The organism is Saprospiraceae bacterium (genome assembly GCA_016715965.1).
GTDB lineage: Bacteria > Bacteroidota > Bacteroidia > Chitinophagales > Saprospiraceae > Vicinibacter.
In genome coordinates, this window is the sequence record JADJXG010000001.1 from 916,199 (window position 1) to 973,869 (window position 57,671).

A 57,671-nucleotide genomic window follows, 5' to 3' on the forward strand; every position below is an offset into this window, starting at 1 on the left:
CGTCTATTACTTTAAGCTTGCTTTGCATACTTGCGTATTTGAAGTAGTTAAGCCACCCTTGTAATACTACCTTGAGTTCGTGGAGTACTTGTTCTAATGAATCTCCACGATTGCGTTGCGTGATCTTCTTCAGTTTCGACTTTAACTTCACCTCGCTTTCTTTACTTAATCCAACTCTGCCTTTATTAAGTATACTATGGCCCAAAAAGTTTGTTTCATAGTATTTTCTAATTGCACTCTTGTTCCGGTTTACTTTTAGTTTCATCCTGCCTTCTATGAACTTTGTAATGCTTTTCATCACTCGTTCCGCACTTGCAGTGCTGCTTACAAATATTTGCAGGTCGTCAGCATATCTCACATAGCTTATTCCTCGCCGATTTAATTCTTGGTCTAATTCGTCGAGCACTATATTTGATAACAACGGACTTAATGGACTCCCTTGTGGTGTTCCTTTTATCCGTTGTTGCATAAGTCCGCCTTGAAGTATTCCTGTCTTTAGAAATTGGTTAATTATCCACATCACTCGCTTGTCGCTTATTCGTGTTCTAAGTAACCACATTAATCGATGATGATTTACTTCATCGAAAAACTTCTCTAAATCAATATCCACAACATGACGCTTTCCTTCTGTTACATACTTTGCTGCTTTACTCAATGCTTGATGTGCATTTCGCTTTGGGCGAAATCCGTAGCTATTCTCGCTGAAACTAGGATCGTAATACTTTTGCAATTGTTGCGCTATGGCTTGTTGTACTATTCGGTCTCGTACTGTCGGAATCCCCAATTGACGATAGCCTCCTTTGGGTTTGCGTATTTGTACGCCTCGCAATGCTTCTGCTTTGTATTTGTTATTTAGTAGTTCTTCCCGTAATGTCTGCATATTCTCTTGCAGCCATTTCCTGATTTCACCTACTTCCATTTCATCTACTCCACCTTTGCCTCCGTTGCGTATTACTCGCTTACTCGCTTCTGATAAATTTAATGGGGATGCTATCTTCTCCATTAAATCTTTCGTCTGATGTCGTTGTTCTTTGCATGCAGATAGCCATTCAGGACTTACCTTTCCGCTGCTTTCATACCATACGGGTATGTTCGCAACGAAAAGGCTATCGCTTTTATCACATTCTTTCTGTCTCGCAGATTTCATCTGGATATTCGATATTTTACTGTCCTGTAATCTTTCCAATTTTGACTTTTACTACTCTAAAAAAAAACTTCATCAACTCTTAGGATTCGGTCCTTCCCTCCTTTTCCATTACAGAAATTTCTTAGGTACTATGACCTCTGCTGACTTCTGCTGACACTCACTTTGCTATTCCATTTCGCTCGTCGTTGCCTCCGCTTGTGTTTACAGATCTCCTATGGTAAACTCATTAATCTTTCATTGTAATCCACAGAATTTACTACCGCTGTTTACGTCCAACTTTTGGGCTTCGCAGTCTAATGCCCACTCACCCACAGCGTAAGCCTTTTATTCCGTTTCTGTTCGTTGGTTCACAATTTTATCCGCTACTTCCTTCAGATTTTACCTCGCGATAAACACCCTTGCTTTGGATTAACGATTCCCGTTGGTTGGCTCGTTCGGGACTTTCACCCTATAGATTAATGGTATGCATAGCGCACATAAAAAAGGGCAGACGTCTGGCGACGCTGCCCCCCGTTTTCAATGGGTTCCTTTGACTACTCCCCTAGACAAAGAACACACGAAGGTATGTGATTTTAAATAGTTATTCCAAATTTTTTTTAATAAATTTTTAATGCGATCCGTAAAAACTAACATTAGCATTAATTGCAATATTTAAATTTATAAATTTTAATCGGTTGGTAAAAATTAGGGAAGATCCTTCCAGAAAACAATCATTCCCTTTGGCTTTCTGGTGGATCGAATCCAAGAAATTGAATCGAACAAATCCAAAAAACAAAACAATGAAAAAGGGGCCATGGCCGAGCGACCACGTCCCCTTCTTAATAACACTATGAGAACACCCTAAAGCACAAATGTAAGCTTGTTCACAGTCCTGCCCCAAATTTTTGGCATTTTTTTTTAAATATTTATTTTAATCATATCTAAATTAATGTAGATTAATCTATTATTTAATAATACAGCCTATTTTTGCCCATTTGTGGAACAACCAAGATGGCCCTCAAAACGCCAGTTTGAAAAGCCTGATTTCGAGTCTGCCGATTATTGCGATCTTTGGCCTTCCAATGAAATTACGATCTTCCATGGTTCATCCAGATCTTCATTTTAAAGTACAGGGATTGGAACATACAATTTTGAAAGATTTGTATGCGAATATGCTCTATGCCCGCATGATTGAAGAGAAGATGTTAAACTTGCTGAGGCAGGGCAGAATTTCAAAATGGTTTTCCGGGATTGGACAGGAAGCCATTGCGGTGGGTGCTACCCTCGCATTGAAGCAGGATGAATTTATTTTTCCACTTCACCGCAATCTCGGAGTGTTTACCTCCCGCAAGATGCCACTGGACCGTCTTTTTGCCCAATGGCAGGGAAAAGAAAGCGGCTATACCAAAGGAAGGGACCGGTCTTTTCACTTTGGCTGCATGGATTATCACATCGTAGGCATGATTTCCCATTTGGGTCCGCAACTCACCCTGGCCAATGGTACAGCCCTTGCGTCCAAACTTTCAGGTACCCATAAAATTTCTTTGGCATTTACGGGAGAAGGCGGTACCAGTGAAGGTGATTTTCACGAAGCGCTCAACCTTGCCTCGGTTTGGAAACTACCTGTGATCTTTTTGATCGAAAACAATGGATACGGTTTGTCAACACCTGTCCATGAGCAATATGCCTGTGCAAAATTATCAGATCGGGGTATTGGCTATGGAATGGAGGCACACACCATTGACGGGAACAATATCCTGGAAGTGTACCGCAAGATTTCGGAAATTGCCAAACGAATCAGAAAGCATCCGGCGCCAGTCCTTGTAGAATGCATGACTTTCCGCATGAGAGGTCATGAGGAAGCATCCGGAGTCAAATACGTTCCTTCAGACTTACTCAAAGAATGGAAGGCCAAGGATCCCATCCTGAATTACGAAACCTGGTTGTTGGAAAAGGGTATTCTCAAAGAGAAGGACCTCTTGCTATTAAAACAAGAATTAAAATCTCAAATCCAGGAAGAGGTCGAAAAAGTATTTGGATGGCCAGATGGTGAAGCAGATCCGAATACAGAAATGAAGGATGTCTTTATGCCTTTTGAAGATGAAGATATTCACCCTATTGAAGAATCAAAAGACCTGCGATTTATTGATGCCATCAGCGATGGTCTTGATGTAGCCATGGCCAGGCAGCCCAAATTGGTATTGATCGGGCAGGACATTGCCGAATATGGCGGGGTATTTAAAATTACGGAAGGCTTTGTTAAAAAATACGGTAAGGAGAGGGTGCGGAATACGCCTATCTGTGAATCTGCTTTGATAGGTGCCGCGCTTGGATTGAGTCTGGAAGGATACAAATCCATGGTGGAAATGCAGTTTGCCGATTTTGTGAGTTGTGGTTTTAACCAAATCGTCAACAACCTCGCAAAACTGCATTATCGCTGGGGACAAAATGCAGATGTTGTCATCAGACTTCCCTGCGGAGGTGGAACGCAAGCTGGGCCTTTCCATTCACAGACCAACGAAGCCTGGTTTGCCCATGTGCCCGGTCTTAAAATCGTTTACCCTTCCAATCCATGCGATGCAAAAGGTTTATTGCTCAATGCGTTTGAAGATCCCAATCCCGTTTTGTTTTTCGAACACAAATTGCTGTATCGCTCCGTTGAATCAAAGGTTCCGGCAGGGTTTTATAAAATTCCCTTTGGCAAGGCAAGTTTCATTCATTCTGGTGATCAATTGTGCATCATCACTTATGGATTGGGAGTGCGATGGGCGACTGAGGCCATCAGCCATTTAAATATCAATGCAGATGTAATAGATCTCAGAACACTTGTTCCTCTGGATTACGAATCCATTCGCCAATCCGTTGTGAAGACCGGAAGAGTTTGTATTCTGCACGAGGACAATTTGTTTGCAGGACTCGGAGCTGAATTGGCTGCATGGATCGCAGAACATTTATTTGAATACCTCGATGCCCCCGTAGTTCGCTGTGCTTCCATGGATACGCCCATTCCATTTTCAAAAAGATTGGAAGATCAGTACCTCGCCAAAAACAGATTGGAAGAATGCTTGTTAAAATTAATAAACTACTAAAATAAATTTGCAGATGAATCTTGAAAAAATAATGGCGGTCAGCGGACATGGTACTTTGTTCAGACTGGTGTCAGCCAGAAACAATGGATTGATTCTGGAGGATCTCAGCAACCGAAAGCAGAATTTTTATTCTTCCAGAATCCATCAGTTCTCTCCCCTTGATTCAATCGGTATTTATACATTAAGCGACAACATTCCGCTCAAAGAAGTGTATGAAAAATTTCTGGCAAGTGATGAAGTGCCTGAACACACTGCAGAACCGACGGTCATCAAGGAATTTTTTGAAAAAACGCTTCCCGAATATGATCGGTATAGGGTCCACATCAAAGACATGAAAAAGTGCCTGAAGTGGTTTTACCAACTAAAAGAAATGGGATTGCTGTACGAAGAAAATAAAAAAGAAAACGAAGAAGAGGAATAGAAATTGAAAATTCCTTTTCCTATTTTTTTTAAATCAGATCATGTATCTCCAAAAGAAAGTTGTCGTTGTTCTTCCTGCTTACAACGCAGAAAAAACCCTGGAAAAAACGCTTGCAGAAATTCCATTTGATATAGTGGATGAACTCATTCTATGCGATGATGCCAGTCGCGATGATACTGTTGCCCTCGCCAAAAAATTGGGCGTCCATCATGTGATCCGGCATACCTCAAACCAAGGATACGGCGCCAACCAAAAAACCTTGTATAAAAAAGCATTGGAACTGGAAGCAGACATTATCATCATGCTTCATCCGGATTATCAATATACCCCAAAGCTCATCCCCAGCATGGTTAATATCATTGCGCGAGATCTTTATCCGGTGGTGCTTGGATCGAGAATTCTGGGGAAAGGCGCGCTGGCCGGAGGAATGCCCGTTTATAAATATCTATTCAACCGCTTTCTCACCCTCACACAAAATATTTTAATCAGATACAAACTATCAGAATACCATACCGGTTACCGGGCTTTTGATGCCAAAGTGTTAAGAGAAATCCGATTTGAAGAAAATTCGGATGATTTTGTTTTTGACAATCAGATGCTTTCTCAGATTATTTACAAAGGTTACCACATCGCAGAAGTGACCTGCCCCACGCATTATTTTGAAGAGGCCTCGTCGATTAATTTCAGAAGGTCGATGATCTATGGATTGGGAGTGTTAAAAGTCTCCCTGTTTCATCTATTCAACAAAATGGGATGGATGCGATCGGAGATATACCGTTAAACAAAAAAAATCCCCGACCATTGTCGGGGATCGAATTCTTGGCGAATTCTCGGATAAACCACATTAATCAAACAAAATAAATATGAGCAAATTCTTTGTTCAAGGAGCGTCTTTTGATTTCCCGATGTCCTTGTTCTGCACCCTTTGTATTGTCTGGTGATCTCTCTTTGGAAGTTCTGATAGGATTTCACCATTCTGTGAAAAACTTCAATGTTTCAGAGGTAGTGCCGGGTTCTTTATTCCAGGCATTTTACTTTGAGATCATCCCAGACAGATACATCGGGTTCTTAAACAGGCAATGACATTTTTTTATTTCTTTTCATACCTCTTGGGTCAAATTATTGTTTGATGATTTTTCCGGAAAAAATGTCTTTTGACTTGGAAATAATTTGATAAAAATAGATGCCGGATGGTAATTGGCCGAGAGATAGGTCCTCTACAGGATCTGAACTGATCATTTTTTGAATCAACAAATTTCCAAACAGGTCTTGAATTTCTAAAACTGAACCCAACAAATTAAAATTCCCACTTTGAAAATACATCCGATCCGTGATCGGATTGGGATAGACCAAAAGCGACTGAAGCTCTTTTTGGGTTTTTACCGAATTTATGATCCTCTGATCCAGGGTATGGGAAGTGGTATTGGAATTCAAATAGGCTCCAAAATTGATGCTGTATTTGGATTGATTTTCCACCAGGGATCGCAATGGGGCATCCGCTTTTGGCTTTATAGAATAGGCAAAATGCAATACTGATCCCAACGAATCTACACCATGCGGTGGTAGATTTGGATTTCTAAACTCGGCCTCCAATAATTGACCCGGAAGAATCTTCCAGGAATAGAGATTGTCATGATCATATACCTGAAGGGTGGAAACATCCAAATGATCGCTGAGTTTTACTTGAACTTTAATTAGAAAAGCGGTATCCAATCGATCATTGACCACCCTGAGCGTATAATAGATTCTGTCTTCTCTAAAAATATACTTTTGTTCTCCCATTCCTTCAGGTTTCGCAGACAAGGCCAGGATCTGGTCATTTAATTCTCCACAATAAACCGAAACTTGAGGAGCCTCATCTCCCTGGCTGTAATTGTCCAAAAATCCTTTGCTGATGGTTCCGGTGCCACAACCTTCGATGGCCTTTGTGTATCGCAGCTGATAGGGATGATTGGGTAATGTATCCAACACAATCCTTATGGTTCGGCCGTTTGCAGGAAATCTGAATTCCTGAGAACCATCTTTGATAAGTTGGAGGCTTCCCCCAATACCCGGCATCACATCATCTTCTACGGTGGTCAGCGCAATGGCTTGGGACATATCGCCACTGCCCACATTCTTGATGAGAAATACCGCCTCATTTCCATCACAGGAAGCCTCAATGTCCAGTTTAGCCCCATCGTAGAAAGGATTCACCAAACAGGGAGCGTTGGGAAAAATTTCAGCGCTGGTACAAATCGATTGACCTAACTTGGAGAGATCACAGGGAGCAGAGGTTCGGATCGCAAACAGGCCTTTGGTTCCGGCCTTGATCAAGCCGAGATCAAAACGGAAAGTCTGGTCGCCAATGCTTGAAAACGGGAGGTCAGCATCCTTCAATTGGAGTTCTGGATCCAACTGAATTTCTATAAATGCATCAATCGCATCCGAAGTTCCGAGGTTTCTGTAGGCAAGGTTAAAAACAACCTCACTGCAGCGCTTCAGTCCGGGAGTAGTCAACTGAACCTCAAGCTCCGGGCAATCGGTCAAATATTTAGCAGCATGGTCCAATGGTACGATTTGGCCTGGGGAGTCGATCGTAATTTGAGCTGGTATATTGCAATATTCTCTGAATCCTGGATCAATGAAATGATAGGTATAAGTTCCTAGGGGTAAATCCAATCCAAAGCTGCCGTCTGACTGTGCAAATGCATGATATTTTTGACCGTCGGTGTGTTCGAGTTCTATTCCTGAGAAAGCGACCGGAACAACACCGGGATCAGGAAGGCAGTCTCCATCCGTGTCAGCCACCAATAATCCGGAAACGGTACCAGTAAGGCCGGAATGACAGGTTTGCAAACCCCTGGAAGGGTGGGGACTGTATAGCACTGAACTCATCCTCAGCGGAAAAACGGGAACTTCAAAATCAAAGCAGTACTCTGAATCCGGCGTGTGGATCACAAACCTGAATTCTACCAATTCATCAAAAGTTGAAAGCGTAACAGGATTAAACGGAGCCGGCATCCAGGAAAAAACGCAATTGTCCGGATTGCCGCCAATGGACGCCTGATTCAACAGAGGATTGGCAACACCTCTGACAAAATGCAAATTCTTGGTGGGAAAATTGATGGCAAACTGAACCGATTGAATTTGATCAAAATGAACTGCCTTCACCTTAAGGATAATGGTGTCCGCTTCGATTCTGGCTTCTGTGCTCAAAAAACAGCTGTCCTGTGCCAACAATGGCAATTTGAAGAGCACAAGCGTCACAAAAAAAACAAAACCTAAAATGCAGTTCCTAATCATTTAGACGAATTATAATGCAAAAATGAATCAATAAAAGACGCCAATAAAAGTCAATTATTTACATTTGTACATTGATTTTTTTAAAATAATAATATATTATTCTGGTTATCAGTATTTTAATTTTATTTTTGTATATTGCATTAAGCATTATTTTAATATGAAATGTCTTGAAATCATTCAAAATTTAGATGGGAGGACATTGGGAAGATTGCATAAATACCTCAATTCTCCATACTTGTGTTCGGATTCAAGCCTTTCTGCCACTTTGGAATCCGCAAGAATTTATTGCCAGATGAATGTAAAATCTTTGGACAAGAATCTGCTCTACCAATTGATTTTTGGCCATTCTGTTTATGATGATACCAAACTGAGGCTCCGGATGAGCCGTTTATTTGGGCATATTAAGAAATTTCTGAGCATCGAAAGAGAAAGTTCATTGGAAGATCGTCTGGTCGTGTTAAAATTGTTCAGAAAAAAATCAATGGATAAGTTCTATGCAGAATATTACCAAGAAACCAAAGAGTTTATTTTCCAGCAGAAATTGAGGAACGAACATCACTTTGAACAAGAATACCAACTTCGACTGGAACATTATGAATTCCTTGCCTCCAAAAAACGACAGGGAGAATTCAATTTGAAAGAAATTTCTGATTCACTGGAAACAAGTTATATCATAAAAAAATTGAGGCATTGCTGCAGAGTCGCCCATGTGCAATCCATTTATAAAATGGATACTCCTTTTCCTTTCATTGAAGAAATCATCCGATACATCGAGTTGGAAAAATTGCATGAAATACCTGTGCTTGGTTTTTATTATTACAATTATCTGGCGATTTTGCATCCGCTGGAAGATCACTATTTTCGGAAATGTCTAAAAATTTACAACGAACACAACGCAGGATTCGAAGAAGAAGAGAGGAGAGAGGTGTTTATCAATATTCTCAACTATTGCATCCGCAAAATCAACGAAGGTGTCGATCAGTACAACGAAACCGTCTTTGAGTTATACCTGAGGGGCCTCGAACACGGGTTTATGCTGGAGCAAAATAAACTGAGTCGTTTTACTTATCGCAATATTGCAGAAATTGGCATCAATCTGAAAGAATTTGATTGGGTCGATCAGTTTCTGGATGAATACAAACACAAACTGGACAAAGCCTGGCAATCCAGTTTTTACCAATTTGAAAAAGGAAGGGTGCTCAGTGAAAAAAGAAACTACAAAGAGGCTCTCAGTTATCTCAGTCAACTGAGCTTCACTGACCCTTTGATTGAATTAAGTGTGCGATTAGAGAGGATCCGGATTTTTTATGAGATGGGAGAAGATGAACTTTCCCAGTATCATGTGGATTCGATGGATCAATTTTTAAGGAGAAAAAATAACTTTGGATACCATTCCGAATACTACAAATGCTTTCTAAAATATACCAGAAAGCTCCTCAAAATCAATCCAAACAACCAGGAACAAGTCAAGAAACTCATCCATTCTTTAAAAGCGGAACCAAAAATCACCGGTAAAAAATGGCTTCTGGAAAAGTTTGCTTCCCTGTGATCTCCGTCGATGGCTCAGGTTAAAATTCTTATGGACCAACATATTATATATTTTATATATATTTATGTATTTGATTATAAGTTTTTTAAATTTACAAATAAAATATATAAAAATTTATTTATTTATAAGTGAATGATTTTTTAATATTGCATATCATTTTACTTCATTTTAAAACAAAAACGTATGACTAATTTAAAAGGACTTCTTTTCACACTAACACTATTTGTCACTTTTCAAATGGCTCAAGCACAAATTAACAAACCCGTTGCCGGGAACAAATTAATGGAGTTGAGTGCCAATGGTCTTTCAAATATTGGTTCTGGATTAAATTCTCAAAACGGCGGTGTAATGCTTCGTATGTTCAAAACAGATATGAAAGCCCACAGATACTCCGCTGATTTAAGAATTGATGCAGATACTTCTGATTTTACGCTAACCAGAGTGGCTCTGGGCTGGGGTGTTGAAAATCACATGGCCGGTTCATCAAGAATGTCCACTTATTGGGGTTATGATGGGGCAATAACAGCTACTGGAAATTTTGATGCCATTGGAATCAGAATTGGTTTGTTTACCGGATTTGACTATTACATCGCCGATGGCTTGTACTTAGGTTCTGAACTGGCTTACCGCTTAGGTATAGAAAGTTTTGATCCTTTTACATTGGCGATAGGCCCCGCAGCTCTTAGCGCCTCCTTAAAAATGGGCTACAGATTCTAAATTAAAGCGATTAAAAAAGTAAAAAAGCCTGCAGTGAACTGTGGGCTTTTTTTATGCTCTCAATTTGAGGTTGATACAAAAAAAACAAAAGCCGATTGAATCCAACCGGCCTTTGACCAATATTTTAAATTCATTCGACTCTAATATAAGCCGAATTCTTTAAGACAATCAGAATCTGTATCCAATCATAAATTTACCCACAAGATCAATATTTAAAATTGGAAAGTCAGCCAAATCAACCGATGCGTCTTCTGAGGAAATTTCATTGATAAATGCACGACCCACTCCAAAGCCCAATTCAATCACAAAATTTTTCCTGTTTACCCATTTGTAGCCCAATCCAAATCCCATTGCAAGCCGTGTGCTGTTAATGTCTGGCTCATTGGATGCAGTAATTTTACCCGTAATAAACTTACCATATAAATCAACATAGAATTTATTGATGCCTTTGCTTGGATTAAAATAATACTTTCCTTCAACAATGGTTCCAAATCTCGAAGAACTCCATTTTTCCCCTTCAAAATCATAGCTGTCAAAATCTACAATTAATCTTGGTTCAATACCAAAATGTTCATTGATTCCAAATTCGACGCCTAGATCCACATTGCTAAAAATCAAACCAATCGGATTGACCTTGACCTCAATCTGTGAATATCCCAACTGACAAGCTGCAGCAATAACAAATACCAAAAGAAATTTTTTCATAATTAATCAATTAAGTTAAAGAATGCCACAAAGCTATAAACAAATCTTAAAAGTGAAACAAAAATTAAATCACAATAATGCACTGAACATTACTAAATTGCCTCATTCATTTCTTAGCGACCGCCCTTCTTTATATAATCAACAACGACCAGACGGATGTCTCTTCTAAGGTCGTTGGATTGATCGGAATCCGGCTCTTCCACTGAAATAATTTCTTTGTGATAAGGTGTTAAAAACTCAAGTCCCTGCTCCAGACCTTTGATCAGGTATTCTGTGACACAGACCGTGTAGATCTTCTCAGGATCCAGGTATTTTTCTTCCAATAGCCAGTCTCCTTTCTGATTTCTTTCGACCCGGTCCCATTGCAAAAAACCACCTCTACCTACATTGGACCATCCAGCATTCAAGATTTGAATCAGTAATTTTCCTTTCAATTTGACTTTGACCACAGATCCTCCATAAGGGAGAGATCTCAATACGTCGTATTGAGAAAGTTTGCTTTTCAATTCATCATCCACCCTCACACTGCCTGAATTCATCATCGAAAAATCAATGTCTTCGGAGGTCCTGCTCATTGCTCTGCAAATCATCTGACAAAACGGAGCCGGTTTGTTTCGTATGGTTTGTTCTCTTGCATCCAATGGAGTCAACATTGTCATCAGTACTTCGTCCGGATCAAATCCCATTTCTCTCATAACCTTTTTTTCCTTTGCCTTCCACTGATTGACCAACAGGTTCAATTCTGGATCCAATGGAATGCTCTGGTCCAAAAACACCAATTCGGATTGAAGATCCAATTTCCTGGTTTTTGCATTGAAAGAAAAGCGGTGCACATAAGCCGATCGCGCATTGGCATCTGCCTTGGTAATCACTACCCTTCCGACCTGATGTCTCATGTGATCGTGGTCATGTCCCCCCATGATAAGATGTATTTCCGGAAATTTTTCTGCAAGTATCTTGTCTTCAAATAAATTCAAATGACTTAACAAAAGGAGGGCATCCACACTATCTTTTATTCGATTGATTTCAAGCTGGGTGGAAAGTATATAGTCTGAATAATAGACCCATGGCGCTTTGTTTGAGTTGATACACGGAGAGATGATACCCACTTTGAATTCCTGTTTGTCCTGTCCGATGTACTTTAAAATCTTATAGGTAGGGAGGTTTGTTTTTATTCCCGCAAGCTCTTTGAAAAATGGCGCAAGACCGTTGGAAGTTTGTCTCTGCACATTGCTGGAAATCCAATCAAATGAAGATTCGTTGATCCGCTTTTGCAAGGAGGCTTCGTCGTAGTCAAATTCGTGGTTGCCAAAACATGCCAAATCAAGACCAAGGGCATTGAGTGCTTCGATCATTTGTTTTCCTCTCACCCGTTCTCCATCGATTTTTAAAGTACCAATCAGCGAAGGACTGATAAAGTCACCGGCAAGTACTGTCAAAGTATTTGGATTTTCTGCCAGGAGCTTTTTTCTCAAGCTGGCTATTCTTGCAGCACCACCGTATTTTCCTTCATCCATTGGTGCAATTTCATAGAAATCATTGATCTGCAAAATAGTTAACTTAAGCTCATTTGTCCTCGTTTGATGCTTTCCATCTGAGAGGCGAGAGATTGAGCCGCACTTAAATAGAAAGAGGGAAACAAAAACAAGCAAATATATTTTTCTCATGTTCATTTCATTTTAACGAAGTACAAAACTACCATTTTCAATGGCTCAATTCCGTTTTCAGGTATTGTCCGGTATATGATTTTTCATTCCTGGCGATACTTTCCGGAGTGCCGTAAGCCACAATTTCGCCTCCCTTTTTGCCACCTTCCGGGCCAATGTCCAGAATGACATCCGCAACTTTTATAATGTCAATATTATGCTCGATCACCATCACCGTATTTCCGCGATCCACCAACTTTTGAAGCACCAATAGCAAATGGGTAATGTCTTCAAAATGCAATCCTGTGGTAGGCTCATCCAGAATATACAAGGTTTTGCCTGTATCTCTTTTGGACAACTCTTCAGACAATTTAACCCTTTGTGCTTCACCTCCGGACAAGGTAGTGGCTTGCTGACCGAGGGTAATGTATCCCAAGCCGACATCCAGAAGAGTTTTCATCTTTCTATAAATGGCCGGAATGTGTTCAAAAAATTCGGTGGCTTCCTCCACGGTCATATTCAAAACATCACCAATGGACTTTCCCTTATAGAGTACCTCAAGGGTTTCTCTGTTGTACCTCATTCCCCTGCAGGACTCGCACAGGATTTGGACATCGGGTAGAAAATTCATTTCTATGATCCTCATTCCTCCTCCTTCACAGGTTTCGCAGCGCCCACCTGGTACATTAAAAGAAAATCTTCCTGGCTTATAGCCTCTGATTTTAGAATCGGGATGATGGGCAAATAAATTTCTTATCTCTGTAAAAACACCTGTGTAAGTTGCGGGGTTGGATCTTGGGGTGCGGCCAATGGGGGTTTGGTCCACTTCCACCACCTTATCAATGTACTCCAATCCTTCCAGACGATCGTGCTCCAGCGGTTTTTGAAGACTGTTGTAGAAATGTTCCCGCAAAATCGGATAGATGGTTTCGTTGATCAAACTGGATTTACCACTTCCTGAGACACCCGTGACACAAATAAAAGTGCCGAGTGGAAATTTTATGGAGAGGTTTTTCAAATTGTTTCCTCTAGCACCGAATATACTCAGGAATTGACCATTTCCTTTTCGCCGCTTTTTGGGAATTTCGATTTTCAATCTTCCAGCTAAATAGGAAGCTGTGTTGGAGGCCTTGTTCTTTATAAATTCTGAGGGTATTCCGCTGGCCACCACTTCTCCTCCATGCTTGCCGGCTCCGGGTCCCAGATCAATGATGTAGTCGGATTCCATCATAATGTCTTTGTCGTGCTCCACCACAAGGACTGTATTGCCAATCACGGTCAATTCGCGAAGAGATTTGATCAGACGCTGGTTGTCTCTTTGATGGAGTCCAATGGAGGGTTCATCCAAAATGTAGGTGATCCCTGTCAACTGAGATCCAATCTGAGTCGCAAGTCTGGTCCGCTGCGATTCTCCACCTGAAAGTGTCATGGTGGGTCTGTCGAGGGTCAAATAATCCAATCCTACATACAACAAGAAGTTTAGCCTGATTCTAATTTCTTTGATGATGTCCTTTGCGATTAGATTTTGTCGGTCGGATAATCTGGATTCCAGGCCTTCCATCCATTCATGTAGTTCTGAGATATCCAATTGTGAAAGCTGGGCGATATTTTTCTCATCAATTTTGAAAAAAAGCGATTCCTTTTTTAAGCGGGTACCCATGCAGACCGGACAAGCTTGTATGGTCATAAAATCTTCTGCAAACCTTCTGATTTTCTCTGATGTGCTGTCCCGATACCATCTTTTGAGCATATTGCAAAGACCTTCATTGGCCAGATGAAGTTCACTGTCATACCAAACTGTATTCGGAGGTGTCGGATAGCTGGAATCCCCGCCAAACAAAATGGTTTCAAGCGCTTTTTTTGGTATTTTGTTCACAGGGGTTGAAAAATTGAATTTATACCGCTCACAAATCTGTCGGAGTTGCTTAAAAGTCAAGGTATCCCTGACTTCTCCAAGTGGTACGATTCCAAGTTCTTCGATGGATTTTTTATCGTCGGGAATAATTTGCTTGAGATCTGCTTCGTGCACTGTTCCTATTCCTTTGCATTCAGGACAAGAACCGTAGGGTGAGTTAAACGAAAAAGTATTGGGAGAAGGCTCATCATAAGACAATCCACTTATTGGATCCATCAATTTTTTACTAAATGGGTACAAAATACCATTTTGCTCGTCTTCAATAAATACGACCTCATGACCAAGCCGCAATGCGGTCTGAATGCTAAACACCAATCTTTCTTCCCTTTCAGGAAGTACTTTAATCCGATCAATCAGAAGTTCAATATCGTGAATCTTAAAGCGATCTACCTGCATATTGGGAACCAGATCTAATATCTGCCCGTCCACCCTGACTTTGTTGAATCCTTGTTTTCGCACCTGATCGAATAACTCTCTGTAGTGTCCTTTCCGTGAACGGATCAATGGTGCATAGATCGCAATTTGCTGGCCGCTGAATTTTTCAAAAATGGTGGCAATGATCTGTTCTTCCGAATATCGGATCATTTTTTCTCCGGTGGAATGAGAATAAGCATCACCCGCTCTGGCATATAATAATCTAAATAAATCATAAATCTCGGTCGTGGTCCCCACCGTAGATCTTGGATTCCAACCTGTGGTCTTCTGCTCAATGGAAATGACAGGACTAAGACCGTCTATTTTTTCAACGTCCGGTCTTTCGATGGAGCCAATAAATTGTCTTGCGTAGTTGGAAAAGGTCTCCATATACCTGCGCTGTCCTTCTGAATAAATGGTATCAAAAGCAAGGGATGATTTTCCACTACCAGACAATCCTGTGATCACCACAAGTTTGTTTCTTGGAATTGCGACTGATATTTCCTTAAGATTGTGTTCCTTGGCTTTATATACTTCAATATATTCTGCCTCTGCGCCAAATACTTTTTCCATCTGCGGGGCAAAATTACAAGGATTATCCGGTCTCCAAAAGACAAGTTTCATTATAATTTTATGAATCAATCACTTGAATGGATCTATTTTTGCGATTGAATGATCCATTTAAACAGAATTGAAGAAGTAAATCCTGCATTGGAAATTATAATTGTCAATGGCTTTACGGTTTTTGGAGCTTTTGGAATCGCCATTCAAGGGCAAGAAATTTTGGGAAGTTGGCTTGGAACCAATCCAAATCTGTGGGAACATTGGAAGAACTCCGGCCAATTACCTTTAAAATTTGCTTCAAATCATTCTGTTTTTCAAAAAGCGGTTCATTGGATAGAAGGTCATGATGATGTTGAAATCCATTGCAATGTCATAGGCACTGATTTTCAATACAGTGTTTGGGAAGCATTGTGCCAAATTCCTTTTGGTCAAACCCGCCATTACCTTCAATTGTCTCAAAAACTTAATATTCCCCATGGAGCCAGAGCGGTAGGCACTGCTTGTGGCGCAAATCAACACGCTTTGTTAATTCCTTGTCATAGGGTCGTGCATAAATCTGGAGAAAGCGGTCACTATCGCTGGGGAGATTCTCTTAAATCAGAAATTCTGAATCGTGAAAAAATAATTGCACATCCCCATCAATTGTTGTTTTGATGAAAAAAGTGAAAATTAAAGATTTAGAATTTTCTCTTTTATATACACACGATGCCATACAAGAACGCGTATTGCATTTGGCCAAACAAATCGATCAATGGTACCTGGAGAAAAATTGGGTTCCAGAATGTCTCGTCATCATGGATGGCGCCTTTCTGTTTGCCGCTGATCTATGCAGAAATTTAAATTCTGACTTTACAATACAATTCATAAAAATTAAATCATACGCTGGAGTCTTACCAAATGAAATTAAAATGGATACAGCCTTCGACTTTCACTCATTAAAAAACAAAGCTGTCCTCATCCTGGAAGATATTTTAGACACAGGAAATACCATGTTTGAACTTATCAAAATCTTAAAAGAACTACCTGTCCTGGATTTGAAAATATGCAGTTTTCTGGTAAAGCCTGAAGTTTTGCGCAAGGATGTAAAACCTGACTGGATTGGGTATGAAATAAATCCTTTGTTTGTAGTCGGATATGGTATGGATTATGACGGAAACGGAAGGGGTTTGTCAGATATATATCAGTTGGTGCAAGCTTCACCAGATGGCCATGTCAAATAATTTTCTATTTTCTTTGGTGATGGGATGCTGCGTTCCCAAAATGTGAAACAATGCAATACCCATTTTCCTTGCAATTCCGTCTCCAAATAAAACATCCTGATGAATGGAAGAAATAATTTCTTCTATTGCATCCTGAATTTTAGTTTCAAATAAATAGTTTCTTGCCAAATACAATTTTTGAGCAATCGGATGACCTGCTTTCCAATCAGCCTCCACAAATGTTTTAATCACATTGAGGTCCGCGTGCAGTTCTTGAATCTCCTTATCCTCAGTGACTTGTTGGATTCTTTCGATGGCTTGATCGGGATTAAAAAAAACTTCATGTTTGACCAATGCCAAAATTGCCTTCTGATGCCCGGGATGAGCGTCAACAAACAAATACAGGCGTTTTAAAAAATCCCGATCCGGAATGTCCCTTTGGTCCTCTAACAGCTCATTGAAATCATCCGGTGCTGCATCGGCTTCTTCCACAATTAATTTAGAAAGATGGGTATCCAACCATTTTCGGATGGTGGATTTACTCTGCGCGCCTGAAAATTCATCTATGATTTTACCTTCAAAAACCAATTTACAATTTGGGATGCTTTGGATTTTAAAATAAGCAGCTATTTCCTGAAATTCCTCTGTGTCAATTTTGACCAGTTTCCACTTTCCCTGATCATCCGCTTCCAATCCTTCCAATATGGGTCCAAGCACCTTGCATGGTCCACACCAATCGGCCCAAAAATCGATCAATACCGGCTTGACAAAACTCTGATCGACTACGTCTCTCTTAAAATCAAATGTCTGGGGTTCCATTCATTTTTGTTTGTAATGACAGGAACCAAAACAGCATAGTTATGAATTCGTTCATTGAATTTAAATTGAAACAAACTAAGGTGAATATGAAACTGAAGAAATCTAAGCCACCGTTTCAGGAAAAACTCACGACGGTTCATAAATATTCTGGGAATTTCCAATCAGATTTCATTCTGAAGGATGTGCAGATGCGTTGAGGTTGATATCTTTTATATTCTCGGGATCTGAATCTCTGGTTTGAGAATGAAAGCTTTTCATGTTGGTTCGATTTAAAATTAAAACCATGTGCTAATGATTAAGTTTGAGCAGATTGAATAAATTATTCTTCAAATTGACCAAACCTCAAAATTTAACATTTTAATAAGTCCACAAAGACCAAATTGCTTTTATAAACACAAATTATAATTACCTTCGCAGGATATTAATCAGTCAACCAATAAAAACAATTTTTATGATTAAAAATCTACTCTCAATGGTAATTTTACTGATGATCCCAAGTTTGGGTTTCAATCAGACCGTTTATTATGTCAATGCCACTGCCACCGGTGCAAACAATGGTACCAGCTGGGCCAACGCATTCACTTCGCTGGATCAGGCACTTGCCATCGCTTTTGTCGGAGAAGAAATCTGGCTTGCCAAAGGGGTTTACACACCTGCCAGTAAGACCTCATCCTTTCAACTGGTCAGTGGAGTCACCATCTATGGTGGATTTGACGGGACGGAAACAAATAGAGAGGACAGGGATCCTTCTAAAAATCCAAGCATTCTTTCCGGTGATCTGAATGGAGATGACAATCCCACAGACGTCACTGCCAATCGGTCAGACAACGCCATTCATGTCATTCTGGTGCCTAACGGGGTAATCGAAGCTGGTTTGGATGGACTCGTGATTTCCGGAGGTCAGACCGAAGGGCTTTCCGGCATCAACGATGCAAGGAGAGGCGGAGGTATTCTGGCTTATGGCTCAGTCAATATTCACAATTGCATTTTTCGGTCCAACTACGGATATTTTGGTGGAGCCTTTTATCCAAGAGATGTCCAGGCCAGATTTAACGTGACTGATTGTATTTTTTCAAACAATTTGGGTGATCTCGGTGGAGCCATTTATACTTTAGGTGCTTCGAGTGGCCTTATTCAAAATTGTAAATTTGAATCCAATGTCACCAGAAATTCTGGTTCAGCCCTTTACATTCAGCAGTCACCGGTGATTGTGAGTGGTTGCAGTTTTACAGACAATGAATTGCGCGCAACCGGCAACAATGTAGGCGGCGCTATTTTTCTCAATGCTGCTCCGGCCAGCATTGAAAATTGCGAATTTATAGGCAACTCTGTAACTGCCAACGGAACCAGTGGAGCAAGAGGAGGTGCGATGTGGATTGTTTCGAGCAATGCCCAGATCAATGGATGTACATTTGTTGGGAATTCTGCCAGCAACTCCGGCGGGGCTATTCATGTGACCGGATTCAACGCCACCACAAAATTCACCCTTTGTATTTTTGAAAACAATTCTTCTACTTTTGGCGGAGCCATCACCAATTACAATTCTGGGACTAATCCGGCTAGCTTCTTAAAAGTGGAATTCGACCAATGCAGTTTTAAAGACAATACGGCAGGAACCTCCGGAGGCGGTATTTCCAATGGCTTTAAAACCCAGGCAAGGGTGACCAACACCCTGTTTGAAGGCAACACAGCCCGATTTGGAGGTGCGGTTTTTGCGCAAAATGATTCCACGGATTTGTATTATGCGGATTGCGAATTCAGAAACAACCAAGCGACTAGTTCCGGTGGGGCTTTTAATTCCAGTGTTGGCAATCGATCAACGGTCCTTCGCTGTCTTTTTGAAGCAAATTCGGGTAGTATCGGAGGTGCCATGCACGTGAGCGAGGACACGGTAGATAGAACCAATCTCATCTTAAGTCAAAGCAATTTTAATTTCAATTCTGCTACCATGCAGGGAGCTGCAATCAATTTTCAAAATGCAGATGCAACTCTCACCAACAATGTCTTCTCCAATAATTTTATCCTGGAAGGCACAGGTGCGGGGGGAGCGCTTTCTATTAATTGTGTAAATGGCGATCAGACCTTGGTCAAACTTATCAACAATACCCTGGTCAACAACGAAGCCCCAACAGGGACAGGCATTGGTGCTTATACAGACGAAAACACCGTTGTCAAAATTCAGTTGTTAAACAACATCTTTGTACATCCTACGGGGCCTTCTCTGGCGGTGGAGGCAGGCTTACCGGAGTTTGAGAGTCTGGGTGGTAATTTGGATTCAGAACAAAACAGTTACTTAAACCAGAGTTCAGATCAAAATGGCAAGGATCCATTGTTTGTGGACATAAATCTTGACAATTACCGATTGAAAGCAGGAAGTCCGTGCATCAATGCCGGAGTTAACTTACCGGAAGCTCCAAAAATCGATATCGAAGGAAGAAACCGCGATCAAATGCCTGACATTGGATGCCATGAGTTTGGAGGATCGATCAACACCCACAATCCATTGACACAAGGCTCATGGTGGATCTATCCATCGGCCGACCCCAATAAAATGGTCCTTGGACTGGATTACGAGTGGCATGGTGAATTTCAGATCCAGATCACAGATGCAGAGGGAAAACAGCTCCAAACTTCTGAGTTCTACAAAACCCAAGATCAACAGGAATTTGAAATCCAAATGACCCATACCGTCAAAGGAGTAAATTTCATCCGCTTACAAAAAGGCCAAGTCCAAAGCACGAAATCTATTGTAAAGTAAATTTGATATAAATCACTTAAGGAGCCCGGATAATCGCAATATCCGGGCTTTTTTATGGCTTCTGATAACACGCGATGATATTTCTGTTTGATCAATTAAACCCAGAATACCTTCAAATACGTCCTTCCACTGGCAATTAATCAACTATGGAATTGGTCAAACATCGTTTTGTTTGCTCCCTTCCTCAACAAGTTAGAACATTCATTCACATGGCGAAATGGCTGAAACCTGATGGTCATGGTAAAATCTTGAAGAAATGTATCGCTATTAGACTATTTTAAGCCTCAGGTCAAACCAAATGACAATTCTGGGATTATTTTTAAATTGTTTGTAGGTCAATCGGACAGATAATATGATCTTTGCGCGCTGATTCAAACCCAGATTGCATGGCCATTCAACAAGAAGACAGTTTTAAGAAAATCACCTCTCACTGCAAGGAGTATGGATTCATTTTTCAGAGTTCTGAGATCTACGATGGTCTGAGTGCGGTTTATGATTATGGGCCTTATGGCGCTGAATTAAAGAACAATATAAAATCCTATTGGTGGAAAAGCATGGTACAAATGCAAGACCACATTACCGGGATAGATTCAGCCATCTTTATGCATCCCAAAACCTGGAAGGCTTCAGGGCATGTCGATGCATTCAATGACCCTTTGGTGGACAACAAAGATTCAAAAAAAAGATACAGGGCAGATCAATTGATAGAAGACGCCATCGAAAAAATTATTCTGAAGGCAGAAAAAGAAGTTGAAAAAGCGCGCGCAAGGTTTGGTGAAAATTTTGATGAAGCCTTGTACCGCAGCACCAACCCGAGGGTGAGTGAATACATAGCAAGGGCGCAGTCCCTAAATGAAAAGCTCAACCATGCAATGACTTCCAACAACATGGAAGAACTTAAAAATCTCATTGACGAACTTGAGATTGCAGACCCTGATTCAGGATCACGCAATTGGACGGAAGTGAGACAATTTAATTTAATGTTCAATACCCAATTGGGTAACATCGCAGGTGAAGAAGGCAAATTGTATCTGCGTCCTGAAACTGCCCAGGGCATATTTGTCAATTTTTTAAATGTGCAAAAGACCACCCGTCAAAAAATTCCTTTTGGAATTGCTCAAATTGGCAAAGCCTTTAGAAATGAAATTGTGGCGCGACAATTTATTTTCCGAATGAGGGAGTTCGAACAAATGGAAATGCAATTTTTTGTCAAGCCGGGTGAAGAAATGCAATGGTATGAGTACTGGAAAGACTATCGCATGAGCTGGCACAAAGCGCTTGGTACTCCTCATCAGAAATTGAAATTTCACAACCATGAAAACCTGGCACATTATGCCAATGCAGCGGTGGATATTCAATTTGAATTTCCATTTGGTTTTCGGGAATTGGAAGGAATTCACTCCCGTACGGATTTTGATCTGAGAAGCCATCAGGAATTATCGGGAAAAAAATTGCAATATTTTGATCCGGAACTAAATGAAAACTATACGCCTTATGTGGTAGAAACCAGCATTGGACTGGATCGAATGTTTTTAGCAATGATGAGTTTGGCTTACACGGAAGAGAATGTTCCTGATGCTGATGGACAGGAGTCTCAAAGGGTGGTCTTGAAATTACATCCTGTACTTGCACCGGTCAAATGTGCCATTCTGCCTCTTGTAAAAAACAAACCTGAACTGGTGGAGCTCGCCAAAAAAATCCACCAGCAGCTCAAACCATTGTTTATGTGTCAGTATGACGAAAAGGATGCCATTGGAAGAAGATACCGCAGACAGGATGCCATAGGTACTCCTTTTTGTGTCACCATTGATTTCGAAAGTCTAGAAGATGGCAAGGTCACTTTAAGAGATCGGGATACCCTGGAGCAAACCAGAATATCCATTGATCAAATAGGACAAACGGTGCAAGAAAAAACGGGATGGCAGCTGGTTTTTTAAAGATAAAATATTAATACCAGGCATCTTTTAAATGTTTTATTTCATGGCCGTAGGGTTCATGAAGAATCACAGACAAGAGGTCAAACCTGATTTCCCATTCATGGCCAATTAGTTCCATATAACGATTGGCTAAATCATTGAGCATCCAAAGTTTGCGTTCATTGACAAAATCCTCAGGGTTTCCAAAATAGGGATAGGTTCTTGTCTTCACTTCCACAAACACCAAAATCTCACCATCCTTGGCAATGATATCTGCCTCGGCGCGGCTCCATCGCCAATTTCTCTCCAGAATTTTGTAACCAAGAGATAGCAGATAATCCGCCGCCAATTCCTCACCCTTGTTTCCTCTTTCTTTTAAAATTGCCAATTCTTGCTAATTTTGCATCCTTCAATAAATAACAACACAGTAATGCTAAAAATGATCGAGCAATTTCCAGACACTTTGGTCAGCGGAATTCGCATTGCTCAGGATTTTAATGCCCTATTTAATAAGGATAACATAGAGAACATTTATGTATCCGGAATGGGTGGTTCCGGCATCGGTGCGGAATTTGTCTATTCGTTTGTGAAAGATGAATTAAAAATACCTTTTGCCGTCGGTAAATCGTATGATTTGCCGGCATGGGTAAATCAAAACACCCTGCTTATTCTTTCTTCTTATTCCGGCAATACTGAAGAAACCATCGAAGTACTCAAAAAAGGAATCCACCAATCCGCCAAAGTGGTTGTGATTTCTTCCGGAGGCACAATGATGCGCCTAGCCATTGAAAACAATCTTTCATTTGTAAAATTGCCCTCAGATTGGAGTTCTCCCAGAGCATGTCTTGGCTTTTCGATTGCAGCTCAGTTGGGAGTTCTATTCAAAATTGGTTTGATTTCAGAGAAAAAATGGGCAGAACTTTTGGAATGTGCAGATTTTATCAAGACTGAGTCCAGCCAGATTCAAGAAAAATCAAAAAAATTGGCTGAATCTCTGTTCGGCAAAATGATTGTCATCTATAGTTCTGAAAGAATAGAACCGGTGGCCCTGAGGTTTAGACAACAAATCAATGAAAATGCCAAAAGACTTTGTTGGCATCATGTGGTTCCTGAAATGAACCACAACGAATTGGTAGGATGGAGAAAATCAGATGATGAGCTGGCCGTTTTATTTTTATTAAATTCCGATGATTCGGATAGAATTTCTCAGAGGATGGACTTGACAAAAGATGTTGTTTCCCACTTTGCAGGTTCAGTGATCAGTTTGTTTTCCAAGGGAAAAAATACAATAGAGCGCAGTCTCTATTTGGTCCATTTGCTGGATTATGCCAGTGTTCATTTGGCATTTTTAAATGGGGTAGATCCGGTTGAGGTAAAGGTAATTGATTTTCTCAAATCAGAATTAGCAGCTGCCAAGGACTAATTGGTTCTATTTTTCTTGGGTTTTCTTTTGTCTGATTTCTTAGGTTTTCCCTTCGAATACATTTTTTGTTTTTTATCCCACAGGCCTGAATTTGGCTTTTTCTTAGGATTGCCCTTTTTGTCCAACTCGGTATGGTACTCTTCGGTAGGACAACCATATCCTCTGTTGCAGGAACTGAGGACTGCAACGGCCAAAATTAAAAAAAGAAAATACCGGAAAGAGAATCTCTGAAAAAGGTACATTATTCGGGCAAATTATTGATTTTCAAACGCAAAGCTATATATTTTTATGATGTCTGCAGAACATGAATTTTGAAAGTATCAATAAAAACAGGGGTTTGGAGCGATTTTTTTTATTAAAAAAACGAACATATTAAAAAAATGTATATCTTTGCATCATTATTAAAATACAAAAATCATCAAAAATGAACAAAGGAGATTTGATCAACAATGTAGCAAAATCTGCTGATTGTACGAAAGTACAGGCTGCTACTGCGGTAGACACTGTATTTGAGTCTATCGAAAAAGCTTTGAAAAAAGGAGATAGAGTTACCCTTGTAGGATTTGGAACTTTCTCTGTATCAGTCAGAAAAGCAAGAGAAGGAAGAAATCCGGCCACCGGTAAAACCATCAAAATTCCTAAGAAAAAAGTGGTTCGCTTTAAATCCGGTAAAGGATTGTCTGAAAAGTTGAATTAATTTTTTTAAGAAATCAAAAAAAGCCTCTCCGAAATCCAATTTGGAGGGGCTTTTTGCGTTAATTGTCCCTGATAAATGGGGCTCTCCCGCTAAAAGTTAAAAATCCAAACCCACATTTTATGACTAATTTTGGCCGTTCTAATAAAATCACCATGATGAAATCTAGCATTTTTTACATCTTATCTATTTGGTTTTCAATAAATAGCATTGTTTTTTCACAGTCCAACGACCCCGTTTTATTCACCATTCAAAATCAACCCGTCAAAGTTTCTGAATTTGAATACATCTATACTAAAAACAATGGTAAAGAGGCTGATTTTTCAAAAGCATCCTTGGAAGAATACCTGAATCTTTATATAAAATTTAAACTAAAGGTCCAGGCAGCCCGAGACATGAAGTTGGACACGATCCCCACTTTGATTAAAGAATTAGAAGGATATCGGCAACAACTCACTACCAATTATCTCAACGATAAAGAGGTCACGGATAAATTGGCAAAAGAAGTCTACGAAAGACAAAAGAAAGATCTAAAAATCAGTCATATTTTATTTAGTTTGAACAACAGCGCGACGCCTTCTGATACACTTAAGGCTTATGAAGCTGCCATGCAGGCATACCGCGAAATCATGAAATCAAAAGAATGGGATGCGGCTGTTAAAAAATATTCCAATGATCTAAATACAGCCCAGCAAGGTGGTTCTCTCGGCTGGGTTACCGCTATGTTACCGGATGGATTTTTCCATTTTGAAAACACCATCTATCAATTGAAAAAAGGAGAGATTTCCTACCCTGTAAGGTCCAGATTGGGTTTTCACCTGATCAGATTGGATGATATCAGACCAGCCCGCAGAAAAATGGAGGCTGCCCATATTCTTTTTAGAAAGAGCATCAAAGGAAAACCAGACATCCTTGCCAAAGGGAAAGTGGACAGTGCTTATCAAGTCCTCAGTAAAGGTGGAAATTTTGAGGAACTCGCCAGACTTCTCAGTGAAGACAAAACCACAAGCATGACGGGTGGCACGATCGGTTATTTTGGAATCAATCAATATGAATCCAGTTTTGAAGATGCTGCTTTTGCTTTAGAAAGAGACGGACAGGTTTCTGCCCCGGTGGAAACGAGCATTGGCTGGCATCTGATCAAGCGACTGAAAAGAGAAGAAGAATTGCCCTACGAAAGAGCCAAGAAGAAAATACAATCAGACATCAGCCGCGATAGCAGATTCAAAGAGGCGCAGGGAAGTTTGATTGGAAAAATAAAGGCAGAAGCCGGATACTCTGAAAATGCGGCTGCTCTGGATCGATTTGCTGCGGCAATGGATACCAATTTTTTTACCTACAAATGGAAAGCGCCAGAATTTGAAAAACAAGAAGAACTTGGTGCGATTGGGAATATTAAAATGACCAATACTGAATTTGCAGAATTCGTTAAATCAAATACAAGATTGAGGGTACAGGGCTCTGATGATCAGGATGTCAAGCAGGCAATCAGAAAGTTGTTTGATGAAATGGTTGCCCAAAAATGCCTTCAATATGAAGAAGGAAGACTGGAAGATAAATATCCTGAATTCAAATCCCTCATGAGAGAATACCGGGAGGGAATACTCTTGTTTGAAGCGACCAAAAATGTGGTCTGGGATAGAGCAGCTGAAGACAGCTTGGGATTGAGAATGTTTTATGAAAAAAACAAATCGAAGTACCAATGGGATGAAAGAGCAATCGTTTATTATGTGGCTATAGATACTCCAGATAACAAAATCGTGGGTAAAATTCAAAAATACATGCAAAAGAAAACAGTATCTGCGGGTCTGGATAAATTTGATCAAAAAAGAGAATTCATCTCTTTTCAGAAATCCACTGTAGAGAAAAAGAACAAGGAAACTTACGAAGGACTGGAATTTAAGAAAGCTTCCATGACAGGTTTAAATAAAAATGCATCCGGGAAAGGCTATCATTTTAAAAAAATCGAACAAATTCTACCACCCAGTACAAAAACCCTCGATGAAGCAAGAGGATTTATCATTGCGGATTATCAGGATTATCTTGAGGCACTTTGGGTGGACGAATTAAAAGCAAAATATCCGGTCAATGTAAATCAGGAAACTCTAAATGCGCTGGTAAAAATGTAATCCAATGAGATTCTACCTGTCATTTTTTTTTCTTTTTTCCTTTGCCTGTTTATTGCAAAATTGCAATGAAAAAACAGGTAATGAAAAAGAAGGAAGTGATTTTGAAGAGCCTGTACTTGCAGAGTTTGATGAACAAAAATTAAAATTGGGTCAAATTTCAGCTCTGTTTCCAGCCTTTGAAAATGAAGAAGACAGCATTCGATTTCTCTCCCAATATGTTGAAAAATGGTTAAAGGATTTGTCCTATTTAGAGAAAGCTAAGAAAGAATTGACGACTTCTCCGGAAATTGAAAGTCTGGTAGAAGATTATAAAAATTCACTGCTTCTCAATGCTTATGAAGAAAAAATCATTGCAACATCTTTAGACACTCAGGTTACCGAAAAGGAAATATTAGATTATTACAACCAAAACAAAGGAGAATATAAACTGGATGAAACCATCCTGAGATTGCTATATGTTAAAATACCAAAGTCTGCTTATGATAGCAAAGTATTCTCACCCTTGTGGAATAAACCAGATGGTCAAAATTTTAATGAGCTTCAAAAGTATTGTCAGAATAATGCGGAATTTTTTATCCTTCAATCGGATAAATGGTATAAATGGAATGACATAAATGACTTGTTGCCCACAAAGTTTATCAGTCAGAGCAGCATATTTACCGGAATGCAGAGGGAATTTGCAGATTTTAAATACCATTATTTGATCAAAATTAAAGAAGTGGTAAGGCCAAACGAACAACCGCCCATTTCATATTTTAGCATGAAGGCAGAAAAATCGATTCTGCACGACAGAAGTAAACAACTCATAGAGAAAGAAAAGACCCTTCAATACGAAAATATGCTCAATCAAAAAAGGGCCAGGCAACACATCAAATAAAATAAGTAAACCAGTAAAATAAAATAAATGCATGGTATCGTGAAACAATTGATGAAGATGAAAACATGGCTGGTGCTATTTTCAATGATCCAGATGAGCTATGCACAAAATCCAATTACTGTGGATAAGATCATTGCAAAAGTAGGCGGTGAAATAATTCTGTATTCAGATTGGAGAGATCAAATAGCATATATTTCAGAAAGACAAGGATCTATTTCTGAAGAAGAGCATTGTGAGGTTCTTGAAAATTTATTGTTTCAGAAATTTATGGTGCATCAGGCAAAGTTGGACAGTGTTGCTGTTCTGGATGAGGAGATCGAACAACAACTCTCTGCCAGAATCGATCAAATCCTGCAATACATGAACAACGATGTTTCAAAATTTGAAGAATATTATGGCCAAAGCATTGAGCAGGTAAGGAGCCGCTTCAGAGATGATTTAAAAAATCAAATGCTGAGTGAAAGACTCCAAAACAAAGTATTGGGTAATATTACGGTAACACCCAATGAAGTTCAGGAATTTTTTAGCAAAATTCCAAAAGACAGCATTCCATATTTTAGTTCTGAAGTTGAAATTTCAGAAATCATTTACAAGCCGAAGGCAAATCCAGATGAGATAAAGAATGCCAAAGAAAAACTAGAAAAAATTCTTGCAAGAATTAAAGCGGGAGAGGATTTTGAAAAATTGGCGAAAATACATTCAGACGATGTCGGCTCTGCCAAATCCGGTGGAAATTTGGGATGGATGAAGAGAGGGTCATTGGTACCACAGTTTGAAGCCGTGGCCTTTGGACTTGAAAAAGACAGCATCTCCGATATTGTTGAAACAGAATTTGGATATCACATCATTCAATTGCTGGGACGTAGAGGAAACAATATCAATACCAGACACATCCTGGTCAAGGTGCGATATACAGAAACAGATTACACCAAAGCAAATCAATATCTGGACAGCATCCGCTCCGTCATACTTCGCGACAGCATTCCCTTCGAAACAGCCGTAAGAAATTACAGTGACAAGAATTCCGAAACCTACAACAATGGAGGTCAAATATTAAATCCAAAAACAGGAAATGCCTATTTTGAAGTAGCAGACCTTGATCCTGATATTTATTTCGCCACCGATGGCTTAAAACCAGGTGAGTTGTCCAAAGTCATCGCATCTAATGAACCCGATGGTAAAAAAGTATTCAGGATCGTAAAGCTGGTTTCAAGAAGTACACCACATCGAGCAAACTTGCAGCAAGATTATCACAAAATCCAAACTGCAGCCAAAGAGATGAAAAAGAACGAACATTTTAGAATTTGGCTGGAACAAAAAATTCCGAGTGTGTATTCTTACATTGAGCCAACGATTAAAACAAATTGCCCCAATCTTCAAAATTGGGGTAATCCCAACTAGGCCATTGTTCGTTCCAATGGATTCGCAAAGATTCATACCTTTGCCATTTCTTAGAATGGTCCCGTAGTTCAACGGATAGAATGGAAGTTTCCGGAACTTCAGATAGTGGTTCGATTCCACTCGGGACTACTTTATCAATTAAAGTCTGCAGGAAGCCATTGTACCAAAAAATGGAAACACAACTCTGATATAAATATCTCAACGTGAGACATACAATGTTTGGAATTATTTAACCAAGAATAGATCCAATATAATACCCTGATCTAAATACATGAGTCCTTTTGAAGCACAGGCCTCAGAACCTTCTTCATCGGATCGATTTATATCAGACCTATTAGAAATCGATCTCTATCCATTAAATGATTCAGTCTTTATTGGTACTCTGACCCTTATCCTTATGCAATTGCATATTTCCCATGGCAAGCATTTGTCTCAGGGTTCTATCCATATTCTCCAAACTGCCATCCAAGAAAATGACATTGCCATTGCCGTGTTCTGCAAAGTTTTTAATGGCCTCTGTCCACATACTAAACATGATCAAATTGGCATCCAGGTTTGAATCTTCCATCAATTTAGCGGCGTTGCTCATTCCCTTTGCAATTTCTTCTCTGAAGGAAGCAATTCCCTGACCTCTTAATTGGGCCGCCAGTCTTTCAGATTCCGCCTCAATTTTTATGGCATTGCCATCCGCTTCAGCAGCTTTTGTTTTTGTAATCAACAAGGCTTGTCCTTCATTTTCAGCCGCTGCCTTCAAATTATGCGAAGCAACCACTTTGGCCATGGATCTCATGACTTCTTCATCAAAAGTGATGTCATTGATTTGTAAATCGATCAGATGATAACCCCAATCCTCTAAAGTTTTATCCAGATTCTCTTTGACGTTCTCGACAATTTCCCTGCGCAAAACCAAAACTTCACTTTGTCTTTTGGTGGCGACAAACGCCCGCACAGAACCTTCGATCGATCTGATCAATGCCTGCATAAAATTGCGATCGTCCAAAAACTTGAAGGCAACATTTTTAATGGTGTTCTCCTCCTGATTTAAAACGGAATACAGAAGCATGGCCGTAAAATTGACCGTTGCCTGATCCACCGTCACTGCCTGAAAACCGAGTTCAACGCTTCGGTTTTGAATGGAAATTCTTCTGTGAATCACTTCAATCAGTGGAATTTTTACGTTGAGTCCCGGCGAAAGCAATCTCCTGTATTTTCCAAATACGGTGATCACAGCGACCGTACCTTGTTTGACGGTAACCAATGAAAAAAATAAAACGATGATAAAAAGTGAAAATAAAATCAGTGTAACCGGATCCATATTTTTAATTGTTTAAATTGATTTAACACAAATATTTTCCTTCGATGGGCAATCTACGGCCCAATCCAAAAGCTTTGGAAGAAACTCGCAAAACAGGTGGTGACTGATGCCTTTTAAATTCTGCCATATTCACAAGTCTCAATGATTTGATCACCACCTCTTCCTGATATCCCATGGCCACGATTTCTTCAGGTCCCTTTTTGTTTTCAATGTACTGAAACAATATTGGATCCAGAATAGAATAATCCGGTAAGGAATCACTGTCTTTCTGTCCAGGTCTTAATTCTGCAGAAGGAGCTTTCTGAATGGAGTTCAGAGGAATTCTGATTTTATTTCTGTTGACATGATTGGCAAGTTGATACACTTCCGTTTTGTACACATCCGCCAGGACTGCGATTCCACCACAAAGATCCCCATACAAAGTACCGTAACCTACAGCCATTTCACTTTTGTTGGTGGTGTTCAACAAGATGTATTTGAATTTATTGGAAAAAGCCATGAGCAACATGCCTCTGATTCTGGCTTGAATATTCTCTTCCGTCACATCTTCCTTCAATCCTTCAAACCAGGTCGAAAGGCTTGACTTAAAAGATTCATAATGATCTTTTATTGGAATTATTTCATGCGAAATTCCCAGATTACGCACCAATTCCAAGGCATCATCCAGGGAGCCTCTGGAAGAATAGGGTGAGGGCATCAACAAACCCTTTACATTTTCAGGACCCAGGGCATCGGCCGCGAGTACTGCGGTCAAAGCGGAATCGATTCCACCTGATAATCCAAGAATGGCCTTTTTGAAACCCAATTTGTGAAAATATTCGCGAATGCCCATCACCAGAGCCCTGTACATTAGATCTGTTTTATCCTTGGGCTGTTCTGATTTTTTACCTCCTTTCACAACATCTTCCAAATCGTAGGTGCGAAGGCAGGCTTCAAAATAAGGCATTTCATCATAGCATTGACCATCTGGAGACATAACTACACTACCCCCATCAAAAAGAATCTCTGTTTGCCCACCATAATTATTGACATAAAACATTGGAATCTTGTATTGTTCCACATTGGCTTTAATCGTGTGTATTCGATTGGCCGGATGATCAAAACTAAATGGGGAGGCGGAAAGATTTAAAATAAAATCCGGATTCTGATTGATGACATGGTCCAAAGGACAAATGCTGTACATGGGATTGTTGTTGCCCAGATTCCAAATATCTTCACAAATGGTAATGGCAATTTTCTTCCCTTTGAAATGCACCAGACTAAATTCTCTGGCGGGTTCAAAATAGCGATATTCATCAAAAATATCATAATTTGGCAACAGCGCTTTATGGGCCAGCATCTGGATTTTTCCATTTGCTAAAAAAAAAGCAGAATTGTACAAATCCTTGCCTTCTAGGTTGGGATTGACGGTAGGTGCCCCGACCACAATGGCCAAATTATGGCTTAGGTCACAAAGATTTTTAACCACTTCCATGGATTTTCTGATAAAATCTCTGAATTCCAAAAAATCCCTTGGTGGGTATCCACAAGTTGCCAACTCGCTAAAACAAATCAGATCTGATTCTTCCTTCAAGGCAGTCAGGATTGCATCTTTCATGAGTTGCAAATTGCCATCAAAATCACCTATTCTGAAATTGAGTTGGGCCAAGGTAATTCGCATGCCATCGGGTTATACTGGCAAAGATAGTCAAACGGAATTATAAGCAGCTATCTAAAAAATATCGCAACCATCGAACCATTTCTATTGATAAGAATAAAATTATCCCTGCTTATTATAGCAAACAATCGCGCGCAAGGAGTTAATTTTGGGCCTGCTCTATGGAAGGATTTTTAGTATCAGCCAGAAAATACAGACCTCTCAAGTGGTCTGATGTCATCGGTCAGGAACATATTTCCCGGACCCTTAAAAACGCATTGTCCAAATCACAGGTCGCTCATGCCTTTTTGTTTACAGGACCCAGAGGCGTGGGAAAGACCACCTGCGCAAGAATTCTGGCCAGGGTATTGAACTGTGAAAATCCGTCAGCAGATTGGGAGTCATGCAATGAATGTGTGACATGCAAAGCTTTTCAAGAGAATAACTCATTCAACATCATTGAACTGGATGCAGCATCCAACAATGGAGTGGACGATATGCGTTCGCTGGTGGAGCAAGTGAGGTATCAACCCCAATATGGTAAATACAAGATTTACATCATTGATGAGGTGCACATGTTGACCACGGCCGCTTTCAATGCATTTCTTAAAACCCTTGAAGAGCCACCCCCTTATGCCAAATTTATTCTGGCGACTACCGAAAAGCACAAGATCATTCCAACCATCTTAAGCAGATGTCAGGTTTATGACTTCAGGAGAATCCAAGTCAAAGACATCATCGCGCAACTTCTAAAAATTTGTGAAACAGAGGGTATTACTGCGGAAACCGAGGCGCTTTATCTGATCGCGCAAAAAGCAGATGGGGCCATGAGGGATGCTCTATCCATTTTTGACAGAATGACAAGCTTTGGTGGTAAAACATTGAGTTATCAGGATGTGCTGGATAATCTGAATGTTCTGGATCAGGATTATTTTTTCCGATTTTATGATGCATTTATTGGTGAAAACACAAACCAGGCATTGCTTTTGTTTGATGAGATTCTCAGGCTTGGTTTTGACCCTGAAGTATTGCTGGAAGGACTCGGCTCCCATGCGCGAAATCTGCTTGTTTGTCAGGACGATCAACTGATGACCCTTTACGATGGCAGTGAAGAATCCAAACAGCGGCTTTTCGAACAGGGAAAAATTTGCAATGATTCTTTTTTAATGACTTGTCTTGGGATGATCAATGAAGCAGAGATCAATCTCAGCCTTTCCCGCAACAAAAGATTACATATTGAAATATTGCTGGCCAGGATTTGTCAAATGCAGCGTTTCGAAAAAATCGAAGTAAACCCAATTCCTGCCTTTGACCTTGAAAAAAAAACTCATGATCCCAACCATGGTGTAGTTCAAGAGCCTTTGCCTCCTTTGTCTTCAAGCATTTCGACCATCCAGGAAAGCAATTCTACTCCAACAACACCTCCAAAGATTGAGCATGGTCAAAAAACAAATCAAAATAAAGATACTTCCTCTCTCGGACTCATTCCAAAACTGGGTAGCATCCATCAATTAAAAGAAAAGATAGCCAAAGAAGAAAAAGAAAAAGCAGAAAACAAAAAAGAATTCAATGCTGAAAACGTCGATATTTTTTGGCAAAATTGCATTTCAGAACAAAAATCAAGTTCGCTACTTGTCTATATGAAACAAGCGAAAGTAATGACAGATCAACTGTCCATTCGATTTTTGGTAGGATCTGTTTTGTCACAGGAAGCCCTGCGAAAAGAAATTCAGCTGGAGCAAAAAATCAGCGATTTTTTTAAAGAGAAAGACATCAAGGTATCGGTGGAAATCGATCCTGAAATGGCTCAAAGAGAAGAAATGACCAAGCCTAAAAAATTGCTTACTGCCAAAGAAAAACTGGAGCTGATGGTCAATGCAAATCCCCTGGTTGAAGAAACGATCAAAATGTTTGAACTTAGATTGGATGAGGACTAATCTGGATGTCAACATTTTCATTTTTTCATAACCTTTATTTTAAAATGGTAGCTGTATTAGAAAAAACAAATTCATTTTGAATGCATCAAGTTTCGTTGTATTGTAAACCATTTGAGCAATTAAGTCCTTCAGAATTGTACAAAATCCTTCAACTAAGGACACAGGTTTTTGTAATTGAGCAAAATTGCATTTATCTGGATTTGGATGACAAAGATCAATTATCATCCCATGTATGGCTTGCCGGGAAGGATGGTCAAATATTGGCATACGGACGCGTGATCCCTCCCGGGGTTTCTTATGAAGAATATGCATCTATCGGTAGAATTGCATCTGCTTTACCCACCAGAAGAGAGGGCTGGGGTCGCAAAATTTGTAAGGAATGCCTTAGTGAAACTGAAAAACAGTTTCCCGGAATTCCCATAAAAATTTCTGCACAATCGTATTTGATACCTTTTTATGAGTCTTTTGGATTTGTTGCAAAAGGGGAAGATTATTTGGAGGACAATATACCACATCGCGCCATGGTCAGAAAATCTTTGCCGCCATCTGTCGGATAGCAAATTAATATTTAATATATTCAACCTTGATTTTCAAGATTTCATAACTTTTTATTAGCTTTGCGCTCAATATGTCATTCAAGGGTCGAATATTAATTACCGGTGCTGCCGGCTTTATTGGATCACATCTGTGTGATCGCTTTTTAGCTGAAGGCTACCAAGTGGTGGGGATGGATAATTTGCTAACCGGAAATCTCGATAACATCGATCACTTGTTCAAAGAAAAAGCTTTTGAGTTTTACCACCACGATGTGAGTAAGTTTGTTTTTGTACCCGGGCATTTGGACTATATTTTGCATTTTGCATCTCCGGCATCCCCCATCGATTATTTAAAAATGCCCATCCAAACTCTTAAGGTAGGTTCTTTGGGCACCCACAATTTATTGGGTTTGGCAAAAGGAAAATCAGCCAGAATTCTTATAGCATCTACTTCGGAAGTATATGGTGATCCTTTGGAGCATCCACAAAAAGAATCCTATTGGGGAAATGTAAATCCCATTGGTCCAAGAGGCGTGTACGATGAGGCGAAAAGATTTCAAGAAGCAATTACCATGGCATATCATCGATACCATGGACTTCAGGTTAGAATTGTCAGAATATTTAATACGTACGGACCAAGAATGCGGGTTGAAGATGGAAGAGTCCTTCCCGCTTTTTTCTCCCAGGCAATCAAAGGTGAAGGTTTAACTGTTTTTGGTGATGGAAGTCAGACAAGATCCTTTTGTTATGTGGACGACTTGGTAGAAGGTATTGTCAGATTGCTTTTTAGCAATTATCATTTGCCCGTTAATCTTGGAAATCCACAGGAAATCACCGTATTGGATTTTGCCAAAGAAATTATCCAATTGGTTGGAAATCCAAAAGCCCACATTGTTTATCAATCACTCCCGGAAGACGATCCGAAGCAAAGGCAACCCGACATCAGCCTTGCGAAAAATATCCTTGGATGGGCCCCCAAGTTTGATAGAAAGGAAGGTTTGCGTTTGACTTACGAATATTTTAAAAAAGTTGTACAAGCGAAATGAATCAAAATATTGAAAAAAGAATTCTGATTACTGGTGGTGCCGGTTTTATAGGTTCCCATCTGGTAAGAAGATTGGTCCATCAATATCCAATGTACAAGATAATCAATTTGGATGCCCTCACCTATGCAGGAAATCTTGCCAATTTGAAAGACATTGAATCAAATTCCAATTACAAGTTTATTTTGGGAGATATAAGGGATATTGGTTTTATCAAAAACGTTTATCTCAAAGAAGGCATCACTGATATCATACATCTTGCGGCAGAATCTCATGTTGATCGCTCCATCTCTGATCCATCCTCTTTTGTCCAAACCAATGTATTGGGTACAGCCAATTTGCTGATCGCTTCCATCGATGCCTGGAAGGAGAACTATCCTGCACATAGATTTCATCATGTGAGCACAGACGAAGTTTTTGGCTCTTTGGGTCCTGAAGGTAAATTTACAGAAACAACTCCATACGATCCCCGCTCGCCTTATTCCGCCTCAAAAGCCGGATCAGATCATCTGGTAAGGGCTTTTGGTCACACCTTTGGTCTAAATACAGTCATTACCAACTGTTCCAATAATTATGGGCCGAATCAATTTCCAGAAAAATTAATGCCTCTCATCATTAGAAACATTATTTTATCAAAACCACTTCCGGTCTATGGCAAAGGCGAAAACATCCGCGATTGGTTGTGGGTAGAAGATCACACCGAAGCCATCGATCTTGTTTTTCACAAAGGTATTTCTGGACAGACTTACAATATCGGAGGTAACTCAGAAATGAAAAATATTGACATTGTAATGACTTTGTGTGAATTGGGCGATGAACTGCTCCAAAGAGTTCCCGGAACTTCAAAACAGCTTATTCAATTTGTCAATGACCGACCTGGCCATGACATGAGATACGCCATTGACATCTCAAAAATAAAAAATCAACTAGGCTGGAATCCAAAAATAGAAATAAAACTTGGGCTTCGAAAAACTTTTCTATGGTACCTGAACAACAATGATTGGTTGGATTCGGTCACAAGTGGTGACTATATGGAATTTTATAAAAAACATTACTCAATTTAAATTTTCGTTCATGAAAACATGGATGATTTTGCTGTTTTTTCTCCCATTCATACCAGTTGTACCCAATTTTGCACAAGGTATTCCAATGAATTCTCTGGAACAAAAAGCCATCGCCAGACTAAATGAAAAAGGAATATCGCTGGATGAATTCAAAGAAAGATTATTGTCCAAAGGATTGGATTATGAGCAATTATCAAAACTTGATCCAAGCGAATTTCAAAATTATGAGCAAGAAATTAATCAAGTGATTCTTGAACTTGAATCGGAACACAAGCTGATTGAAAAGCGCAAAGCTCCTTCCGCCATCGCTCAAAAACCGATAGATCCTGTTGAGTCAAGTGAGCTAAGTAAAAGTGAAAAAAAAGAAGTCGGGTCCAATGTTAGAAAGGACAGCATCATTTTTCAGGACAGTATTTCAAAAATTTGGGGTCATCACTTATTTCATCCTGTAAACGATGCAAATTTCATACATGCTACCAATGAAAAGGTGCCGGATCACTATATCCTCGGTCCAGGTGACAAGGTAACGATCAACATTTGGGGAATCAGTCAGCTCAATGAGGTGTATGAGATAGGTCAGGATGGTTACATCAATCCTACCAGAATGCCAAGACTATTTTTAAAAGGCTTGAATCTTGAAAAAGCCAAAAAAGTGGCTGCTTCCGGATTCAGAAATTTTTACCAGTTTAAGGACAACCAATTTGATTTGAGTTTAAATGCATCCCGCGTGATACAGGTCAACATCATTGGAGAAGTGAAAAAACCGGGTGCCTATAATTTGTTGGCAAAAAATCATGCGGTCAACGCACTTTTTAAAGCCGGTGGGATTAGTCACATAGGATCCGTAAGGAATATAAAAATACTTAGGAAAGGTAAAGAAATTCATTTGGATTTGTACAAATATCTGACCGATCCATCCGTAGAAAAAGATTTTTACTTAGAGGAAAATGACTACATTTTGGTGCCTGTGATATCAAAGATTGTCGGGATCATGGGTGCGGTTAACAGACCTGCTTACTATGAATTAAAGAAAGAGGAAGACCTTGTTCAATTGATTCAATTGTCGGGTGGTTTGAAGGAAAATGCGGTCAAAAAATCCATGCAAATTGACAGGTTTGATCTGGATAAAAAGATCCGTTTGGAGGCTCCATATTCTGAGATAATAAGCTTGAACAAAAAATTTCCGTTGGTACATGGCGATCTCATAACTGTTGCAGAAATTAAAAATTTGACCGAAAATTATGTGAAAGTAAGTGGCGCTGTCAGGGCTGAAATGTCATTTGGTTTTCAAAATGGCTGGAAAGTCTCTGACCTTTTAGCGAAAATTGAACCAACTTCACAAGCAGATTTTAAGAATAGTTATCTCCTCAGATACAATCCCGACAATTCTGTTTTCCTTATACCTGTTAGACTGGAGGAAATCAGAGATGGCAAATCTGCATTTGATGTTACGCTCAAATCCGGTGATGAGTTGGTTTTGAAAAAATTGGAAGAATTCACTGACAAAAGTTTTGTCCATACATCCGGCGCCATTCGAAATCCGGGAAAATATGACATTGACGCCAATGGATTAACGACGGTAAATGATTTACTGACCTTATCCGGTGGAATAAAAGATAATGCATGGAAATATGCCTATTTGTTCAGAGTGGATTCTGTCAATAGAACCAGATCAGAAATTATAAGAATCGATCTGCAAAAATTGAATCAAAAAGATCAAAATCCAATCCTGCACAAGTTTGACTCATTGGTAGTTTTAACAGAAGAAGGGTTCAGCTTAAATGCCTTTGTAGACATTTCCGGTGCGGTCAAGAAACCCGGAAGGTACAAATTTGCCAAAGGAATGTCGAGCTTTGATCTCATATCCTTGGCACAAGGATTTACTTACGATGCAGCACCCAGAAACATTGAAATTTTCAGAGTCATCATGACCGATGGAAGTCCCACCAAAACAATGGTGATTAACTCACAAACCGAAAGAAACCTATCAAATCCTTCCACCGGGACAATATTAGAACCTTTTGATTTTGTGGTAGTGAGAAGTCAACCACTTTTTACCTTCCAAAATATGATCAGGATAGATGGAGAAGTGCTCTTTCCGGGTGAATATGCATTGCTGAAGCCCAATGAAAAAGTCAGCGATGTCATCCGGAGAGCAGGAGGACTTACGCCAGAAGCATTTACCCAGGGCGCCACACTTTTTAGAACTGAAGAGGAAACCGGCTATGTAGTCATGGACATGGATCATGCCCTCGAAAATTATATGTCCAGATACAATTTTATTTTAAAAAATGGAGATGTGATTTCAATACCCAAGCAAAAAGATCTGGTGAGAATCGCAGGTGAAACCAATGTCCGTAATTTTTATCCCGACAAAATGATTGCATCTGACCAATCGATTGCTGTCGCGTACCACCAAAATAAAAGAGCCAAATACTATATCAACAAATATGGAGCAGGTGTCAATGAACAGGGTGATCTCAATAGAATAACCGTCGAACATGCCAATGGAAGAGTAGAGAAAACAAGAAAGTTCCTCTTCGTAAGATTTACACCAAGGGTGCACAAAGGTTCTGTCATACTGGTGGGTCCTAAACCCATTAAAAAGGAAAAGGCAAGAAAAGAAAAAAATGAAGCCGTCGATTGGGAAAAAGTATTGACCAAAACATTGACAGCCACAACAGCCATCTTTACCATGGTTTTGACTTACAATAGTATTGTAAAATAATTCTATAAGATTCTCAAACTATTTTTTCAATCTCCCTCAGAGATGTTTGAAAATAATCCCCGCTTAGAACAGGTCCGTGGTGGTATTTTCGATACCAGGTCAATTGCCGCTTTGCATAATTTCTGGTGTGCTGTTTTATTTTAACAATGGCTTCATCCAAGGTCCATTCACCTTTTAGGTGCTTTATTATTTCAGAATATCCCACCGTATTCATGGAGGAATGGTTCCAGTATTTCTCTAGTCGTGAAGTCTCGTCCAATAATCCCCGGTCGATCATCATCTCCACCCGTTTGTTGATTCTTTCATAAAGGAGTTCTCTCTTCTGTTCCATCAAAAAATGTACAATATTGAAATCCGGGGTGACCGTCTTTGCTTTTAAAAAACTGGAAAATGTTCTACCCGTGGAATGAATCACGGACAAAGCCCTGATCAAACGCTGTGGATTTCTCAAATCTACTTTGGCAGCATATTCAGGATCCAATTTTTGCAATTCATCCGAGAGATGACCCACACCTTCCACTTTCATTCTTTCATTCAAATGAAATAGGACTGAGGAATCAATTTCAGGAAAGGGATCCAAACCCTCCATCAAAGCCTTCACATAAAATCCTGTCCCTCCGGTCAGGAAAACAAGATCATTTTTTTGAAACAATTCCTTCAGTATTCCATTGGCATCGGTCAGGTATTGTCCGACACTGTATTTGCATTCAATACCGACGTGGCCAATTAAATAATGCGGAACTCTCTCCAACATCCATGGGTCCGGTTTGGCAGTGCCTATGTCCAGCCTTTGGTAGACCTGACGACTATCAGCAGAAACAATGGAGGTTTGAAATTTGGAAGCCAACTCAAAAGCCAGTTGTGATTTGCCGGACGCTGTTGGCCCAGAAAGAATAATCAGGGTTTTAGACATTGATAAAAACAACCAAAGCTTTTATTTCAATTCACTTAAGTCAGAGCAAAATTAGTGTAATTTTGCGGCCAGATGTTATACCGTATCTTTAAAATAATAGTTGGGGCTGCCTTTCGATTCTATTTTAGAAAAATAACCATCATTGGTCGAGAAAATATTCCTGACAAAGGCCCCTTATTAATGTTGTGCAATCACCCAAGTTCATTTATGGAAGCCATGTTGCTGGCTTGCTTTCAACATAGAACCCTGCATTTTTTAGTGAGAGGAGATATGTTTGAAAAAAAATGGCTCAAGCCCATTTTGACACTGACAAACCAGATTCCGATCTTTCGAAGAAGAGATGGTTTTGAAAAATTGCGAAACAACCGAAGTACATTTGAATACTGTTTTGACATTCTGTCACAAAACAAGGCGGTACTTATTTTTCCGGAGGCCAACACATCGATGGTGAGGTATTTGCGCCCTTTACAAAAAGGAGCTGCAAGATTGGCAATAGGCACATTGACCGAAAGAGAAGTTCGCGAATTAACGGTGATCCCATGTGGTGTTAATTTTAGAAATATTCTAAAAAGCGGAGATGACGCACTGGTGATCTTTGGCAAAGGTATATCGATCCGCAATTTTTTGAACAACCATCCCGCAAATAGCGAACAACTTGAAAAATTAACACAATTGTTTACAGATGAAATGGATCAGGTGGTATTGAGTATACCGGAAGGTCTCTCCGTGGAATTGTACGATCAATTATGCGATATTGTATGGCCCAAAAATTTAAATAAATTAATAGGTCAGGAACTAAAAACATGGCATGATTCTACCATTCAAGCCATGCAAAAACAGGAAAACAATTTAATAAAATTAGTCACAGAATACACGGATCAAAATAGAAAAATAAGGGAATTGGAATTTTACCATAAAAATTCTTTTTTGATCAGACTGGGCCATCAGTTGGGTCTGTTTTTAGCTTTTATTTTTGGAATACCGGGATTTGTATTGTTTTGCATTCCTTTGGCGCTGGGAAGATGGTTTGGTGTCAAAAAAATAAAAAGCAAAGAATTTATTCCACCGGTGAGACTTGCTGTAACAATTCTGTTGGTTCTGATCGAGCTTATCCTGCTCTTTTTCATCGGATACGCCTTCTTACCGGCTCACACCGTATTATTGATTCTAATGTGCAGTCTTATTTCTCTTTACCTAATGGTGTACTTTATCCAACACTTCCCCGATAAAAAAGCATCATTGTCTCCTGGATTAAAAAAAATAAAAAAAGAACATCAGTTGCTCAGGATGCAGATTGTTGAACTCGTGCGCTACAATTAAAGCAGATCCTTAAGGCTTTGATACCACTCCTTCCAATCGGGACGTTTTTTTAAAACTGTCTCGTTGTACTCCTGCAAGACAATACTTTCATCCTGATCAACTTGTTGCATTGTATGAATTAGGACCGGTGCAATCTGGTTTGCGGTCAGTTTGTTTTGATTAAAATAATGAGACTGGATTCTTGCATGATGCAATATAGAGATGGCTTCTGCAGGACTCAGGTGCGATTTGCTGGATCTGATCTTCTGTTTACCATCCAACGTTTTTCCTTGTCTCAATTCTCTGAACAGGATCACAAGTTGTTCCAATTGTTTTTTCTGGACTTCGGGCAGATCAATGTTCAACATTTTTTGCATATCAAGCACACGATAATTCACAATGCTGATTTCATCTTCTATTGAAGCTGGCAGTGGCATGACCACTATGTTAAATCTGCGCTTTAGTGCCGCTGACATTTCATAAATTCCCCGATCCTGATCGTTGGCGGTGGCAATAAGATTAAATCCCTGTCTGGCATGCACCTGCAGATTTATTTCAGGTATGGGTAATATTTTTTCAGAAAGAATAGTCATCAATGCATCCTGGATCTCAGTTGGAATTCTGGTCAACTCCTCGATGCGCGCTATTTTTCCAAGAGTCATTGCCCTCATCACTGGAGAAGGGACCAAAGCTTCTTCTGAAGGACCTTTTGCAATCAGTGAGGCATAATTCCAGCCATAGCGCAACTGATCTTCGTTCATGCCTGTTGTCCCCTGCACCAACAAACTTGAATCACCCGAAATGGCTGCTGTCAAGTGTTCTGCGACCCATGTTTTTGCGGTACCCGGAATTCCGATAAGCAATAAAGCACGGTCTGACAATAAAGTAGCAATGGCCAATTCTATGGTTTGTTTTGATCCAAAATACTTGGTACTGATCTGCGTGCCATCTGCCAGTTTTCCGCCCAATAAATAAGTAAGTACAGAAAATGGAGACATTCGCCAGCTTTTTGGTTTCTGGTGTTTCTCATTCCGAATCAAAGCGTCCAGTTCGTGGGCAAACTGATTTTCTGCAAAAGGTCTTACAATCTCAAGGTCCATGATTATTTTTGATGATTTGCAATAGGATAAACCAGCTGCATACTCCAAGCCTCTGCCTTCTTGTCAAACAAAGATTTGGTTTTGGCCCATGTTTCTCTAAAAAAATCAGAATCGCGGTATGCATTCAAATCCTCCTCTGATTGCCAAATGCTGTAAGTCAAAAATTGATTGGTATGAATTGGATCCCTCATTAAAGATACGCTCATGCACCCATTGAATTTTTCAATTACAGCCTCACTTTGATTAAACAATTCCACAAATTCTTCTGCTCCGCGATCTGTAAAATACATTCTGACAAACCTGTGAATCATTCGAATACAATTTGTAAAATATCTTCTCGCTTTAAATCCAAAGTATTGGCTGCATGTCCGCCGCACAAGGCGAGAATCATATATCCGGCGTGGTTGAAATAGCTGTAAAAGCTTCCGTTTTCTGCATTGGTTTCTCCCAGGTAAAAATCTGAAACTTTTTGCTGACTGGAGGTCTGAAAGGAAAATTTTTTCTGCATCGCAACTTCTTCAAATGGCTTTTGACGTATGTTCAAAATCAAATTGCCGTAATGATCCACTGAGGCAACTCTGGCCTGAATCCGGTCCTTTTGGTACACAGGGGAAACATTGAATCTGATGATTGGGTTTTCACATTCATCATACATCAATTCACCATCCTGACTTTCTATAATTACTTTGATGGCAGATGCTATCCGGTCCCTGAATTCATAAGAATCATCACTGATCCGATATATTTTTTCTGGCTGATCCAAACCCACCAATAAACCAAGTAGCCCATTGTCCGGTACTATAAAATAATGATTTTGAAATTGGGCCAACAAGATCCCCCGATCAAAACCCGCATTAAAAACCCAAACTACGTGGATGGAACCAGCAGGAAAGAATAAGAATGCATTGGTGCAAACAAATGCGGCTTCAACCAGATCGAAGGGACTTATTTGATGACTGATGTCAACAAGTTCAATGGAGTGATTATTGCTTAGGATCCTCGCCTTCAAAGCAGATGCCCGGTAATCATTGGTCCCGAAATCTGAACAAATACTGACAACAGTTGGCTTTGTGTGGATTGTCATTGGATTTACGATTAATTGATACAGGATTTGTTAAATAGTCAGCGACATCCTGTAAATTTGTCTTCCATTAAACTAAAATATCGTTCATTTGGTTTGTATTTTAATCACTTAATATTTTAAAAGGAAAAAATTTGACCCAAAGCGAAATTATTCTCAACATTGAGAACATCGATCCCCTTGATTTACTTGGTGAAAACAATTCAAAGCTCAATATCCTGAGAAAGGCTTACCCGGATATACTCATAAGCTCAAGGGGAAGCCAGCTGAAGATTTCTGGCAGGAAAAAAGACACCCAGGAAGTCAAGGATAAAGTGGAAACCATGGTCCGCCTGATTAGAGATCATAAAGAATTGACCGCCCAAACCATTGAAGACCTCATCCAGGGTACAAATCCATACCAGCAGCAAAGCACCTATCAGGACAACCGCCATATTCTTCTGCACGGTCGTGAAGGAAAAACCATCTATGCGAAAACAAAAAATCAGCTTCTGATGGTACAGGCGGTGGAGGAAAATGACGTGGTTTTTGCCATTGGACCTGCAGGCACAGGAAAAACCTATACTGCTGTCGCATTAGCTGTTAGGGCACTAAAAAATAAGTTTGTTAAAAAAATTATCCTCACCCGGCCGGCGGTGGAAGCGGGCGAAAATCTAGGTTTTTTACCCGGCGATCTAAAAGAGAAAATCGATCCTTATCTAAGGCCTCTGTACGATGCACTGGATGATATGATTCCGGCCGAAAAACTCGAACAATATATTCAAAACAGGGTGATTGAGATTGCACCGCTTGCCTTTATGAGAGGACGAACCCTGGACAATGCTTTTATCATTCTGGATGAAGCACAGAATTCTTCAACCCTTCAAATGAAGATGTTTTTGACAAGACTCGGCCCGACTGCCAAATGCATCATCACCGGAGACCTTTCTCAGATAGACCTGCACTACCGACAAATCTCAGGCTTAAAACAGGCGGCCAATATTCTGGGGAAAATCAGGGGAATTACCACCGTCCATCTGAGTGTGGATGATGTAGTGAGACACCGACTGGTCAAAGATATCCTCAGAGCTTACGACGAGCTGAATCAAAGAAAAGAATTGTCTAAATCTGAAAAACAAGAAGAGGAATGAAAACTTCCACCGTTTATTATCAAGGAGACATTCGGACGCAATGCACGCATCTGAGAAGTGGACAAATCATCCAAACCGATGGCCCCATTGACAATTATGGCAAGGGTGAGGCTTTCTCACCGACAGATCTGGTGTCCACGGCACTTGGTGCCTGTATGCTTTCCATTATGGGTATTGCCGCAAAAACCCACGAAATTGACATGGATGGGACCAAAGCCGAAGTTCTCAAAATTATGGCGGAAAATCCAAGAAGGATTGCGAGAATTGAAATTGATATTTATATGCCGGCTCAGCACTATACGGACAAACAAAAAGCAATATTGACCCACGCCGCAGAGAGCTGCCCGGTAGGAAGGAGCCTTCACCCGGCTGTCGAACAAGCTTTAGTCATTCATTGGTAATTCCACTTCCAGCTTTTTCAATTCGAAAGAAAACCTCGGTGAATCATTAATGCTTTCCGATCCGGATCCTTTCCGCGAAATTTCCGATATGCTTCTGATTCGTCGATGGTTCCACCAACACTAAATACATAATCATACAGCCTCTTGCCCACTTCCTTATCATAAGGACCCTTTGCTTCTGCAAACGCTTGATATGCATCCGCACTGATCACATCTGACCACAAATAGCTATAATATCCAGCGGAATATCCATCGTCTGAAAATATATGTCCAAAATGCGGAGTCCTGTGTCTCATGACAATTTCTTTTGGCATTCCCAGTTCGGCAAGTGTTGTTTTCTCAAATGCATCCGCATCGATGTCTTGCTCACCTGCCAAATGTAATTTCATATCGATCAATGCACTTGCCAGATACTCAACAGTGGCAAAACCTTGATTAAACTTGGACGCTTTTTGTATTTTCTCCAAAAGATTTGCTGGCATTGGCTCTCCGGTTTGGTAATGCAAAGCGTATTTTTGAAGAATCTCTGGTGTGGAAAGCCAACGCTCCAAAATTTGTGAAGGAAACTCAACGTAATCCGTTGCTACATTTGTCCCGGATAAAGATGCATAGTTGACATTGGAACACAATCCGTGCAGGGCGTGGCCAAATTCATGAAAGAGTGTTTCTGCATCTTCCCAGGATATTAATACCGGCTCATTTTCTTTTCCCTTGATAAAATTGCTGTTGTTGGACACGATGGTTTTGATATCACCATTGAATTTTTCCTGCTCCCTGTAAGCTGTCATCCAAGCACCCGAACGCTTTCCTTTGCGCGCGTAAGGATCAAAATACCATAATCCAACCAGATCATTGCTTTCTGTATTACTGACCTTATAAACCGTAACATCAGGATGAAATACTGGCACATCTTCAATATTATCAAACTTTAAATGAAACAATTCGCCGGCCATAAAGAACATACCTTCTCTCAGTTTATCCAATTGGAGATATTGTTTCACTTCATTTTGATCCAGATCATATTTTGCCTTTCGTACCTTTTCAGCATAATACCGATAATCCCATGCCTCTATTTGTATATTGTCTTTATTTTGGTCGGCTATTTTCTGCATATCCGCCACTTCTTCCTTCACCCTTTGTACGGCATAAGGCCAGACGGATTCCAACAAAGACAAAGCTTTTTCTGGAGTTTGGGCCATTTTGTCGGCGAGTCTGAGATGAGCGTGGGTCTGATATCCCATTATCTTTGCCCTCTGTGCTCTCAACTTTAATATTTGTGGAATAATCGCATTGTTGTCGTTTTGATCTCCATTGTCACCGCGGTTGATAAACATCCTCCATACTTTTTCCCGCAAACTTCTGTTGTGTGCAAAACTTAAAAATGGTTCTACTGCAGAACGCGTATTGGATATCAACCATACTCCTTTTTTGCCTTTGGCTTCTGCTGCTTTTGCAGCTGCAGCTTTCATATTATCGGGCAAACCATCCAGGTCTTTTTCATCTGTTATTTCAACAAATTTCTCCGTTTCATCGGCCAAAAGATTTTGAGAAAATCTGGTGAATAGTCCTGCCAATTTTTGATTGATTTCCGCCACCTTCTTTTTTGATTCTTCATCCAGTTTTGCTCCGGCCAAACTAAAATTGTTGTAATACCTCCACAACAATCTCTTCTGCTCAGCATTGAGACTGGATTGATCTGCCTGATAGACTGCTTCAATCCTATCAAACAAGGCTTTGTTTTGGATCACAGAATCGTTAAAACCAGCAAACCGTGGTTCTAAAATTTGTTGAATGGAATCCAATTCATCGGATGCCATGTTGCTGGTCCAAACATAAAAAACAGCCTGTAATCTCTTAAATGCAGAACCTGTTTTTTCAAGCGCTTCAATCGTATTTGCAAAACTGGGTTTTTCTGATTGATGGGCAATGGAGTCTATTTCCAAAGCCTTTTCCTGCAAAGCAACTTCAGCTGCAGGTATAAATTCCTGAATATCTATCTGATCAAAAGCTGGAACTCCTCCATAAGGTCCTTCCCATTCTTTTAAAACCTTGTACTCCAATTTCATTTTATTATTTTTTTTGTCACACAGGACATCCCAATCGCTAAAAAAAACCACAATCCAAACAACATTCCTTATGTTAGCAATCGACTTTGCTTAGGTGAATAATAGCCATTTCAAAATCCTTATTGGGTATGTCTTACACCAATTGTCTATTTCGAAACAAAGGTAATGATTCCCTTCAGATTTATTTGGCAAGACCCATACTAAATGACCTAAAGCCAAATCAAGATGTTGAATAATACCAACTGCTTTAAAAAAATTGTCCTCACCATGGTATTGCTCTTTGTCTTAGTTTTGCCCAAGAATCCATTCTATATGAAATCTGAACAGGAATCAATCTCAATTTCAGCCGCAGATCATAAAAATTTTCTGAATAAATCGGAATTATCAACCAAAGAAGAATGCAATCATCTGGCGAGGATTCTCCGTTTTCATGAGCATCAATATTATGTATTGGACAACCCCCTGATATCCGATTACGAATACGACCAACTCTATAAACTCTTGGAGCGTACTGAAAGCGATCATCCTGATTGGATCAGTCCTGATTCACCCACCCAAAGGGTATCTTCCGATCTAAGATCAAGTTTTAATTCCGTTGCCCATCTAAGTCCAATGCTCTCATTGGACAATACTTATAATTTGGAAGATTTGATCGAATTTGACAAGAGGATCAAAAAACTTTGCAATGTTCCTGAAACGGAAAACCTGGAATATCTTGTTGAACCAAAATTTGACGGAGGCAGTTTGGCGGTTGTTTATGAAAATAATCAATTGGTCAGAGCTGCTACGCGCGGAGATGGTGTGAAAGGTGAAGAAATGACTGCCAACGCCAGAACCATTAAATCCCTTCCGCTGACGGCAGAATTTTCAAAATGGGGAATATCAAAAGCAGAATTGCGGGGAGAAGCACTGATCCGAAAAGATCATTTTGTAAAATTGAATCTGGACAGAGAACAAGATGGCCTGCCATTGTTGGCCAATCCCAGAAATGCTGCCACAGGAGTTTTGCGAGTCAAAGACCCTGCTGAAACGGCAGCGCGCAAACTGGACCTTTTCATCTTTCAACTTGCTTTCGCTGAAGACGAGCAGGGAGTCAACAAACTTCCTGAATACCAAACACAGGATAGGTTGATCAAACTGGTTTCCGAATTGGGTTTTAAGGTAGCAACTGTTGAGAAAAAATTGTGTAATGGTATTCAAGATGTCTTTCAATTTATTGGGCAGTGGTCAGAAAAAAGAGACCATTACGATTATGAACTGGATGGCATGGTGATCAAATTAAATGAACTTACTCTTCAGGAGAAATGTGGATACACCTCACACCATCCGAGATGGGCAGTGGCCTATAAGTTTCAGGCAAAACAAGCCACTTCTATTCTGAGAAATGTAGAATTTCAGATTGGAAAAATCGGGTCCATCACCCCCGTAGCTAAAATTGATCCGATCCCATTGGCAGGCGTCACAGTGTCAAGTATTTCTCTGCACAATGAAGATTTTATCCGCTCCAGGGATATTCACATTGGAGATACGGTCTTGGTGGAAAGAGCAGGCGATGTCATCCCTTATATTGTAAAAGTTTTCCCGGAAAACAGACCTGCGGATGCTTATCCGGTTGTATTTCCAACAAACTGCCCCAGCTGTGCAACGTATTTGATCAGAGAGCTGGATGAAGCAGCATGGAGATGCCCCAATATTCATTGTCCCGCACAAATCGTACAAAAATTAATCCACCATGTTTCAAAAGATGCGATGGATATTGATGGGCTCGGTGCTTCCTTGGTAGAGCGTTTTTATGAATTAGGACTCATCAGCAACATGGCCGATATCTATAGATTGGATTACGATCATTTGGCAACTCTGGAGGGTATGGGCATCAAATCTGCTGACAAATTGCGCCTTTCCATTGAAAAGGCAAAAAAGAATCCTCTCCACAGAGTTTTGCATGGACTCTGCATACATCATCTCGGTAAAAAAATCAGCAAACTCATAGCAGAACATTTGAGCTATTTACCGGATTTGAAAGAATGGACCATCGATCAGTTTAAAACTATAAAGGATGTGGGACCTGTAGTGGGCGAAAACATCATTCAATATTTCCAGGATGCTGAAAATTACAAAATCATTCTGGAGATGGAAGCGCATGGGGTCAATATGCATCAAACAGAAGAAGATCGACCCAGACAGATTGCGTCCGATGCTCCTTTATCAGGGAAAACCATTCTTTTTACAGGCAGCCTAAGCATGGATCGCAAAAAAGCGCAGGATCTGGCAGAAAAAGCAGGTGCCAAAAATATATCTGCTGTCAGCGGCAATCTCAATATCCTGGTGGTTGGTGCTGATGCAGGTTCCAAACTGGACAAAGCAAAAAAGTTGGGAACCGTCGAAATCTGGACGGAAGAACAATTTCTGGAAAATATCCAATAAAACCAAATCCGTCTTTTGGGCGTTATATCCTGTCTTTAAGACAGTCTTTCCAAAAAATTAAGTCACAGATATGCAGTATTCATCCGATGTAGAAGCCATAGACGCCATTGCCAGATCGTACAAGGACCTCAGCTCTGAAGTGGGAAAGGTCATCGTTGGCCAGCATGACGTCATTCAGGCTTCCATCATTTCTCTTTTTTCCAATGGTCACAGTTTGTTGGTGGGTGTACCCGGATTGGCCAAAACCCTTTTGATCAATACCTTGGCTCAAGTCCTGGATTTGAGTTTTAAGAGAATACAGTTTACACCAGACCTGATGCCTTCTGACATTACCGGCTCAGAAATATTGGACGAAGACAGACATTTTAGATTTAATCGTGGACCCTTGTTTGCCAACATCGTTTTAGCAGATGAGATCAACAGAACCCCTCCAAAAACACAGGCTGCCCTCCTTGAAGCCATGCAGGAGCGCATTGTGACGGTAAGCGGCACGAGACATGTCTTGCCCAGTCCGTTTTTTGTGCTTGCCACTCAAAATCCCATTGAGCAGGAAGGCACCTATCCGCTTCCGGAAGCCCAATTGGACCGTTTTATGTTTAACATTCCTTTGGATTATCCGACGTATCAGGAAGAACTTCAGGTGGTCAGACAGACCACCACTTTACAGACCACCGAGTTAAAACCCATTCTGACAGCCGAACAGATCCTATCCTTTCAAAAAGTCATTCGAAAGATTCCGGTTGCTGAAAACGTATTGGAATACGCCGTCAGTTTAGTGGCTCGTTCCAGGCCAAAAACAGACAAAGCCACCAAAGAAGTCAACGATTACGTCAGCTGGGGTGCCGGACCTAGGGCTTCGCAAAACCTGATCCTGGGTGCCAAGTGTCATGCAGCCTTAAGAGCAAAATATAGTCCTGATATAGAAGATGTTAAAGCCATTGCAGGACTTGTTTTAAGACATCGGATTGTGGTCAATTACAAGGCCGAAGCCGACGGAATGAGTGTGGACCAGCTCATCAACAGTATTTTATAAAAAATATTTACTCCAATCAATAGGATTTTATATCTTTGCGATCCATTTTTTTGACCAGGTTTATGAAAAAAGATATCCACCCATCCAACTACCGCTACGTTGTTTTCAAGGATTTTTCCTGCAACGAAGCCTTCCTGACCAAATCCTGCACGGCCACCAAGGAGACCATCCAATGGGAAGATGGCAACGAATATCCTTTGGTCCGACTGGAGATTTCCAGCAAATCGCATCCATTCTTCACCGGTAAGATGAAGTTTGTGGATACTGCGGGAAGAATTGACAAATTCAATAAAAAATTCGGCAAGTTTTCCAAAAACTCCTAATTTGAGCGGCTTTCATCAAAGCCCTCGACATGCATTTATTCCTTTTTGATCATCCGGATAAAAGTAAACAGCTTTGGCCCCTCACACAATGCCGGCCCATTGCTGATTTGAGAATTGGTATTCTGAAAATCGCTGAGAAATGGGAAAAATTGCTTTCCATTCCGGTTTCGCACGACTGCCCTACTTTGCTTTCTCCAGTTTTTCCAAAATTAAAGATTGAATCGCCCGATCATTGGATCGTCGATGGTTCGATCCTTCCAGATGCAGCCCTCTCAACATTTTTAATGGGAATTCCCACAGAAAGTCTGGTAGTAGATACCAATGGCGCATGGATTGGATTACACTTGCAGAATACCTATCCGGATCGAAGCTTATTGGAAAATTTGGACCACCAAAACCTGCAGGATATACAAAAAGTCAGATATCCTCTCCCCGTCCAAAGAATTGAAAATCTTTGGGAGCTCTTTCAAAAAAATGGCGAAGAAATCGAAAAGGATTTTAAACTTTTGACTGCAAATCGAAGGAGCCAAATGCCGAGCTCCAGTAATACAATTTTGGGAGATCAGATTTTTCTGGAAGAAGGTGCAAAGGTAGAAGCCTGCATTTTAAATAGCCTGACAGGTCCGATCTACATCGGTAGAGAGACAGAGGTCATGGAAGGCAGCATGATCAGAGGTCCCTTTGGATTATGTGATTACAGTACGGTCAAACTCGGTGCTAAAATCTACGGTCACACGACGGTCGGACCATATTGCAAGGTGGGGGGTGAGATCCAAAACGTGATCTTCCAATCTAATTCCAATAAAGCCCACGACGGATATCTGGGTAACTCTTTGATCGGCGAATGGTGCAATATCGGCGCCGACAGCAATTCTTCTAATTTAAAAAATACGTATCAGGAGGTCAAACTTTGGAGTTACAGAAGCTCCCGCTTTGAAAAAACGAATACCATTTTTTGCGGATTGATCATGGGCGATCACGCCAAATGCGGAATCAACACCATGTTTAACACAGGTACCGTCGTTGGTTTTGGAGCCAATGTTTTTGGTGCAGGATATCCCAGACAGTTTGTGCCCGATTTTGCATGGGGTGGAGCCACCGGATTTAGTACTTTTGGATTCGATGCATTCATTCAAACTGCCCAAACCGTTATGTCCCGAAGAAATATGATTTTAACAAATGAACAAAAAAATCTCTATCAACAAATATTTGAAGAAACAGCTGTTTATAGGGTTTGGGAGAATAAGAAGAATGTAATTAGTAAATTAGAAAATTAGAGAATTTGAAAACCGTAGCGAAGCGAAGGTGGCGCTTCGGCGCCATTTGAAAATTGCAGTGACGCCTAAGCAAAACTTGTGACGCCAAAGGCGTCATAAACTCCGCGAAGATAACGCTGCAAGCGTTATAAATTCTGCCTGCCCCCAAGGAACTTGGTGAGCCAAAGGCGTTATTGAGGAATTCAAAATTTAGAAATAGCAGTTATAAAAATAACATTGTAGGGTTTGTAAACTGGAATGTCAAATCAATCTCATTTATTTATAATGTAATGAATTATATCATAAATAAATCCATCATAAATCTATCAAAATACAAAAGTTTATATAAATACTATCAGGGTATACCCTGATTTTATTTTCTAAGGGTTTTCCCTGATTTTATAGTTTTTTTACCCCTTTTGGCAACTTTTTCTGTTCAAACAGTGTCTATTCTTCAAAGGACATTTTCCATTCTAATTAGCTACCTTGGAATATTTCGCTACTTCGCGAAATCCAATGAACAAATCAAAGCTGATTTAATCAGGAGCATGGTTATTTCGATTTTGAGCCTGACTTGCAGCTTGACAAAGCAGTTGTAATATTTATTTGTTCATTTTTTAAAACTTCGTTTTATAGAAAATTTATTTTTTTCTCCCAAATTTTGTGCTAAAGTTAATTTGAATTCATTTAGTTGGAATCCAATTAAAAATTTCATTAATCTTAAAATTCCTTTGGAGTATGGTTCAAGACTGTCAAAAACTTTCTTGAGCTTTACTCTTCTCTTGCTAACACTGTTATCGGTTCAGCCAGCATTGTTTTCCCAAACCTGTTGTCATTCCATTTATTTTCATTCAGGTGTTGCAAGTAATGATTTACTCCGTGTCGGTTGCGATAAGTTGCATAGAAAATATGGGATTGTTCACAACGGATCTTGTTTAGGCTCTCCGCTGCATATTGCCGTTGGTGCAACTTATGATATTATGTACGATTTGGACTTTTTTAGAGCAACTTACGTGAGCGTGATTGATGCAAGTGAAATTACTGTAACTCCCAATTATTTTAACGATCCACCATCGCAAGGTTCCTTTAACTATATATTGGATCCTCTTCCAATCTATTATCCGGGAAACAGTGATTATGTATTGACCTATTTTGAATACCAGTTTGATCTGAATTTTGGTAACCCTACAGCAGGATCAGGTAACCCTCCTTCATCCTACATTGCTTTGGGACTTGGTATTCGCTGTAATGTGAATGACAGTTTTAATGGAGTAGACTTGTATAGTGCCGGGGGCGCTTCAGGTGTAAGAGTTAATGGAAATTGGTCTGATTTAAAAAACGACCCTGACATTTCCATATTCTTAAATGTTACTCCGGGTATCCACATTACTGAAGAATTAATCATAGATGATATTCAGGAAATCATTGGTGGATTCCAAGATGTGTCCTATATAACAGGTGATCCTGGTTATAAAATCACAACACTTACAGATGTGGATTTTATCCATTGTGCCATTACTGGTTGTACCGAAATGTGGCGTGGATTCGATGTGAAGGAAGGAAGCCAACTTGGTTTTATAGATAGTGAAGTTAAAGATGCTGAAATTGCAGTTAAGCTAAATCCTGCTTCCAAAGTCACAGCAAGTAATTCATCTTTTATAAACAATGCTTATGGTGTTTGGGATGAACAAGGTACTTTTGTGGAATTGGGTACAGTGACATTTACATCTGAAGCAGAAAATTGGTTGCCAGCTTTTACCGGACAAACCCATCAGCCTATAAATGGTATTGGACTTGCCGGTGTAGTTTCTTCAGGTGGTTTCATATTGGCAACCGAGGGAACTTATTCTAATTTATACAATGGGATTGTGGCTAATAACTCCACGGTGGACATCAATCAAACTCATTTCAATTCTATGCACCATCTTGCTCCTTTTATGCAAGGAAATGGGATTCTTTTAATTAATCCAACTGGTTCAAAATCTGCTCTAATTTCCAACAGATCGTCCTTTGAAAATTGTCTGACCGGGATTAGGATTGCAGGCCAAAGGACCAAAGTCTTAAATTCAGCTTTTGCAGATGTAGCATACGGAATCAGTGCTTTAAATACTTCCGCCAGTCTAACAATGGATTATGATACGATCCAATCCACTATATATGGAATACAGCTCAATAATTGCCCCGGGGCATTGAAAACCATTCAAAACAGCATTTTTACCAACAGCGGCAACTCCACAATAGATGATGGTTGTATCTACATTCAGAATCCTGCATCGTTTTCTCTTATAAGAAACAACCAGATGACTGTACAAGGAGGAATATTTGGATTCAGAACCACTCCCGGAGCCCCATCCTCCTTATACAACAATACCAGTACATTGGCCAATACTACTCGCTCCCATGGATTTGGTTTTCATCTGTCGGGAAATAGATCCAACCTTAGCTGTAATACAGCAGCTGGACCTTCCTCCACCAATAAAGATCTATATGGGTACCAGGTTGTGATGGCCAATGCCAACTTTAACTGCAATCTTTCAGATGGAGGCCGTAGGGGATTCAATGTGTCAGGAAGCAATGCCATGTCTGCTTTTAGAGGAAATGAAATCGGTGGAATCTATGGCTTGCGGGTTGAATCCAACGGCAGGCTAGGTCTCAGTACTACACTGATGCACCAGGGCAACTGCTGGCCAGGGTCTTCTATAAAAGATGCGCTAAATGATAATAGTGATCCATCAATTGTTGAATTTTCTCAGTTTACAGTGGACGAGCAGGAAATGGCCTGCTTTCTACCCGATTGGGAAGCACAGGGAGATTGGTTTGATAATATACCAGATCAAAATACTTCTTATGCTTGTGAATCATTATGTCCCAATGGTGGAGCAGGTGCCGGATTTGGTCCGGATATTTGTGATTATGCAGAGGAATTGATTCCATTGACCAATAATTCTGTAAGTTATACCGCCTATCAAAATGAGATGCGTTGGTTGGATAGGTACCAGGTCTATAAACTACTTACGGAAGCAGATTGCTCAGGATTGAGTCAGACCTTACGGAATTTTATCAGCGCCATGGCCTCTTCTGAAATCGGCAAGTTGGCAGAGATCGACATCAGATTAAATGCATTGGCAGCATCTTCAGAAGATGCCGACCAAATCCAAATTGATTCATTGCACCAGAACCATGATAGCTTAATCTTCCAAATCAAAGATTTATTGGAGGAGACCTGGTTTAAATGGGATACAAGTATTGTGGTGGAATTATTGGATGAAATGGCCATCATCCAGGCAGAAATTGATTCATTGGTTGAAGTCAAGAACGAGTGGTATATTGGACAACTTGAAGAAATACTGGTTGACAATTCTGAAATAAGTACCAATAGTACAATAGCGGCACAGCTCAAGTGGGTCAATGGTTTAATGATTACCACCATGCTCAGTGATACGCTGCTCCATTTGGACAGCGAAGATGAAAATGATTTATTGGACATTGCTTTTTTATGCCCTGAAGAAGGCGGTTACTCCACCCTGAAGGCACGTGGATTGCTTCACACCTTGGGTTATACAGAAGTTTTTGACGACAGGCATTGTTATGACAGTACCATTCAGGCTTTAAAAACTCCAATCATGCCGTTAGGATTGACTTTAACACCCAATCCAACTTCATCTTTTATATTTATTGAAGCATCCGGTCAACCCATCTATTCTATTCAATTTATTAGTACAATGGGTCAACTGATCTTTGAACAAAAAGGAGGAGGCGCAAATTATGTCTCTTCTCAAACAGATCAATTAACCCTTGGCACCTACATGGTAGTATGTACACTAATTGACGGAACGGTGCTTAGATCAAAACTAATCGTAAATCGATGAAAGAAATTAAGTTTTATTTTCCAAAGGAGAGGCTTGTCAAGCCTCTCCTTCTTTCAACAGGACTCTGGATATCAGCTGTCTTGGCAACTGCACAAATTCCAAAACACGATTACATTTGGCTCATGTCTGATTATACCCAGAATATTATGGTGATGGATTTTAATAAAACTTTTGATTCTGGTCATTTGAGAATTGACTCTGTAAAAAAAGAATTAAGATTTAGATATACGAATTCAATGATTTCTGATTTTTTCGGAAGATTAGCTGTATATACCAATGGTTGTTTTATTAACAATCAGAAGTATGATATTATGGAAAATGGAGACCAAATAAATCCAGGTCAAATTTATCGTGAAAATTGTACTCATCCTGATTACAACAGGTATCCTGTCGGAGAACAAGGTGCGGTATTTATTCCTGACCCGGGGGATTCGATGAGATATTATCTACTTCATGCCTCAATTGCCATTCAGGATTTTCCAATTTTAAAGACTTGGGTTGATGCTATTAGTTATTCGATTGTTGATTTAAAATATAATAATGGTTTAGGTAAAGTTATTTTAAAAAACAATTCTATTATCAATGACAGTTCGATTTGTGCTGAAATGGCAGTTGTAAAACATATTAATAATAAAGATTTTTGGGTTTTATCAAAAGTTGCTTATGAAAATGCTTATTATAGAATGTTACTTAATTCAAATGGTATTTCAGTTATAGGTAAACAAAATAATCTCGGAGACACTTCTTCTATAAAAGACTTTCCTCTTGGCGTTTGTATTTTTTCCCCTAATGGTGAAAAATTTATCAGATATTCTGTCTATTTAGACAATATTAGTTTATTTGATTTCGATCGCAGCACAGGTTTACTAAGCAATTATCGAAGTATTCCAGTCATTGACAGCTTGATGCTTGATGGAGGCGCCTGCTTTTCACCTACAGGCAGATTTTTATATGTTGGAACTTATTGGGATCTGTATCAATACGACCTGGAAGCCAATGACATCAAGGCCAGTGAGGTCCATATTGCTCACTGGGATGGATTCCGCTATCAAAATATTTTTAGTCACATGATAGGCAGAATGCAATTAGGTCCTGACTGTAAGATTTATGTCAACTGCCGCAACAGTATGAAATATCTCCATGTCATTAATAAACCAGATGAAAAAGGATTGGCCTGTGATTTTCATCAAAATCAGTTAGAGTTACCCCAGACACATAGCGGTACAATTCCCTACTTTCCCAACTACCGCCTCGGTGTAGCACCTGTTTGTGACCCCAATCTGGCAGTGTCTGTTTATGAAATCCCGACCCATCGGTATTTGTCAGTTTACCCAAATCCTGCATCAGATGAAGTTAGCTTGGATGCTGGAGATCAGATTATCAAATCTGTACAAATATTAGATCTCTTAGGTCATATGGCATATCATCAAAAAATCAATCCCACTCCATCTATAAAATTAGAGTTGGGAACTTTCAATCCTGGTACATACATAGTAGTCTGCACACTGGTGGACGGTACATTGCTTAGATCAAAACTAATCGTAAATCGATGAAAGAAATTAAGTTTTATTTTCCAAAGGAGAGGCTTATAAAGTCTCTCCTTTTATTTATTAATTTTTATATTCTTACAAATTCAATTTTTTGTCAAAATTTAGTTCCAAAATTTGACTACAATTGGGTGCTGGATTCATATGGTACTCCTTGCCTAATAATCCAATTTGGAAATAGCGCAATTGTTTATGATAGTCTCAATATGGACTTTGGTTATACTAATGCATGCATCAGTGATATTGATGGAAAATTAAAATCGTATTCAAATGGATGTCAAATTAACAATTCAGCTTTCGAGCATATGGAGAATGGCCAGCAA

44 protein-coding genes and 1 tRNA gene (2 of these 45 running past the window's edge) are annotated in these 57,671 nt (G+C 39.9%); 30 read left to right on the plus strand and 15 right to left on the minus strand.

What is annotated here, in order from left to right; all coding sequences use genetic code 11:
- Positions 1–1,147, minus strand: the 5' portion of a protein-coding gene (gene ltrA / locus IPM48_03230) for a group II intron reverse transcriptase/maturase (GenBank protein MBK9270587.1). 251 nt of this gene lie to the left of the window's left edge; the window shows 1,147 of its 1,398 coding nt (coding positions 1–1,147); the start codon lies at positions 1,145–1,147; its stop codon lies beyond the left edge, outside the window.
- 1,079 nt (positions 1,148–2,226) lie between these two features.
- On the opposite strand from ltrA, the gene IPM48_03235 reads away from it, so the two are divergent.
- Genes IPM48_03235 through IPM48_03245 form a run of 3 tightly spaced genes read left to right on the plus strand, consistent with a single transcriptional unit; the run spans position 2,227 to position 5,417 of the window.
- Positions 2,227–4,215, plus strand: coding sequence for a dehydrogenase E1 component subunit alpha/beta (locus tag IPM48_03235; protein MBK9270588.1), 1,989 nt, complete (start codon positions 2,227–2,229; stop codon positions 4,213–4,215).
- Between the two features lie 13 nt (positions 4,216–4,228).
- Entirely contained in the window at positions 4,229–4,636 is a 408-nt protein-coding gene (locus IPM48_03240) for a DUF5606 domain-containing protein (protein MBK9270589.1), read from the plus strand.
- A gap of 40 nt (positions 4,637–4,676) precedes the next feature.
- Positions 4,677–5,417, plus strand: coding sequence for a glycosyltransferase family 2 protein (locus IPM48_03245; protein ID MBK9270590.1), 741 nt, complete (start codon positions 4,677–4,679; stop codon positions 5,415–5,417).
- 338 nt (positions 5,418–5,755) lie between these two features.
- Here the strand turns inward: IPM48_03245 and IPM48_03250 are convergent, their stop codons facing one another.
- Positions 5,756–7,921, minus strand: coding sequence for a T9SS type A sorting domain-containing protein (locus tag IPM48_03250; protein ID MBK9270591.1), 2,166 nt, complete (start codon positions 7,919–7,921; stop codon positions 5,756–5,758).
- A 157-nt stretch (positions 7,922–8,078) separates the two neighbouring features.
- On the opposite strand from IPM48_03250, the gene IPM48_03255 reads away from it, so the two are divergent.
- Together IPM48_03255 and IPM48_03260 are read left to right on the plus strand one after the other, a co-directional pair.
- Entirely contained in the window at positions 8,079–9,470 is a 1,392-nt protein-coding gene (locus IPM48_03255) for a hypothetical protein (GenBank protein MBK9270592.1), read from the plus strand.
- 183 nt (positions 9,471–9,653) lie between these two features.
- Complete coding sequence (locus tag IPM48_03260; GenBank protein ID MBK9270593.1) at positions 9,654–10,187, plus strand: hypothetical protein; 534 nt, start codon at positions 9,654–9,656, stop codon at positions 10,185–10,187.
- 168 nt (positions 10,188–10,355) lie between these two features.
- Here the strand turns inward: IPM48_03260 and IPM48_03265 are convergent, their stop codons facing one another.
- The 3 genes from IPM48_03265 to uvrA all read right to left on the minus strand — a co-directional run bounded on the left by IPM48_03265 (position 10,356) and on the right by uvrA (position 15,440).
- Positions 10,356–10,892 carry a DUF3575 domain-containing protein gene (locus IPM48_03265; protein ID MBK9270594.1) on the minus strand — a complete coding sequence of 179 codons (537 nt, stop codon included), beginning with the start codon at positions 10,890–10,892 and terminating at the stop codon, positions 10,356–10,358.
- Positions 10,893–11,005: 113 nt separating this feature from the next.
- Positions 11,006–12,559 (minus strand): bifunctional metallophosphatase/5'-nucleotidase, encoded by a 1,554-nt coding sequence (locus tag IPM48_03270; GenBank protein ID MBK9270595.1) that lies wholly within the window; start codon positions 12,557–12,559, stop codon positions 11,006–11,008.
- Positions 12,560–12,596: 37 nt separating this feature from the next.
- On the minus strand, positions 12,597–15,440 hold the full coding sequence (gene uvrA, locus IPM48_03275; GenBank protein MBK9270596.1) for an excinuclease ABC subunit UvrA: 2,844 nt from the start codon (positions 15,438–15,440) through the stop codon (positions 12,597–12,599).
- A 99-nt stretch (positions 15,441–15,539) separates the two neighbouring features.
- Between uvrA and IPM48_03280 the strand changes: the two genes are divergently transcribed.
- Positions 15,540–16,085: a methylated-DNA--[protein]-cysteine S-methyltransferase gene (locus IPM48_03280; protein MBK9270597.1), complete on the plus strand. Its 546-nt coding sequence runs from the start codon at positions 15,540–15,542 to the stop codon at positions 16,083–16,085.
- Positions 16,085–16,651 (plus strand): hypoxanthine phosphoribosyltransferase, encoded by a 567-nt coding sequence (locus tag IPM48_03285; protein ID MBK9270598.1) that lies wholly within the window; start codon positions 16,085–16,087, stop codon positions 16,649–16,651. Before IPM48_03280 ends, IPM48_03285 begins: the two co-directional genes overlap by 1 nt.
- Here the strand turns inward: IPM48_03285 and IPM48_03290 are convergent.
- Positions 16,628–17,449: a tetratricopeptide repeat protein gene (locus tag IPM48_03290; protein MBK9270599.1), complete on the minus strand. Its 822-nt coding sequence runs from the start codon at positions 17,447–17,449 to the stop codon at positions 16,628–16,630. The genes IPM48_03285 and IPM48_03290 overlap by 24 nt on opposite strands.
- A gap of 451 nt (positions 17,450–17,900) precedes the next feature.
- Here IPM48_03290 and IPM48_03295 point away from each other — a divergent pair, with 451 nt between their 5' ends.
- Together IPM48_03295 and IPM48_03300 are read left to right on the plus strand one after the other, a co-directional pair.
- Complete coding sequence (locus IPM48_03295) at positions 17,901–20,207, plus strand: hypothetical protein (GenBank protein ID MBK9270600.1); 2,307 nt, start codon at positions 17,901–17,903, stop codon at positions 20,205–20,207.
- A 386-nt stretch (positions 20,208–20,593) separates the two neighbouring features.
- On the plus strand, positions 20,594–22,144 hold the full coding sequence (locus IPM48_03300; protein MBK9270601.1) for a glycine--tRNA ligase: 1,551 nt from the start codon (positions 20,594–20,596) through the stop codon (positions 22,142–22,144).
- Between the two features lie 10 nt (positions 22,145–22,154).
- Here the strand turns inward: IPM48_03300 and IPM48_03305 are convergent, their stop codons facing one another.
- Positions 22,155–22,511: a YraN family protein gene (locus IPM48_03305; GenBank protein ID MBK9270602.1), complete on the minus strand. Its 357-nt coding sequence runs from the start codon at positions 22,509–22,511 to the stop codon at positions 22,155–22,157.
- Positions 22,512–22,562: 51 nt separating this feature from the next.
- On the opposite strand from IPM48_03305, the gene IPM48_03310 reads away from it, so the two are divergent.
- Entirely contained in the window at positions 22,563–23,546 is a 984-nt protein-coding gene (locus IPM48_03310; GenBank protein ID MBK9270603.1) for a bifunctional phosphoglucose/phosphomannose isomerase, read from the plus strand.
- On the opposite strand, the gene IPM48_03315 is transcribed toward IPM48_03310, so the two are convergent.
- Positions 23,543–23,788: a hypothetical protein gene (locus tag IPM48_03315; GenBank protein ID MBK9270604.1), complete on the minus strand. Its 246-nt coding sequence runs from the start codon at positions 23,786–23,788 to the stop codon at positions 23,543–23,545. The genes IPM48_03310 and IPM48_03315 overlap by 4 nt on opposite strands.
- A 182-nt stretch (positions 23,789–23,970) precedes the next feature.
- On the opposite strand from IPM48_03315, the gene IPM48_03320 reads away from it, so the two are divergent.
- The 5 genes from IPM48_03320 (at position 23,971) to IPM48_03340 (ending at position 28,776) form a co-directional block, all read left to right on the plus strand.
- Entirely contained in the window at positions 23,971–24,243 is a 273-nt protein-coding gene (locus tag IPM48_03320; protein MBK9270605.1) for an HU family DNA-binding protein, read from the plus strand.
- Positions 24,244–24,398: 155 nt separating this feature from the next.
- Complete coding sequence (locus IPM48_03325; protein MBK9270606.1) at positions 24,399–26,369, plus strand: peptidylprolyl isomerase; 1,971 nt, start codon at positions 24,399–24,401, stop codon at positions 26,367–26,369.
- A 4-nt stretch (positions 26,370–26,373) separates the two neighbouring features.
- The gene (locus IPM48_03330; GenBank protein ID MBK9270607.1) at positions 26,374–27,246 is read left to right on the plus strand and encodes a hypothetical protein; all 873 of its coding nucleotides are present in this window, start codon (positions 26,374–26,376) and stop codon (positions 27,244–27,246) included.
- 39 nt (positions 27,247–27,285) lie between these two features.
- Positions 27,286–28,647 (plus strand): peptidylprolyl isomerase, encoded by a 1,362-nt coding sequence (locus IPM48_03335; GenBank protein MBK9270608.1) that lies wholly within the window; start codon positions 27,286–27,288, stop codon positions 28,645–28,647.
- Positions 28,648–28,704: 57 nt separating this feature from the next.
- Positions 28,705–28,776: transfer RNA gene (locus tag IPM48_03340), tRNA-Arg, on the plus strand.
- 235 nt (positions 28,777–29,011) lie between these two features.
- Here IPM48_03340 and IPM48_03345 read toward each other — a convergent pair.
- Both IPM48_03345 and IPM48_03350 read right to left on the minus strand, forming a co-directional pair.
- Positions 29,012–29,962: an SPFH domain-containing protein gene (locus IPM48_03345; protein MBK9270609.1), complete on the minus strand. Its 951-nt coding sequence runs from the start codon at positions 29,960–29,962 to the stop codon at positions 29,012–29,014.
- A gap of 22 nt (positions 29,963–29,984) precedes the next feature.
- Positions 29,985–31,622 carry an NAD+ synthase gene (locus tag IPM48_03350; GenBank protein ID MBK9270610.1) on the minus strand — a complete coding sequence of 546 codons (1,638 nt, stop codon included), beginning with the start codon at positions 31,620–31,622 and terminating at the stop codon, positions 29,985–29,987.
- Between the two features lie 158 nt (positions 31,623–31,780).
- Here IPM48_03350 and dnaX point away from each other — a divergent pair, with 158 nt between their 5' ends.
- The 5 genes from dnaX to IPM48_03375 all read left to right on the plus strand — a co-directional run bounded on the left by dnaX (position 31,781) and on the right by IPM48_03375 (position 38,906).
- Entirely contained in the window at positions 31,781–33,535 is a 1,755-nt protein-coding gene (gene dnaX, locus IPM48_03355) for a DNA polymerase III subunit gamma/tau (GenBank protein MBK9270611.1), read from the plus strand.
- Between the two features lie 80 nt (positions 33,536–33,615).
- A complete protein-coding gene (locus IPM48_03360; protein ID MBK9270612.1) occupies positions 33,616–34,092 on the plus strand; it encodes a GNAT family N-acetyltransferase in 477 nt (158 codons plus the stop codon).
- Between the two features lie 71 nt (positions 34,093–34,163).
- Positions 34,164–35,117 (plus strand): SDR family oxidoreductase, encoded by a 954-nt coding sequence (locus IPM48_03365; protein MBK9270613.1) that lies wholly within the window; start codon positions 34,164–34,166, stop codon positions 35,115–35,117.
- Entirely contained in the window at positions 35,114–36,178 is a 1,065-nt protein-coding gene (gene rfbB / locus IPM48_03370; GenBank protein MBK9270614.1) for a dTDP-glucose 4,6-dehydratase, read from the plus strand. Before IPM48_03365 ends, rfbB begins: the two co-directional genes overlap by 4 nt.
- Positions 36,179–36,188: 10 nt before the next feature.
- Entirely contained in the window at positions 36,189–38,906 is a 2,718-nt protein-coding gene (locus IPM48_03375) for an SLBB domain-containing protein (protein ID MBK9270615.1), read from the plus strand.
- Positions 38,907–38,919: 13 nt separating this feature from the next.
- On the opposite strand, the gene miaA is transcribed toward IPM48_03375, so the two are convergent.
- The gene (miaA, locus tag IPM48_03380; protein ID MBK9270616.1) at positions 38,920–39,819 is read right to left on the minus strand and encodes a tRNA (adenosine(37)-N6)-dimethylallyltransferase MiaA; all 900 of its coding nucleotides are present in this window, start codon (positions 39,817–39,819) and stop codon (positions 38,920–38,922) included.
- Positions 39,820–39,891: 72 nt separating this feature from the next.
- Here miaA and IPM48_03385 point away from each other — a divergent pair, with 72 nt between their 5' ends.
- Positions 39,892–41,139, plus strand: a complete 1,248-nt coding sequence (locus tag IPM48_03385; GenBank protein MBK9270617.1) for a 1-acyl-sn-glycerol-3-phosphate acyltransferase — start codon at positions 39,892–39,894, stop codon at positions 41,137–41,139.
- Here IPM48_03385 and IPM48_03390 read toward each other — a convergent pair.
- The 3 genes from IPM48_03390 to IPM48_03400 are packed head-to-tail and all read right to left on the minus strand — an operon-like array spanning position 41,136 to position 43,302.
- Positions 41,136–42,218 carry an AAA family ATPase gene (locus IPM48_03390; GenBank protein ID MBK9270618.1) on the minus strand — a complete coding sequence of 361 codons (1,083 nt, stop codon included), beginning with the start codon at positions 42,216–42,218 and terminating at the stop codon, positions 41,136–41,138. The two genes, IPM48_03385 and IPM48_03390, sit on opposite strands and share 4 nt — an antisense overlap.
- A gap of 2 nt (positions 42,219–42,220) precedes the next feature.
- Positions 42,221–42,529, minus strand: a complete 309-nt coding sequence (locus IPM48_03395; protein MBK9270619.1) for an antibiotic biosynthesis monooxygenase — start codon at positions 42,527–42,529, stop codon at positions 42,221–42,223.
- The gene (locus tag IPM48_03400) at positions 42,526–43,302 is read right to left on the minus strand and encodes an SAM-dependent chlorinase/fluorinase (protein MBK9270620.1); all 777 of its coding nucleotides are present in this window, start codon (positions 43,300–43,302) and stop codon (positions 42,526–42,528) included. The genes IPM48_03395 and IPM48_03400 overlap by 4 nt, the downstream gene beginning before the upstream one ends.
- A gap of 131 nt (positions 43,303–43,433) precedes the next feature.
- Between IPM48_03400 and IPM48_03405 the strand changes: the two genes are divergently transcribed.
- Together IPM48_03405 and IPM48_03410 are read left to right on the plus strand one after the other, a co-directional pair.
- Positions 43,434–44,429, plus strand: a complete 996-nt coding sequence (locus IPM48_03405) for a PhoH family protein (GenBank protein ID MBK9270621.1) — start codon at positions 43,434–43,436, stop codon at positions 44,427–44,429.
- Positions 44,426–44,830, plus strand: a complete 405-nt coding sequence (locus IPM48_03410) for an OsmC family protein (protein MBK9270622.1) — start codon at positions 44,426–44,428, stop codon at positions 44,828–44,830. The genes IPM48_03405 and IPM48_03410 overlap by 4 nt, the downstream gene beginning before the upstream one ends.
- 17 nt (positions 44,831–44,847) lie before the next feature.
- On the opposite strand, the gene IPM48_03415 is transcribed toward IPM48_03410, so the two are convergent.
- The gene (locus IPM48_03415; protein MBK9270623.1) at positions 44,848–46,896 is read right to left on the minus strand and encodes a M3 family metallopeptidase; all 2,049 of its coding nucleotides are present in this window, start codon (positions 46,894–46,896) and stop codon (positions 44,848–44,850) included.
- 312 nt (positions 46,897–47,208) lie between these two features.
- Between IPM48_03415 and ligA the strand changes: the two genes are divergently transcribed.
- The 7 genes from ligA to IPM48_03450 all read left to right on the plus strand — a co-directional run.
- Positions 47,209–49,320: an NAD-dependent DNA ligase LigA gene (gene ligA, locus IPM48_03420; protein MBK9270624.1), complete on the plus strand. Its 2,112-nt coding sequence runs from the start codon at positions 47,209–47,211 to the stop codon at positions 49,318–49,320.
- A gap of 70 nt (positions 49,321–49,390) precedes the next feature.
- Positions 49,391–50,353, plus strand: a complete 963-nt coding sequence (locus IPM48_03425; GenBank protein ID MBK9270625.1) for a MoxR family ATPase — start codon at positions 49,391–49,393, stop codon at positions 50,351–50,353.
- Between the two features lie 62 nt (positions 50,354–50,415).
- Complete coding sequence (locus tag IPM48_03430) at positions 50,416–50,676, plus strand: type B 50S ribosomal protein L31 (GenBank protein MBK9270626.1); 261 nt, start codon at positions 50,416–50,418, stop codon at positions 50,674–50,676.
- A gap of 29 nt (positions 50,677–50,705) precedes the next feature.
- The gene (locus IPM48_03435) at positions 50,706–51,953 is read left to right on the plus strand and encodes a glucose-1-phosphate thymidylyltransferase (GenBank protein MBK9270627.1); all 1,248 of its coding nucleotides are present in this window, start codon (positions 50,706–50,708) and stop codon (positions 51,951–51,953) included.
- A gap of 743 nt (positions 51,954–52,696) precedes the next feature.
- Positions 52,697–55,801 carry a T9SS type A sorting domain-containing protein gene (locus tag IPM48_03440; GenBank protein ID MBK9270628.1) on the plus strand — a complete coding sequence of 1,035 codons (3,105 nt, stop codon included), beginning with the start codon at positions 52,697–52,699 and terminating at the stop codon, positions 55,799–55,801.
- The gene (locus IPM48_03445) at positions 55,798–57,354 is read left to right on the plus strand and encodes a T9SS type A sorting domain-containing protein (protein ID MBK9270629.1); all 1,557 of its coding nucleotides are present in this window, start codon (positions 55,798–55,800) and stop codon (positions 57,352–57,354) included. The genes IPM48_03440 and IPM48_03445 overlap by 4 nt, the downstream gene beginning before the upstream one ends.
- A 200-nt stretch (positions 57,355–57,554) precedes the next feature.
- A protein-coding gene (locus IPM48_03450; GenBank protein MBK9270630.1) for a T9SS type A sorting domain-containing protein crosses the window boundary here: on the plus strand, positions 57,555–57,671 show its 5' portion. 1,215 nt of this gene lie beyond the right edge of the window; the window shows 117 of its 1,332 coding nt (coding positions 1–117); its start codon is at positions 57,555–57,557; its stop codon lies beyond the right edge, outside the window.

Excerpts from the sequence above, each read along its gene's own strand:
- IPM48_03330 (MBK9270607.1), top strand. The coding sequence starts at position 26,374 with ATGAGATTCTACCTGTCATTTTTTTTTCTTTTTTCCTTTGCCTGTTTA.
- IPM48_03410 (MBK9270622.1), top strand. The coding sequence starts at position 44,426 with ATGAAAACTTCCACCGTTTATTATCAAGGAGACATTCGGACGCAATGC.
- IPM48_03385 (MBK9270617.1), top strand. The coding sequence starts at position 39,892 with ATGTTATACCGTATCTTTAAAATAATAGTTGGGGCTGCCTTTCGATTC.
- IPM48_03245 (MBK9270590.1), top strand. The coding sequence starts at position 4,677 with ATGTATCTCCAAAAGAAAGTTGTCGTTGTTCTTCCTGCTTACAACGCA.
- IPM48_03280 (MBK9270597.1), top strand. The coding sequence starts at position 15,540 with ATGATCCATTTAAACAGAATTGAAGAAGTAAATCCTGCATTGGAAATT.
- IPM48_03365 (MBK9270613.1), top strand. The coding sequence starts at position 34,164 with ATGTCATTCAAGGGTCGAATATTAATTACCGGTGCTGCCGGCTTTATT.
- uvrA (MBK9270596.1), bottom strand. The coding sequence starts at position 15,440 with ATGGAAAAAGTATTTGGCGCAGAGGCAGAATATATTGAAGTATATAAA.
- IPM48_03265 (MBK9270594.1), bottom strand. The coding sequence starts at position 10,892 with ATGAAAAAATTTCTTTTGGTATTTGTTATTGCTGCAGCTTGTCAGTTG.
- IPM48_03345 (MBK9270609.1), bottom strand. The coding sequence starts at position 29,962 with ATGGATCCGGTTACACTGATTTTATTTTCACTTTTTATCATCGTTTTA.
- IPM48_03375 (MBK9270615.1), top strand. The coding sequence starts at position 36,189 with ATGAAAACATGGATGATTTTGCTGTTTTTTCTCCCATTCATACCAGTT.
- rfbB (MBK9270614.1), top strand. The coding sequence starts at position 35,114 with ATGAATCAAAATATTGAAAAAAGAATTCTGATTACTGGTGGTGCCGGT.
- IPM48_03290 (MBK9270599.1), bottom strand. The coding sequence starts at position 17,449 with ATGGAACCCCAGACATTTGATTTTAAGAGAGACGTAGTCGATCAGAGT.
- IPM48_03240 (MBK9270589.1), top strand. The coding sequence starts at position 4,229 with ATGAATCTTGAAAAAATAATGGCGGTCAGCGGACATGGTACTTTGTTC.
- IPM48_03415 (MBK9270623.1), bottom strand. The coding sequence starts at position 46,896 with ATGAAATTGGAGTACAAGGTTTTAAAAGAATGGGAAGGACCTTATGGA.
- ligA (MBK9270624.1), top strand. The coding sequence starts at position 47,209 with ATGAAATCTGAACAGGAATCAATCTCAATTTCAGCCGCAGATCATAAA.
- IPM48_03360 (MBK9270612.1), top strand. The coding sequence starts at position 33,616 with ATGCATCAAGTTTCGTTGTATTGTAAACCATTTGAGCAATTAAGTCCT.
- IPM48_03390 (MBK9270618.1), bottom strand. The coding sequence starts at position 42,218 with ATGGACCTTGAGATTGTAAGACCTTTTGCAGAAAATCAGTTTGCCCAC.
- IPM48_03260 (MBK9270593.1), top strand. The coding sequence starts at position 9,654 with ATGACTAATTTAAAAGGACTTCTTTTCACACTAACACTATTTGTCACT.
- IPM48_03400 (MBK9270620.1), bottom strand. The coding sequence starts at position 43,302 with ATGACAATCCACACAAAGCCAACTGTTGTCAGTATTTGTTCAGATTTC.
- IPM48_03255 (MBK9270592.1), top strand. The coding sequence starts at position 8,079 with ATGAAATGTCTTGAAATCATTCAAAATTTAGATGGGAGGACATTGGGA.
- IPM48_03325 (MBK9270606.1), top strand. The coding sequence starts at position 24,399 with ATGAAATCTAGCATTTTTTACATCTTATCTATTTGGTTTTCAATAAAT.
- IPM48_03310 (MBK9270603.1), top strand. The coding sequence starts at position 22,563 with ATGATCGAGCAATTTCCAGACACTTTGGTCAGCGGAATTCGCATTGCT.
- IPM48_03435 (MBK9270627.1), top strand. The coding sequence starts at position 50,706 with ATGCATTTATTCCTTTTTGATCATCCGGATAAAAGTAAACAGCTTTGG.
- IPM48_03315 (MBK9270604.1), bottom strand. The coding sequence starts at position 23,788 with ATGTACCTTTTTCAGAGATTCTCTTTCCGGTATTTTCTTTTTTTAATT.
- IPM48_03285 (MBK9270598.1), top strand. The coding sequence starts at position 16,085 with ATGAAAAAAGTGAAAATTAAAGATTTAGAATTTTCTCTTTTATATACA.
- IPM48_03300 (MBK9270601.1), top strand. The coding sequence starts at position 20,594 with ATGGCCATTCAACAAGAAGACAGTTTTAAGAAAATCACCTCTCACTGC.
- IPM48_03445 (MBK9270629.1), top strand. The coding sequence starts at position 55,798 with ATGAAAGAAATTAAGTTTTATTTTCCAAAGGAGAGGCTTGTCAAGCCT.
- IPM48_03270 (MBK9270595.1), bottom strand. The coding sequence starts at position 12,559 with ATGAGAAAAATATATTTGCTTGTTTTTGTTTCCCTCTTTCTATTTAAG.
- IPM48_03425 (MBK9270625.1), top strand. The coding sequence starts at position 49,391 with ATGCAGTATTCATCCGATGTAGAAGCCATAGACGCCATTGCCAGATCG.
- dnaX (MBK9270611.1), top strand. The coding sequence starts at position 31,781 with ATGGAAGGATTTTTAGTATCAGCCAGAAAATACAGACCTCTCAAGTGG.
- IPM48_03320 (MBK9270605.1), top strand. The coding sequence starts at position 23,971 with ATGAACAAAGGAGATTTGATCAACAATGTAGCAAAATCTGCTGATTGT.
- IPM48_03350 (MBK9270610.1), bottom strand. The coding sequence starts at position 31,622 with ATGCGAATTACCTTGGCCCAACTCAATTTCAGAATAGGTGATTTTGAT.
- IPM48_03395 (MBK9270619.1), bottom strand. The coding sequence starts at position 42,529 with ATGATTCACAGGTTTGTCAGAATGTATTTTACAGATCGCGGAGCAGAA.
- IPM48_03250 (MBK9270591.1), bottom strand. The coding sequence starts at position 7,921 with ATGATTAGGAACTGCATTTTAGGTTTTGTTTTTTTTGTGACGCTTGTG.
- miaA (MBK9270616.1), bottom strand. The coding sequence starts at position 39,819 with ATGTCTAAAACCCTGATTATTCTTTCTGGGCCAACAGCGTCCGGCAAA.
- IPM48_03430 (MBK9270626.1), top strand. The coding sequence starts at position 50,416 with ATGAAAAAAGATATCCACCCATCCAACTACCGCTACGTTGTTTTCAAG.
- IPM48_03235 (MBK9270588.1), top strand. The coding sequence starts at position 2,227 with ATGGTTCATCCAGATCTTCATTTTAAAGTACAGGGATTGGAACATACA.
- IPM48_03295 (MBK9270600.1), top strand. The coding sequence starts at position 17,901 with ATGATTAAAAATCTACTCTCAATGGTAATTTTACTGATGATCCCAAGT.